Source organism: Streptomyces sp. NPDC005181, from assembly GCF_040608395.1.
Taxonomy (GTDB): domain Bacteria; phylum Actinomycetota; class Actinomycetes; order Streptomycetales; family Streptomycetaceae; genus Streptomyces.
Genome location: NZ_JBEXID010000021.1, coordinates 1 through 56,966 on the forward strand (window position 1 = coordinate 1; position 56,966 = coordinate 56,966).

At 71.2% G+C, this 56,966-nt stretch carries 49 protein-coding genes and 2 pseudogenes; 27 read left to right on the top strand and 24 right to left on the bottom strand.

The annotated features are described in order from the left end of the window. Positions 1-94: 94 nt before the first annotated feature. Complete coding sequence (locus ABZV38_RS16160) at positions 95-931, bottom strand: recombinase family protein (RefSeq protein ID WP_356327477.1); 837 nt, start codon at positions 929-931, stop codon at positions 95-97. 325 nt (positions 932-1,256) lie between these two features. Between ABZV38_RS16160 and ABZV38_RS16165 the strand changes: the two genes are divergently transcribed. Further along, positions 1,257-2,366 (top strand): FAD-dependent oxidoreductase, encoded by a 1,110-nt coding sequence (locus tag ABZV38_RS16165; protein ID WP_356327478.1) that lies wholly within the window; start codon positions 1,257-1,259, stop codon positions 2,364-2,366. Positions 2,367-2,971: 605 nt separating this feature from the next. Here the strand turns inward: ABZV38_RS16165 and ABZV38_RS16170 are convergent. Continuing rightward, a complete protein-coding gene (locus ABZV38_RS16170; protein ID WP_356327480.1) occupies positions 2,972-3,322 on the bottom strand; it encodes a hypothetical protein in 351 nt (116 codons plus the stop codon). A gap of 252 nt (positions 3,323-3,574) precedes the next feature. Then, complete coding sequence (locus ABZV38_RS16175; RefSeq protein WP_356327482.1) at positions 3,575-5,224, bottom strand: recombinase family protein; 1,650 nt, start codon at positions 5,222-5,224, stop codon at positions 3,575-3,577. Positions 5,225-5,299: 75 nt separating this feature from the next. On the opposite strand from ABZV38_RS16175, the pseudogene ABZV38_RS16180 reads away from it, so the two are divergent. Continuing rightward, positions 5,300-6,154, top strand: a pseudogene (locus tag ABZV38_RS16180) (aldo/keto reductase); the annotation flags it as partial. Between the two features lie 82 nt (positions 6,155-6,236). Here ABZV38_RS16180 and ABZV38_RS16185 read toward each other — a convergent pair. Then, on the bottom strand, positions 6,237-8,474 hold the full coding sequence (locus tag ABZV38_RS16185; protein ID WP_356327484.1) for an N-acetylmuramoyl-L-alanine amidase: 2,238 nt from the start codon (positions 8,472-8,474) through the stop codon (positions 6,237-6,239). A gap of 166 nt (positions 8,475-8,640) precedes the next feature. After that, positions 8,641-9,612, bottom strand: coding sequence for a prolyl aminopeptidase (pip, locus tag ABZV38_RS16190; protein ID WP_356327486.1), 972 nt, complete (start codon positions 9,610-9,612; stop codon positions 8,641-8,643). Between the two features lie 62 nt (positions 9,613-9,674). Between pip and ABZV38_RS16195 the strand changes: the two genes are divergently transcribed. From ABZV38_RS16195 to ABZV38_RS16210, 4 genes are all read left to right on the top strand, one after another. After that, the gene (locus tag ABZV38_RS16195) at positions 9,675-10,169 is read left to right on the top strand and encodes a hypothetical protein (protein ID WP_356327488.1); all 495 of its coding nucleotides are present in this window, start codon (positions 9,675-9,677) and stop codon (positions 10,167-10,169) included. 153 nt (positions 10,170-10,322) lie between these two features. Further along, positions 10,323-10,778, top strand: coding sequence for a MarR family transcriptional regulator (locus tag ABZV38_RS16200; protein ID WP_356327490.1), 456 nt, complete (start codon positions 10,323-10,325; stop codon positions 10,776-10,778). Next, complete coding sequence (locus ABZV38_RS16205) at positions 10,775-11,632, top strand: ATP-binding cassette domain-containing protein (RefSeq protein WP_356327492.1); 858 nt, start codon at positions 10,775-10,777, stop codon at positions 11,630-11,632. Before ABZV38_RS16200 ends, ABZV38_RS16205 begins: the two co-directional genes overlap by 4 nt. After that, entirely contained in the window at positions 11,592-12,455 is an 864-nt protein-coding gene (locus ABZV38_RS16210; RefSeq protein ID WP_356327494.1) for an ABC transporter permease, read from the top strand. The genes ABZV38_RS16205 and ABZV38_RS16210 overlap by 41 nt, the downstream gene beginning before the upstream one ends. Before the next feature lies 1 nt (position 12,456). Here the strand turns inward: ABZV38_RS16210 and ABZV38_RS16215 are convergent, their stop codons facing one another. After that, entirely contained in the window at positions 12,457-13,407 is a 951-nt protein-coding gene (locus ABZV38_RS16215) for a tetratricopeptide repeat protein (protein WP_356327496.1), read from the bottom strand. Between the two features lie 520 nt (positions 13,408-13,927). Between ABZV38_RS16215 and ABZV38_RS16220 the strand changes: the two genes are divergently transcribed. Together ABZV38_RS16220 and ABZV38_RS16225 are read left to right on the top strand one after the other, a co-directional pair. Beyond that, positions 13,928-14,524, top strand: a complete 597-nt coding sequence (locus tag ABZV38_RS16220; RefSeq protein ID WP_356327629.1) for a TetR/AcrR family transcriptional regulator — start codon at positions 13,928-13,930, stop codon at positions 14,522-14,524. 57 nt (positions 14,525-14,581) lie between these two features. Then, positions 14,582-15,208, top strand: coding sequence for a helix-turn-helix transcriptional regulator (locus ABZV38_RS16225; protein ID WP_356327630.1), 627 nt, complete (start codon positions 14,582-14,584; stop codon positions 15,206-15,208). Positions 15,209-15,239: 31 nt separating this feature from the next. Here the strand turns inward: ABZV38_RS16225 and ABZV38_RS16230 are convergent, their stop codons facing one another. After that, positions 15,240-15,935 carry a GDSL-type esterase/lipase family protein gene (locus ABZV38_RS16230; RefSeq protein ID WP_356327498.1) on the bottom strand — a complete coding sequence of 232 codons (696 nt, stop codon included), beginning with the start codon at positions 15,933-15,935 and terminating at the stop codon, positions 15,240-15,242. A gap of 59 nt (positions 15,936-15,994) precedes the next feature. Here ABZV38_RS16230 and ABZV38_RS16235 point away from each other — a divergent pair, with 59 nt between their 5' ends. Together ABZV38_RS16235 and ABZV38_RS16240 are read left to right on the top strand one after the other, a co-directional pair. After that, entirely contained in the window at positions 15,995-17,008 is a 1,014-nt protein-coding gene (locus ABZV38_RS16235; protein ID WP_356327500.1) for a WD40 repeat domain-containing protein, read from the top strand. A 79-nt stretch (positions 17,009-17,087) separates the two neighbouring features. Beyond that, a complete protein-coding gene (locus ABZV38_RS16240; protein ID WP_356327502.1) occupies positions 17,088-17,615 on the top strand; it encodes a GNAT family N-acetyltransferase in 528 nt (175 codons plus the stop codon). A 67-nt stretch (positions 17,616-17,682) separates the two neighbouring features. On the opposite strand, the pseudogene ABZV38_RS16245 reads toward ABZV38_RS16240, so the two are convergent. Then, a pseudogene (locus tag ABZV38_RS16245) lies at positions 17,683-18,171 on the bottom strand (DinB family protein); the annotation flags it as partial. An 83-nt stretch (positions 18,172-18,254) separates the two neighbouring features. Between ABZV38_RS16245 and ABZV38_RS16250 the strand changes: the two are divergent. Next, positions 18,255-18,662, top strand: a complete 408-nt coding sequence (locus tag ABZV38_RS16250) for a DUF4259 domain-containing protein (protein ID WP_356327504.1) — start codon at positions 18,255-18,257, stop codon at positions 18,660-18,662. Positions 18,663-18,727: 65 nt separating this feature from the next. Here the strand turns inward: ABZV38_RS16250 and serC are convergent, their stop codons facing one another. The 7 genes from serC to ABZV38_RS16285 all read right to left on the bottom strand — a co-directional run bounded on the left by serC (position 18,728) and on the right by ABZV38_RS16285 (position 25,312). Beyond that, positions 18,728-19,846, bottom strand: coding sequence for a phosphoserine transaminase (gene serC, locus ABZV38_RS16255; RefSeq protein ID WP_356327506.1), 1,119 nt, complete (start codon positions 19,844-19,846; stop codon positions 18,728-18,730). A 93-nt stretch (positions 19,847-19,939) separates the two neighbouring features. Beyond that, entirely contained in the window at positions 19,940-21,148 is a 1,209-nt protein-coding gene (locus ABZV38_RS16260; RefSeq protein WP_356327508.1) for a cytochrome P450, read from the bottom strand. Continuing rightward, positions 21,145-22,401, bottom strand: a complete 1,257-nt coding sequence (locus ABZV38_RS16265; RefSeq protein WP_356327510.1) for a cytochrome P450 — start codon at positions 22,399-22,401, stop codon at positions 21,145-21,147. Before ABZV38_RS16265 ends, ABZV38_RS16260 begins: the two co-directional genes overlap by 4 nt. After that, positions 22,398-23,048 (bottom strand): ATP/GTP-binding protein, encoded by a 651-nt coding sequence (locus ABZV38_RS16270; protein ID WP_356327512.1) that lies wholly within the window; start codon positions 23,046-23,048, stop codon positions 22,398-22,400. The genes ABZV38_RS16265 and ABZV38_RS16270 overlap by 4 nt, the downstream gene beginning before the upstream one ends. Then, the gene (locus ABZV38_RS16275; protein WP_356327514.1) at positions 23,029-23,391 is read right to left on the bottom strand and encodes a DUF742 domain-containing protein; all 363 of its coding nucleotides are present in this window, start codon (positions 23,389-23,391) and stop codon (positions 23,029-23,031) included. The genes ABZV38_RS16270 and ABZV38_RS16275 overlap by 20 nt, the downstream gene beginning before the upstream one ends. Beyond that, positions 23,388-23,828, bottom strand: coding sequence for a roadblock/LC7 domain-containing protein (locus ABZV38_RS16280; protein WP_356327516.1), 441 nt, complete (start codon positions 23,826-23,828; stop codon positions 23,388-23,390). Before ABZV38_RS16280 ends, ABZV38_RS16275 begins: the two co-directional genes overlap by 4 nt. Beyond that, the gene (locus ABZV38_RS16285; RefSeq protein WP_356327518.1) at positions 23,825-25,312 is read right to left on the bottom strand and encodes an ATP-binding protein; all 1,488 of its coding nucleotides are present in this window, start codon (positions 25,310-25,312) and stop codon (positions 23,825-23,827) included. The genes ABZV38_RS16280 and ABZV38_RS16285 overlap by 4 nt, the downstream gene beginning before the upstream one ends. A gap of 291 nt (positions 25,313-25,603) precedes the next feature. Between ABZV38_RS16285 and ABZV38_RS16290 the strand changes: the two genes are divergently transcribed. Continuing rightward, positions 25,604-28,429, top strand: a complete 2,826-nt coding sequence (locus ABZV38_RS16290) for an FAD-binding and (Fe-S)-binding domain-containing protein (RefSeq protein ID WP_356327520.1) — start codon at positions 25,604-25,606, stop codon at positions 28,427-28,429. Between the two features lie 76 nt (positions 28,430-28,505). Here the strand turns inward: ABZV38_RS16290 and ABZV38_RS16295 are convergent, their stop codons facing one another. Then, a complete protein-coding gene (locus ABZV38_RS16295; RefSeq protein WP_356327631.1) occupies positions 28,506-29,645 on the bottom strand; it encodes a serine hydrolase domain-containing protein in 1,140 nt (379 codons plus the stop codon). A 96-nt stretch (positions 29,646-29,741) separates the two neighbouring features. Continuing rightward, entirely contained in the window at positions 29,742-30,617 is an 876-nt protein-coding gene (locus ABZV38_RS16300; RefSeq protein WP_356327521.1) for a LysR family transcriptional regulator, read from the bottom strand. 162 nt (positions 30,618-30,779) lie between these two features. Here ABZV38_RS16300 and ABZV38_RS16305 point away from each other — a divergent pair, with 162 nt between their 5' ends. Continuing rightward, positions 30,780-31,793 carry an EamA family transporter gene (locus tag ABZV38_RS16305; RefSeq protein WP_356327522.1) on the top strand — a complete coding sequence of 338 codons (1,014 nt, stop codon included), beginning with the start codon at positions 30,780-30,782 and terminating at the stop codon, positions 31,791-31,793. Positions 31,794-31,952: 159 nt separating this feature from the next. Here ABZV38_RS16305 and ABZV38_RS16310 read toward each other — a convergent pair whose 3' ends face one another. Further along, positions 31,953-32,699, bottom strand: coding sequence for an NUDIX domain-containing protein (locus tag ABZV38_RS16310; protein ID WP_356327523.1), 747 nt, complete (start codon positions 32,697-32,699; stop codon positions 31,953-31,955). Between the two features lie 133 nt (positions 32,700-32,832). On the opposite strand from ABZV38_RS16310, the gene ABZV38_RS16315 reads away from it, so the two are divergent. The 6 genes from ABZV38_RS16315 (at position 32,833) to ABZV38_RS16340 (ending at position 41,209) form a co-directional block, all read left to right on the top strand. Beyond that, a complete protein-coding gene (locus tag ABZV38_RS16315; RefSeq protein WP_356327524.1) occupies positions 32,833-33,747 on the top strand; it encodes a TIGR03084 family metal-binding protein in 915 nt (304 codons plus the stop codon). After that, on the top strand, positions 33,744-35,462 hold the full coding sequence (locus tag ABZV38_RS16320) for an acyclic terpene utilization AtuA family protein (protein WP_356327526.1): 1,719 nt from the start codon (positions 33,744-33,746) through the stop codon (positions 35,460-35,462). The genes ABZV38_RS16315 and ABZV38_RS16320 overlap by 4 nt, the downstream gene beginning before the upstream one ends. Continuing rightward, the gene (locus tag ABZV38_RS16325; RefSeq protein ID WP_356327528.1) at positions 35,459-37,057 is read left to right on the top strand and encodes a carboxyl transferase domain-containing protein; all 1,599 of its coding nucleotides are present in this window, start codon (positions 35,459-35,461) and stop codon (positions 37,055-37,057) included. Before ABZV38_RS16320 ends, ABZV38_RS16325 begins: the two co-directional genes overlap by 4 nt. An 8-nt stretch (positions 37,058-37,065) precedes the next feature. Further along, positions 37,066-39,015, top strand: a complete 1,950-nt coding sequence (locus tag ABZV38_RS16330) for a biotin carboxylase N-terminal domain-containing protein (RefSeq protein ID WP_356327530.1) — start codon at positions 37,066-37,068, stop codon at positions 39,013-39,015. Then, entirely contained in the window at positions 39,012-40,208 is a 1,197-nt protein-coding gene (locus ABZV38_RS16335; protein WP_356327532.1) for an acyl-CoA dehydrogenase family protein, read from the top strand. Before ABZV38_RS16330 ends, ABZV38_RS16335 begins: the two co-directional genes overlap by 4 nt. Before the next feature lie 263 nt (positions 40,209-40,471). Further along, complete coding sequence (locus ABZV38_RS16340; RefSeq protein ID WP_356327632.1) at positions 40,472-41,209, top strand: enoyl-CoA hydratase family protein; 738 nt, start codon at positions 40,472-40,474, stop codon at positions 41,207-41,209. 34 nt (positions 41,210-41,243) lie between these two features. Here the strand turns inward: ABZV38_RS16340 and ABZV38_RS16345 are convergent, their stop codons facing one another. Next, positions 41,244-42,359, bottom strand: a complete 1,116-nt coding sequence (locus tag ABZV38_RS16345) for a transposase (RefSeq protein ID WP_356327634.1) — start codon at positions 42,357-42,359, stop codon at positions 41,244-41,246. A gap of 118 nt (positions 42,360-42,477) precedes the next feature. Here ABZV38_RS16345 and ABZV38_RS16350 point away from each other — a divergent pair, with 118 nt between their 5' ends. After that, positions 42,478-42,636 (top strand): Arc family DNA-binding protein, encoded by a 159-nt coding sequence (locus tag ABZV38_RS16350; RefSeq protein ID WP_356327534.1) that lies wholly within the window; start codon positions 42,478-42,480, stop codon positions 42,634-42,636. Between the two features lie 84 nt (positions 42,637-42,720). Beyond that, entirely contained in the window at positions 42,721-43,305 is a 585-nt protein-coding gene (locus ABZV38_RS16355) for a TetR/AcrR family transcriptional regulator (protein WP_356327536.1), read from the top strand. Positions 43,306-43,470: 165 nt separating this feature from the next. Here the strand turns inward: ABZV38_RS16355 and ABZV38_RS16360 are convergent, their stop codons facing one another. Beyond that, a complete protein-coding gene (locus tag ABZV38_RS16360) occupies positions 43,471-44,571 on the bottom strand; it encodes a citrate synthase 2 (protein WP_356327636.1) in 1,101 nt (366 codons plus the stop codon). A gap of 224 nt (positions 44,572-44,795) precedes the next feature. Here ABZV38_RS16360 and pdxH point away from each other — a divergent pair, with 224 nt between their 5' ends. Continuing rightward, positions 44,796-45,422, top strand: a complete 627-nt coding sequence (gene pdxH, locus ABZV38_RS16365) for a pyridoxamine 5'-phosphate oxidase (protein WP_356327638.1) — start codon at positions 44,796-44,798, stop codon at positions 45,420-45,422. Positions 45,423-45,789: 367 nt separating this feature from the next. Then, positions 45,790-47,124: a PAS domain-containing protein gene (locus tag ABZV38_RS16370; RefSeq protein WP_356327538.1), complete on the top strand. Its 1,335-nt coding sequence runs from the start codon at positions 45,790-45,792 to the stop codon at positions 47,122-47,124. Positions 47,125-47,246: 122 nt separating this feature from the next. Here ABZV38_RS16370 and ABZV38_RS16375 read toward each other — a convergent pair whose 3' ends face one another. After that, complete coding sequence (locus ABZV38_RS16375) at positions 47,247-48,002, bottom strand: SIS domain-containing protein (protein WP_356327539.1); 756 nt, start codon at positions 48,000-48,002, stop codon at positions 47,247-47,249. 221 nt (positions 48,003-48,223) lie between these two features. Between ABZV38_RS16375 and ABZV38_RS16380 the strand changes: the two genes are divergently transcribed. Then, positions 48,224-48,916, top strand: a complete 693-nt coding sequence (locus ABZV38_RS16380) for a metal-dependent transcriptional regulator (RefSeq protein ID WP_313938605.1) — start codon at positions 48,224-48,226, stop codon at positions 48,914-48,916. Between the two features lie 624 nt (positions 48,917-49,540). Then, the gene (locus ABZV38_RS16385) at positions 49,541-50,434 is read left to right on the top strand and encodes an alpha/beta hydrolase (RefSeq protein WP_356327640.1); all 894 of its coding nucleotides are present in this window, start codon (positions 49,541-49,543) and stop codon (positions 50,432-50,434) included. Between the two features lie 34 nt (positions 50,435-50,468). Here the strand turns inward: ABZV38_RS16385 and ABZV38_RS16390 are convergent, their stop codons facing one another. Genes ABZV38_RS16390 through ABZV38_RS16400 form a run of 3 tightly spaced genes read right to left on the bottom strand, consistent with a single transcriptional unit; the run spans position 50,469 to position 53,633 of the window. Next, positions 50,469-52,121 (bottom strand): transporter, encoded by a 1,653-nt coding sequence (locus ABZV38_RS16390; protein WP_356327541.1) that lies wholly within the window; start codon positions 52,119-52,121, stop codon positions 50,469-50,471. Further along, positions 52,118-52,936 carry an ABC transporter ATP-binding protein gene (locus tag ABZV38_RS16395; protein WP_356327543.1) on the bottom strand — a complete coding sequence of 273 codons (819 nt, stop codon included), beginning with the start codon at positions 52,934-52,936 and terminating at the stop codon, positions 52,118-52,120. The genes ABZV38_RS16390 and ABZV38_RS16395 overlap by 4 nt, the downstream gene beginning before the upstream one ends. Before the next feature lie 40 nt (positions 52,937-52,976). Then, positions 52,977-53,633, bottom strand: coding sequence for a bifunctional DNA primase/polymerase (locus ABZV38_RS16400; protein WP_356327642.1), 657 nt, complete (start codon positions 53,631-53,633; stop codon positions 52,977-52,979). A gap of 340 nt (positions 53,634-53,973) precedes the next feature. On the opposite strand from ABZV38_RS16400, the gene ABZV38_RS16405 reads away from it, so the two are divergent. Beyond that, the gene (locus tag ABZV38_RS16405; protein WP_356327545.1) at positions 53,974-55,356 is read left to right on the top strand and encodes a transcriptional regulator; all 1,383 of its coding nucleotides are present in this window, start codon (positions 53,974-53,976) and stop codon (positions 55,354-55,356) included. Between the two features lie 147 nt (positions 55,357-55,503). Beyond that, on the top strand, positions 55,504-56,862 hold the full coding sequence (locus ABZV38_RS16410; protein WP_356327547.1) for a hypothetical protein: 1,359 nt from the start codon (positions 55,504-55,506) through the stop codon (positions 56,860-56,862). The last annotated feature ends 104 nt before the right edge of the window (positions 56,863-56,966 follow it).

Below are 56,966 nucleotides of genomic sequence, written 5' to 3' on the forward strand. Positions count from 1 at the left end.
CGCGGTGGAGCCATGAATCCCACCGCAAGACCGCCCGAGCCAAGACCGTCGAGGACCTCATCGCGGCGTAATCAACCGGCCACCCGACAGGCTCTCAGGTGCTCTCAGCGATGTGCCGGTACAAGGTGGCACGGGAGATCCGCAGGGCCTTGGCAATGGCGGTGACGCTCTCGCCCTTGGCGTGCCGGGCACGGGCTACGGCTAGCTTGTCGTCGTCCACCACAGAGGGACGGCCACCGTGTCGGCCCTGTCGGGCCGCAGCGTCCAGCCCTTCCAACGTCTTCTCCCGGATGCCCTCCCGTTCGACTTCGGCGGCGACGGCCAGGACGGCGAACACGATCGCCCCCGCCCCGTTCGGGTCGTAGACGCCCCGAAGGGGGCCGGAGAGGAGTTCCAGTTGGATGCCGTCCGTCTGGAGCGCGGCGGACAGGGTCATCAGCTCAGCCGCGTTACGGGCCAGTCGCTTCATCTCGACCACGGACAGGACGACCGGCTGGCCGGGAGCGGCTGTCTTGATCTCCCGCGCCAGGGTGAGCGCGTTATCCAGCTCCGGCCGTTCCTTCACACGAGTGCTGATCTTCTCCGAGAACACGCGCGTGCACTGCGCTGCGCCGAGTGCGTCCAACTGGGACTGGAGTTCCTGCCCGACCGTGGAACACCGGGCGTACCCGATACGGATCGCTGCGCCCGACGTCGGCTCGACCACTTCCGGTACGGACGGACCAGGGGACCACTGCTTGCCGGGGCTGCGGTCGGCGGGAGTCTTCACGGTCAGCTCCGCCCTGAGCGCGGGCACCAGGGCGAAACGGCCGGTGTGGTAGTTCGCTGCCACCTTGCCCGCTCCCGTACGGCAGGGACTACCGGCCGGAGCCTGGCACTTCGGGCAGCCGTGACGCTCGACCTGTTCGGCCGGTGTGATCTTCTTCGACATGACCCGAACGTCTCATAAACCTGTCTCGAAACTAGAGGTGAGGCAAGTCTTTTGCGACGGGTTTCGAGACAGCGAGAGGTGAGCAAAGTGGACACCAGTCAGGACCACGCCAACCGTCTCACTATCGATGGTTTTCGAGACGCCCCTTGGTGGTCACACTGCGCCATGGTCAAGGAGACTCTGCTCTTGCACGGCCTCATGGTCCCGCTGCCAGGACTCAGGGTCGCGTCCAAGGGGCGATGTAGATGACGAGACCGGTGCATGCATGCTAGGGACGGGAGTTCGCCGGTGATCTGTGAAGGGGACGGTTGTGAAGATCGGGTCCGTGAAGCGGTCTGAACGTGTTGCTGTCATCGGAGTGGGCATCCTCGGGGCCAGCGTGGGCTGGAACCTGTCCCGGCACGGTGCCAAGGTGGTCTTCATCGACGCGAGCCAGCCGGGCGAAGGCATCACCAACTGGTCTTTCTCGTGGATCAACGCCAGCAACAAGACTGCGCGCAAGTCCTACTTCGACCTGAACGTCGCAGGCATGGCAGCACACCGTGAGCTTGCCAGGACCATCGGGCCAGACTCATGGTGGCATCCCAGCGGCCACCTGCGGTGGGCAGACGATCCCGCAGCGGAGGCGAAGCTCCTGGAAACGGCCGAGCTGCTGGCTGGTTGGGACTACCGGGTCGAGGTGTGCACGGGGACAGAGGTGCGCCGCCGCCTCGAACCTGCTCTCACGGTGCCCGGCGAGGTCCCAGTCCTGTTCTACCCCGACGAGGCCTGGGTGCACGGACGTCATCTCGTCGACCGCCTGGTCGGCCAGGCTGCTGCAGCCGGTGCCGAGCGCCGGTACGGCACTGCGGTCCGTGACATCGGCACCCGTGCCGACGGGAGCATCCGGACCGTTGCGCTATCCGATGGGAGTCGTCTCGACGTCGACATCGTCGTGAACGCAGCAGGCCCCAGCGCCTCCTACGTCGCCGGGCTCATCGCACGGCACTTGCCGATGCGCCGGGAACCCGGCGCCGTCACCCGGATCGACTGCGATCGAGTCCCGGTCCACCGAGCCATGCACGCGCCTCACATCGAGATCCGTCCCGACGGAAACGCTTCGGTGGCCCTCCACAGTCGCGAGGTCGACGCACTCATCGGCACAGGGGAAGATCCAGCGGAACTCGCACGGTTGCTCCACGAGTCGGCGCGGCACGTCGTTCCCGAGCTCGGCAACTGCCGTATCGCACAGACCCGGGTAGTCAACCGGTCCATCCCCGCCGATGGCTTCCCCTCGGTGGGAGCAGTGCTGTCGGTGCCGGGCTACTACGAGGCCGTTTCCCACAGCGGCATCACGCTCGGGCCGGTGATTGGTCGGCTGCTTGCTTCGGAGATCCTCAGTGGGAAGAGAGATGAGATGCTTGCGGACTTCCGCCCGGAGCGGTTCTCCCCGTGAGCCCACTTAGGGCGACGGCGGAAGGGTGGGGGATGACCCCCTTGCCATGTTCCACCTGACCGCCGTGTCTTAGCAGCTCGGAATCTGCCACGGTTACGGAGGTCGCCCGAAGTGCGACGGAGCAGGGCAGCGGCGGAAGAAGCCCAGCTCAGAGCAACAATGGAAAGCTGGCCGACGGCGAAGAGCTGCACAAGAATGACGTACTCGCCAGCCTCGCCCCTGACCTGTGGCCGCGAAGCGGCCCAACCTGTTATCGCGGACCCCCCGGTCAGCAATGTGGGGGCGCTGACGCGCCCCTACCTGGAACTTGCTGGGCTTGCTGATGTCGGCCCCGAAGGGGGCCGCACTACGTCTTGCAGTCTTCCTTCTGTGGCGGCCTCCGGCCGCCCTTGCTGCTCACCACTTACCCCTTCGCCGTCGCCTTGGGGCGCTGACGCGCCCCGCTTCTCCTCGCCGCTGACCGAAGTCGCTTACCTTCTGTCGGCCCCGGCAGGGGCCGCACTTCCTTGGAGCCAAATAGATAAGAGAGGGCGTGAACGTTTCCCCTGGTCAGAGGCAGTTCCGGTACATGCCGGACGTGTGCTGACTACACGTCCGGCATGTAGTCATCGATCAGAGTGCAGTCGACATGGGACCGGCGCACCCTTCCCCTTCTGGAACAGATAAGTCGGAAGGACCAGGCAGGCGGCTCCGGAACTGGGGGAGACAAGTTCGAGCTGCTTCGCCCGAGCTATCGCGTTGTTCGTGCTCTGGACGGACAACGGCTTGCCGTCCTTACCGAGCAGCGCAGCCAGCTTGCCGGGGCCGAAGGCAGCATGACCGTGGCGGTCGGCCCACCCGAGCGCAGCGAAGTGCAGGCGGTAGGCAAGCCCGTGCCGGAGGTCCTGCGCCTTGCGCTTGTACTCCTGCGGATTGACCCCACCCCACGGGAGGTTGTGGCCGAAACTGATAGTCACAGGTCCGTGACTCCTTCCTGTGCGGCGCACACAGGTACGCCGATAACCCCCGCCGGACGGCGGGACATGTGTCTCCTCTTCTTCGCGGGGGTGGACCGCCACGGCCGGCGTGGTCTGTTCACAGGTGATGCCAGAGCCTTGAGCTCGGGCTCGGTCTCGTGCGGTCAGGAGCGACGGCGGCGACCTTGCAGGAATCCTACAGAGCGCAGGAGGGCCCGCGAGGAGCCCTCCTGCCGTACAGCCGCGGGGTGATCAGCTTTCGCTGTGTACGGCCGCCAGGTCGCGGATGCGGCGCTTGAAGTCCATCGGGATCAGAACCTGCACGCGACCGTTTGCCTCCTGCCACATACCGTCGTGCCCCTCCGGGGACATGGCCTGCGCGGCGGTCATGGCCGGGAGCGGCTCGGTGTGGAGGATCGCCTTGACGCCGGCGGCCCGGAGTTCCCGGCCCTTCTCGTGCTGGGTCGTCAGCTTTGCCCACCGCTCCCGGTAGGTCTCGCCTGTCGGGATCTCCTCCCACGTGTCCGGGCGGGTGGGCTGGGCCATCAACTGCGCTCGCCGTGCGTCCAGCCGCTTGTAGGTGTCCCGGTACTCCTGCTTGCCCAGCTCGCTGGAGTAGAGACCGGCTTCGCGGTCCTCCCGGAGTTCCGTCAGAGCGCGGTTGACCTCCGCGATGTCCCGGGTGAAGTCCGTGCCGGGGCGGAAGACCTTCCGTACGATCTCGACGTCACCGGCCGCACGAAGGAAGACCTCCTCGATCACTTCCTCCAGGACGTGCGCCGCGATGCCCTTACTGCCCGTCGGGCACCGCTTGTGCGTGGTGCGGGAGGCACACCGGTAGTACGGCCAACTCCGTCCAGGACCCCGGTAGGCGGGTTCGCCGCAGGTGCAGAACGCCACCCTGAGGAGAGGTGAGCCGCCCTTCCTGTTCCCATTGCGCTTGCTGGTGTTCTCGTCCAGCTTCCTGTTCGCCAGCTCCCACTCCTCCTGAGTGATCAACGGCTCTGCTCGCTGGAGAGGACGCCCTTCCTCGTCACGGATGACACGCGTTCGCTTCGTCTTCCGGCCATCGACGACGACCTCCTCGGTCACCTCCATCTGACCGAGAACGTTCAGGGAGCGCACCACCTTGGAGGTGTTCGCAGCGGTCCAGCGGCTGCCCTTCGGCGGCTTGCCGTTCCTGATGAGCTGAGCGTCGAGCGATGTCGGAGTCCTGGTCGGGTCCTCGTTGAGCCACTGGGCGATGCTGTTCGCCGACTCGCCCTCGACGAGGCGGCGGACGATCTCGCGCAGCGTTCCGGCGGTGTCCGTCCCGTAGTCGTCCACGACCAGCCGCCAGCCGCTACCGGTCTCCTGCTTCTCCTCCCGGTAGCCGTACGGTGTCCGGCCACCCCGCCAGCGCCCCTCCTTCACCAGGTGGTTGTAGGAGGACTTCGCCCGCGCCTTGATGGCTTCGAGCTCCCCTTCCGCGAAGGAGGCGATCAGGCTGAACAGCAGCTTGCCCATCTGCGTGCTGAGGTTGATTCCGTCCTCGACGGTGGCGACCTCCTTGCCGTTCCTCTCGCACCACTCCACGAGGGTGTGCACATGCAGGACGCGCCGCGAGAGGCGGTCCAACTTCAGCGCGCAGATGATGTCGTACTCGTTGGCCCGGGACTCCTCCAGCGCGATCCGGTGCTCGATCGAGCTGACTTCCTTGCCGATGGTGGACGGTAGCCATTTGCCGAAATCGGGCCGCTTCCAGGGTTCGACACCACCGGACACGTCGATGTCCTCGACCCACCCGACGACGACGTGCCCTTCCTGGTCGGCCCAGCGTTGAATTGACCGGCGCTGACGCTCCGGCGACGTGGTCTCGTCCGAGACCCTCGACAGGCGGACCACTCCCAGGACTCTTGCCACTGCTTCTCCCCATCCCCTTGGTACCTGACAGTGACGCTACGACCTCGACAGGTACGGCGTCAAAGTGGATTCTTGGAAACCGCCAATGTCTACGGCTGGGGTGAGAACAAGGGCCGTACGGAGGAGATCCTCGGCACCTGGTTCGCCAAGGGCGGTGAACGCCGCGACAAGGTCGTACTCGCCACGAAGGTGTACGGGAACATGGCCGCGGACGGCGATGCCTGGCCCAACCACCACAAGCTCTCCGCGCTCAACATCCGGCGCGCCGTCGACGCCAGCCTCAAGCGGCTGCAGACGGACCACATCGACCTGTACCAGTTCCACCACATCGACCGTGCCACCCCGGTCGAGGAGATCTGGCAGGCCATCGACGTCCTGATCCAGCAGGGCAAGATCCTCTACGCCGGCTCGTCCAACTTTGCCGGCTGGAAGATCGCCCAGACCAACGAGACCGCCAAGCGCCTCGGCTCGTACGGTCTGGTCAGCGAGCAGTGCCTGTACAACCTCGCCGAACGCCGCGCCGAGATGGAGGTCATCCCGGCCGCGCAGGAGTACGGCCTCGGTGTCATCCCGTGGTCCCCGCTGCACGGTGGACTGCTCGGCGGTGTGATCCGCAAGGAGCGCGAGGGCGGCGCGGCCCGTTCGGCGTCCGGCCGGTCCGCGGACGCGCTCGCCAACACCACGGTGCGCGCGCAGATCCAGGCGTACGAGGACCTGCTGGAGAAGCACGGTCTGGAGCCCGGCGAGGTGGGCCTGGCCTGGCTGCTGACCCGTCCGGGTGTGACAGGACCGATCTCCGGCCCGCGTACGCGTGAGCAGCTGGACTCGGCGGTGCGCGCCGTGGACCTGGAGCTGTCGGACGAGGTGCTGGCCGCCCTGGACGAGATCTTCCCGGGCCCCGGCCCGTCACCGGAGGCCTTCGCCTGGTGAGTCGGCGCGCCTTCGTGTGAACACCTGAGCCCGGCTCTGCGGCGCAAGCGCGGAGCCGGGCTCAGGTCATCGTGCGTGGTGGCTACTTGAGGTAGACCAGGCCGTCGGTGGTGATCGCCGGCCGCCCCGAGGTGGCGACGACGACGATCTTGACCGTGTGCTTGGCGCTCGTGGACCAGCTCTTCGTCCACAGCGCGTCGCGGTACTTGGTGGTGGACGACTTCAGGTCGACCGTGGCCACCTTCGTGCCGTCGACATACACGTACGCCTGGCCGGACATACTGGCGCGCGAGACCACCCAGGCGGCCGACCGGCCGGTGAACGTCCAGGTCAGGCTCGCGCCCTTGGACGAGCTGGAGTACGACTTGCCGCCGAGGTAGCTGGACGACGACTTCGTCGTCCAGGTGCCGGTCTTCGTGGCCGAGGTCTCCTGGAGGATGACCGGGGTGCCGGAGACGGAGGCGGCCGCGGTGTTGCCCGCGAGGTCGTACGCGGTCATGGACCAGGCGGTCGCCACGCCGGACTTGGCGGTGTGCGAGGCGCTCGTGGTGGTCGGCCCGTAGGTCTTGGCGACCGGGGCGGTCAGCCGGACCTCCTTCAGGGACGCGGCGTCGGTCGCCTTCCACTTCAGGGTGAGCGGGACGACGGTGGTGTTCACCGTGCCGGTGCGCAGGGCGAGGTTCGGCTTGGTGGTGAACGTGGGAGCTGTCTGATCGGCGATCACGGTCGCGGCCGCGGACGTGGCCGTCTTCCCCGACTGGTGCGTGGCGCGGACCTGGATCTTGTGGGTGCCGACGCCGAGCGTGGCCTTCGCCGAGGTGGCGGTGGACCCGGTCGTGGCGACGCTCCTGCCGTCGACCAGCAGCTCGTACTTGGAGATCAGGGCGCTCGGTGTGGTCGCCGTCCAGCCCACGGTGATCGCGGACTTGGTGTAGTACGTCGTGCCGGACACTCCGGCGCCGGTCACGGACTTGATGGCCAGTCCGGTGACGGGCCCGGCCGCGTAGCTGCGGATGGTCGGCAGCTGGCCGTAGAGCTTGGTGCCGGGGCACTCGGTGTTGTAGCCGTCGCGGTGGCCGGAGATCGTCTTGAACGAGTACTGCGTTCCCGAGATGAACTTCGTGCCGGCGTAGTTGTTGCCCGTGGCGCCCGCGGTGAGCATCGTGGTGCCCGCCGGGTCGACCTTGTACTGGCCGAGCTTCCACGCGGCGACCCGGGCCACCGAGGTGAGCGCGGCGGTCGACGCGCCGGCGTTCGTGTAGGTGCCGATGACCGCGATACCGGCCGACTCCCGGTTGAAGCCGTACGTGTGCGCGCCGAGGACGGGCCGGTCCACGCCGCCCTTACGGCCCTCGAAGAGGGTCCCGCACCTGTCGACCACGAAGTTGTAGCCGATGTCCTTCCAGCCGTTGCTCTTCACGTGGTACGCGTACAGGCCGCGGACGATCGCGGGGGAGTCGGCGCAGGAGTAGTCGCTGGTCTGCGCGGTGTGGTGGACGAAGACGGCCTTGACCGCGCCGTTGTACTCCGGCGCTTCCGGGCTGATCGACTCGTCGGCGCCCCAGCCCGCGCGGGACGTGATCGGCGGCCGGGGCACCGTGGACGGCGGTGCGGGCGGCAGCGTCGGGGACGGCGAGGTGCTCCCGGCCGGCGGGGGCGTGGCGCGCTCCTTGACGGCGGGGCTCTGCGACACCGACGCGGACGGCGAAGGCTCGGACACCGTGGGCTCGGCGGCCGGTGACGAGGCATCGGTTGCCTCGGGCGCGGCGGCGACGAAAGCGGCCGGGTCCGCGTTCCGCGCGGAACTGCCGCCCGAGCTCCTGCCGGGGTTCTTCCCGGGGTCGACGGTGTCCAGCCGCAGACCCGTCGGGAGCTCGGCGGAGACCTCGTCGTCCGCCGTCACCCGCACCTCGACGCCGTCGGACGGCCCGACCCAGCGCGGTTCGGTGGCTCCGCGCACACCGGGGCGGCCGGTCTCCGTATGCCCGTCCACGCCGGTTTCGAGGGGCAGCCAGGACGTCCAGGTCCCGTCGGCGGCGGACCGCGTCCGCACCTCTACCGATCCGGACACCTTGGCCGACGGGTCGGTCCAGGTGACGCCGAGCATGCTGAACGGGTCGGTGTCCCGTCTGCCGAGCACCGCGGAACTGCCGTCGGCGGACACCTTCAGCGCCGCCTTGCGTACCTCGGCCCTGACCGGCCCGGCCTTGCTGTCGGCACTGTCGTCGGAATCACCGGTCATGCCCTGGAACACCAGGACACCGGTCACAGCTGTCGTTGCGACAGCAGCCGTGACCCAGAGTCTTCGCCGCGATCTCACGTCGTATCCCTTGGGAGGAGGGGGTGGGAAGATCAGGTTCCGTCGGCTCGGCGGCAGGTTGGGGGAACGCCACGGCAATTCCGGCGAGCGGAGCAAGATCCACCTCAGTGCGCGGCGGGCTGCCCAGCGGGCATTGCCGATTCCGGCCGAGCGGACCGCCCGCCCGTTACTGCGCGGCGAACCGGTCCAGCGCGTCCAGCACCGCCCGGGTGGTCGACGGCCCGCCCAGATGCCCCGCCCCGTCGATCACGGTCAGTTCCGCGTCCGGCCATGCCTTCGCCAGCTCCCAGGCGGTGGTCAGCGGGCCGCCGAGGTCGAACCGGCCGTGCACCAGCACCCCCGGGATCCCGGCCAGGCGGCCGGCGTTCCGGATCAGCTGCCCCTCCTCCAGCCAGGCGCCGTGGGAGAAGTAGTGCGAGCAGATCCGCACCAGCGCCTGCTGCGCCTTGCCCGGCCGGCCGCTGTAGGGGGGCGGCCCCGTGTACGTCTCCTGGGAGAGCACCGCGTCCTCCCAGGCACACCAGTCGGCTGTGGCCTTCGCCCGTACCGCGGCGTCCGGGCTCTCCATCCGGCGCGCGTACGCGGCCACCAGGTCACTGTCCCCGGCAGCCTCCGGGACGCCCGCCCGGAACAGGTCCCACGCCTCCGGGAAGATCTGTCCGGCCCCGCGGTACAGCCAGTCGATCTCGCTGCGCCGGGTCGTCGTGACGGCCGGGATCACGATCTCGGAGACCCGCTCCGGATGCTCCTCGGTGTACGCCAGGATCAGGGTGGACCCCCAGGACCCCCCGTAAAGCAGCCACTTCCCGATCCCGAGGTGGACGCGCAGCCGCTCCATGTCGGCGATGAGGTGGGCGGTGGTGTTGTGCTGCATGTCGGCGGCCGGGTCGCTCGCGTGTGGGGTCGACCGGCCGCAGCCCCGCTGGTCGAAGAGGACGACCCGGTACCGGTCCGGGTCGAAGTACTGCCGGGTGTGCGCGCCGCACCCGGACCCCGGGCCGCCGTGGACGACGAGCGCGGGCTTGCCGTCCGGATTGCCGCAGACCTCCCAGTACACGAGGTGGCCGTCACCGACATCGAGCATTCCCTGGTCGTACGGTTCGAACAGCGGGTACTTCTCGTCGGGCTTGCGGTCCATGGCGGTGTCCTTCTGGTCCGGGCCAAAGGGCTCACCTTATGGCGGGGCGTAGCGTGGCTGCTGTGAACTCCACTGCCCAGGTACTGGCCGTACTCGACCGACTGCTCGCCACCGCCGGGCCCGACCAGCGCGGCGCGCTCTGGCAACTGGCCGAGTCCGGGCGGGAGCTGGATGCCAATCTGGTGCGCCTGCCGCCGGGCGCCGAGGTGGGTGAGCATCAGGAGGACGTCCTCGACGTGTTCCTCGTCGTCATTGCGGGCAGCGGCCGCGCGGTCACAGGCGCGGAGGCCCTGGAGCTCGCCCCCACCACGGTCGTCTGGCTGCCCCGCACGTCCCGCCGCGCCCTCGTGGCGGGTCCGCAGGGACTGGCGTATCTGACCGTCCACCGTCGTCGGCCGGGCATGACCATCAAGCCCTCGGCCGAGGCTCCGGTCACGCACGAAGGCGGCGAGGGGCCCTGCATGCTGGACCGGGTCTGTTCCGACTGCGGCCGCCTCTCGGCGGATCCGGCGCCGGTGTTCTGCAGCAGGTGCGGGGAGCGGTTCCCGGAGCTTTGAGCGCGCCGCGGTCCACTCGGCGCCTGCGACGATCGCGATGAGCTCGGCCGGGTCCCGGTCGGCTGCCGCCCCGCGGAGACGCTCGGTGAACTCACCGGCCCGGCCTCGCCCTGTGCAGGGCCGATACCTCGCACACAGAGCTAAAATGGCTGCATGGCGGCGGGTGATCTACCTGACGAGCTCGCCGGACTTCTGCCCCGCATCCAGAGGCTCGCCCGGCGAAGGCTGTGGAGCGGGCTGCCCACACCCCGGCTGCGTGGGGCGCACGCCGAACTGCTCCGTCTCGTCGCCGTCGAACCCGGCATCCGGGTCTCCGCCGCCGCGCACGACCTCTGCCTGGCGGCCAACTCCGTCAGCACCCTGGTCAACCATCTGGTCAGGGAGGGGCTGTTGCGACGTGAGACCGATCCCGGCGACGGGCGTGCCGCGCTGCTGTACCCGACCCCCGCAGGCGTCGCGCGGTTGCGCGAGTGGCGTGCCCGGCGCGACGCGCTCTTCCGCGAACACGTCGCGAAGCTCGACGCGGCCGACCGGACCGCGCTGACCGCCGCGCTCCCGTCGCTGCGCAGACTCGCCGAGTCACTGCGCGAAGGGGAGGAGCCCTTATGACCCCCGCTCTCAGCTGCACCGGTCTGACCTACTCCTTCGGTACGTCGAAAGCCGTCGACGGCCTGGACCTGGTGGTCCGCCCCGGCGAGGTCTTCGGCCTCCTCGGGCCCAACGGCGCGGGCAAGACGACCACCATGCGCGCGATCACCACCCTGCTGCCCGTGCCGTCCGGTGTCATCGAGGTGTTCGGCCACGACGCGGCCCGGCAGAAGATGGCCGTGCGGCGCCTGCTCGGTTACGTACCGCAGCAACTGTCGGCCGATGCGAGCCTCACCGGCCGGGAGAACGTCCAGCTCTTCGCCCGCGTCTTCGACGTGCCCCGCCGCCAGCGCGCGGCCCGCGTCGGACAGGCGCTGGACGCGGTCGGCCTCGGCGAGGTTGCGAACCGGCTCGCCGCCACGTACTCCGGCGGCATGGTGCGCCGCCTCGAACTGGCCCAGGCCCTGGTCAGCGCGCCCCGCCTGATGATCCTGGACGAGCCGACCATCGGCCTGGACCCGATCGCGCGCGACAGCGTCTGGGACCGCATCACCGAGATCCGGACCGGCACCGGGATGACCGTGCTGGTCACCACCCACTCCATGGACGAGGCCGATCAACGCTGCGACCGGCTCGCCCTCATGCACCTCGGCAGACTCCGCGCGCTCGGCACGCCCGCCGAGCTCAAGGCCGAACTGATCGCGCACCGCCAGGAGTCCGGCGAGACCGCCCTGCCGCCGACGCTGGAAGACGTCTTCCGATACCACTCCGGAAGCGGCCTGGACGACCCCGGCTCCGGTTCCGGTTCCGACGAAGGGAAAGGAGCGTTCCGCGATGTCCGCCGTACCCGTCGCACCGCATCACGCCTCGGCTGAACCCGGCTCGCCCGATCAGCGGTTCGCTCTCCTGCTGGACCCGCCGCCACCCCGCACCGGCTGGCGCGTCGTCCCCGCACGCATCACCGCGATGTGCGTCGTCGAAATGCAGAAGCTGCGCCACGACCGCACCGAGATCTACACCCGCGCCGTGCAGCCCGCGCTCTGGCTGCTGATCTTCGGTGTGACGTTCTCCCGTATCCACGCCATCCCCACCGGCGGCGTCCCCTATCTCGACTTCCTGGCGCCCGGCATCATCGCCCAGTCCGCCATGTTCATCGCGATCTTCTACGGCATCATGATCATCTGGGAGCGGGACTCGGGCGTCCTCACCAAACTCATGGTCACACCGACGCCCCGGACCGCCCTGGTGACCGGCAAGGCCTTCGCCGCCGGGGTGAAAGCCCTGATCCAGGCGGCGGTCGTCATCGTGATCGCCGCGCTGATCGGCGTCGGCATGACCTGGAACCCACTGCGGCTGCTCGGCGTGGCCGTGGTCGTCGTCCTCGCCTCGGCATTCTTCTCCTGCCTGTCGATGTCGATCGCCGGGATCGTCCTGACCCGCGACCGCTTGATGGGTATCGGTCAGGCCATCACCATGCCGCTGTTCTTCGCGTCCAACGCGCTGTACCCGGTCGCCCTGATGCCGGGCTGGCTCCAGGCCATCAGCAAGGTGAACCCGCTGAGTTACCAGGTGGACGCCCTGCGCGGGCTGCTCATCGGTACGCCGGCCCACCTGGGGCTCGACTTCGCGGTACTCGCCTTCGCCGTGCTCGTCGGCATCGTCGCCGCAGGGTCGCTGCTCGGCCGACTGGCCCGCTGAGTCACCGCGTGCGCGGACGGTCGAACCAGATCGTCAGCAGCGTCGGCCCGAGCCCCACCCAGAACACCACCTGCGGAACGCCCCGGTCCGTCCACGGCACCGCCACGACGGCCACCGCGCAGAGCGTCCCCAGCGCCGCCTGCACCAGCACCAGGCGTGCCCAGAACATCCGCCGGACCAGCGACCGCACGCTCAGCTGCACCCCCGCACGCAGCTTCCGGTACCGTCGCCACGCGCCGACCGCCCAGATCGCGCCGATCAGCGCCAGCGCGTAGAGCCGGGTGCCGAGCGGCAGGGGCAGTTCGGGGCCGTCCCCGCCGGACGGGAACAGGTTGATCGCCCCACCCGCCGGCACCAGACTCAGCACGGCGAGCCACCGGGTGCCGCGCAGCATCCGGAACACCGCCCGGTCCAGCCCCAGGCGCAGCCCCGACGACGACGGGTCCGCGGCCAGCGCCGACGCGTACACCTCCGCCCGCTGTTTCGGCTCCACCCCGGGCGCCGCGGCCTGACTGTCCGCGTGCTCGCGCAGCGCCCACGTGTTGGCGGGATCGATACGCAGCACCTCGCGCACCGCCCTCGTGCCGAGGTCGCTCCGGCCGTTGAGGAGGGCGGCCTTCCACAGCGCGGAGTACGCCCCGATCTCCTCCGGGCCCAGCCGCACCGCCTCCTGCGCCGCCGCGAGGGACTCGTCGGTGCGCCGAAGTCTGCGCAGCCCATAGGTCCGTACGATCAGCGCGTCGACGTACTCCGGGTCGATCGCCAGGGCCGACCCGGTCGCCTCGACGGCCTTCTCGAACTCGTCGGCACGCAGATGACAGCAGCCCAACTGCCCCCAGGCGCGGACGTCCTCGGGGTCCTGGGCCAGACGTTCGGCCAGCAGCGCCTCGGCTTCGAAGACGCGGCCGAGCGAGAGCAGCGCGGCCGCCCGCTCGGTGAGGTCCTGACCCACCCTATGGAGCGGTGGCGTATCCCAGGAAGGCGGTCCAAGCGGTGCCCCGGATGCTTACCCGCCTCGCTCCGGGCACGCACCCGCCCGCAGTCCTGTTGATATACGGACGCGCCGCACACCTTCGTCCCGGTCTTCCTGGTGATCAACACCGTGCTCGTGGTCGTCCTGCAGATGCATGTGTCGCGACTGTCTGCGCCGATTGGACACCATGACTCCGGACCTCACCGTTCGGCGCAACGCCGTCGCCTCCGACTCGGGCGGCTGAGCCCGCGCCGCACCTTGCCGACCACAAGAGTGCGGCGCCCGACCGGAGTTGGGGCAGCCTCGGATCACCTGTCGATCCGCGGTCCCCGAAGGCGTGGCGAATCCTCCGGCTGTGGGGCGAAACGAGGAGAATGGCGGCGTTTCCTGGGTTGCCGCCCCGAGCCGGGATGTCGGGGCCGACGAAAGAGGACCTGTGGTGGATGCCCTGGTGAGCCGCGGAACAGGGACGGACGAGGCGGTCGGGACGGTCCATGCGATGGTCGAGGACCGTGCGCAGTGGCGCGGCCGGCTGTTGCGGGCCGGACGAGCCCTGTTCGCCGCGTACGGCTACGCGCACACGACCGTCGAGCAACTCTGCGCCGAGGCGAAAGTGCCGGTCCGGGCCTTCTCTCAGCAGTTCACCTCGCGGGAGGCGCTGTTGATCGCGCTGTACGACGAGGTGGCGACCCGCGGACTGCGCGCGTCCGAGGCGGTCCTGCTCTCCGACGGCATGGACGAGTGCTCGACCGAGGAGCGGTTCCGTCGGCTCTTCGACGCCTATGTGCGGGCCGTCACGGAGGATCCGCGCGCCGCGCGGGTGGCGTTCGTCGAAGTGCTGGGCGTGAGCCGTACGGTGGACGACCATCTCGCGATGTGGCGGACGATGTGGTCCGAGTTCCTGACCTGCGAGGCCGAGCGTGCCGCGGAGCGGGGTGAGGTGGGGGACGGCGACCAGCGGGTCGCGGTCATGGTGATGACCCACTCGGTCGATGAGCTCCTCGCCCACCACGGCCGGCGCCCGCGCCAGGTCACGCCCGACTGGCTGACCGAGGAGCTGACGCGGCTCTCCCTGATCATGCTGGGTTCGCCGTGACCGTTCGCCGTGACCACGCGACTTGACAACTTCACTTGCCGGGACGGCAAATGGGGCATGACGCAGGGCGCGAAGGCAGCAGGAGAAGAAGAGGCGGACGCAGACGGTTTCACCGCGGTCCTGGCCGGTGTCGGTCCGAGACTGCGGGTCCTGCGCCTGGACCGCGGCACGACCCTGGCCCAGCTGAGCGGTACGACCGGCATCTCGCTCAGCACGCTCTCCCGGCTGGAGTCCGGTCACCGCCGACCGACCCTGGAACTCCTGCTGCCGCTCGCCAAGGCGTACGGCGTACAGCTGGACGAACTCGTCGGCGCCCCGCCCACCGGGGACCCCCGCGTTCACCTGCGCCCCTTCACCCGTAACGGCATGACCTTCATGCCGCTGACCCGTCACCTCGGCGGGCTGCACGCGTACAAGCAGATCATTCCCGGCGGGCGAGGCGCGACCGGGCCGCTGGAGCAGCGGGTGCACGAGGGCTACGAGTGGCTGTATGTGCTGGCCGGGCGGCTGCGGCTGGTGCTGGGCGAGCACGATCTCGTACTCACCGCCGGGGAGGTGGTGGAGTTCGACACCCGTACGCCCCATGCGTGGGGCTGCGCGGGGCCGGAGCCGGTCGAGTTCCTCAGCCTGTTCGGGAGCCAGGGCGAACGGATGCATGTGCGGGCCCGTCCCGCAGGGCGGTGAGGGGGTCCGGGCGCCTGGGGGGCGGCTGTCCTCAGTCGCCGGACGGGCTGGACAGGTAGGGACCGCCCATGCCCCACGCCTGGTGCATCGCGTCGGCGAACGCCGCGGCCAGTTTCTGTTCGCCCGTCGGGCCCGGGTGCGTACCGTCGTAGGTGTCCCGGTGGATGTCGTACGCGGCCGGGCGCGACGCCAGCAGGATCGGGGACGCCGGCTCGTCGAGATCGGCGACGGCCTTCGCCAGCAGTTCGTTGAAGCGGTCGCACTCGGCGGCGAACGGGGCATCGGACTCGGCCCGGACGTTCGGTATCACGGGCAGGAACACAGCCCTGATGCGCGGTGCGGCGGTGCGGGCGGCCTCGACGAACACCCGTACGTTCGCGGCGGTCTGCTCGCTGTCCGTATAGAACCCGAGGTCTATCAGGCCGAGCGAGACGAGCAGCACGTCCGCGCGGGTCGCGGTGACCGTGTCCGCGATCACCGGGGCCATGTGCAGCCACCCCTCGCCCCAGCCCGCCAGATGGCGGCGGGCCCCGGCGGGGAAATCCGGGTCGCCGTACGCGTGCGAGACCGGGGTGTTCGTCACGGTGTCGTACAGCTCGGTGCGCGGGCCGACGATCTCGTACGGGCCGTCGAAGGCCGCTTCGAGGTGCTGCCACATGCGGTAGCGCCAGGTGAAGTCGCCGGCGCGCCCGATGGTCATGGAATCGCCGACGAACATGAAACGCATGGCGACATCATGGCGGATCAACGCGCCGGGCTGCGACGTGACGATGGACACTTGGCCCCATGCGTTCGTATCTGACTGTCTCCGGCGCCGCCGCGCTGCTCGTCCTCGCCGGTGCGGCCGTGGCCGCGACCCCGGCCACGGCCGACGACGGAGCTGCCGACCGCAGCTTCACGATCGACGACCCCCGGATCACCGAGTCCAGCGGCCTCGCCGCCAGCCGCGCCCACCCGGGCATCTACTGGACGCACAACGACAGCGAGGACGGTCCGTACATCTACGCCGTCGACTCCCGGACCGGGAAGACCGTCGCACGGATCACCATGCGCGGGGTCGGCGCGCCGCGCGATGTGGAGGCGATCTCGCTCGGGCCCGACGGCGATCTGTACGTCGGCGACATCGGCGACAACCTGAACGGCAGCTGGGACCACGTCTGGATCTACCGGTTCCCCGAACCGAAGGTGCTGAAGGACGCGACGGTCCGGGCGACCCAGTTCGACGTCAAGTACGCGGACGGGGCCCGCAACGCCGAGGCGCTGATGGTCCACCCGAAGACCGGCCGGGTCTACATCGCCTCGAAGAACGAGAACGGCGGCGGACTGTACGAAGGACCCGCGCAGCTCACCACCGGCCGGACCAATGTGTTCCGGCGGGTGGGGGAGGTGCCATGGGTGACGGACGGGGCGTTCTCGCCGGACGGGAAGGAACTGGTGCTGCGGTCCTACTTCAGCGCCCGTGGCTACGCGTTCAAGGACGGACGGCTCGGCGCCGACCACCGCGTCGACGTACCGCTGCAGGGGCAGGCCGAGTCCGTGACGTACACGGCGGACGGCTCGGCGCTCATGTTCGGCTCGGAGGGCGCGCGGAGCGAGGTGGTACGGGTGGACATCGCAGGAGCGCACGGGAACGGCAGCGACTCCAAGTCGCCGTCGAAGGACGGCGGCGGCGCGTCGTCGTCCGCCGACGGCGCGGGCGGGGACGGCAGTGAGGTGAAGGGCAGCACGCTGGTCGGAGCGGCGGTGCTCGCCGCGGTGGGCGCACTCGTCTTCATGAACCGGCGCCGCAAGCGCGGCTGACCGACCGCACCCGCCCCCGTCGGCGCACGTCCCGGGCCCCGAGCCGGCCCCCGACGCGCCGCACGTAGGGTCGGGGGCTATGACGAACCACGGGCCCGAGGCCTTCTCCACCGAGCGGCTCGACGCGCTGCCGCTGCGAGCCGCGCACGCCGAGGAGATGGCAAAGGTCCTCGCCGACCCGGCCCTGCACACCTACACGGGCGGCGCCCCGGAGGACCTCGACACCCTCCGGGCCCGCTACACCCGCTGGGAATCCGGCTCCCCCGGCCCTGCCGCGCACTGGTGGAACTGGGTGCTCCGGGTCCGCACCGACGGCCGCCTGGCGGGCTGGGTCCAGGCCACGGTGACGGGCCCGCAGGCCGAGATCGCCTGGGTCATCGGCACCGAGTGGCAGGGTTCGGGCTACGCCAAGGAGGCGGCGGCCGGTCTGGTGACGCACCTGCTGGCCGGGGGCACGGTCCGTACGGTCGTCGCGCACATCCACCCCGACCACGCCGCATCCGCCGCGGTGGCAGCGGCGGCGGGACTCGCCCCCACCGACGCGTGGGAGGACGGGGAGCGGCGGTGGCGCCGCACGGACGTCACTTCCGGTACGGCCCGGCCTTGAGCCGCTCCGCGACGTCGAGGGTGACCTCGGTGCCGATGGCGGCGGGCCGGGCCTGCACGGCGGCCGCAGGTGGGTGCGTGCCCGTCGCCCCGTCGATCAGTTCGCGGACGATGTCCATGTGCCCGGCGTGCCGCACGACGTCCTCCAGCATGTGGATGAGTACCCAGCGCATCGACACCTTCCGCCCGTCCCACGCCGTGCCGATCGCGTCGAGCGGGATCTCCTCTGTCGCACGGTCCGCTGCGGCGCGGGCGCGGGCGTAGAAGGCCAGGATGCCGGCGGTCGTCTCGCCCGGGGCGACCGTCATGTCCTCCGTGGACGCGTCGAACCAGAGCTTCTCCGTCTCGCGGCCGAACGTCGTGCAGAACCAGCCGTACTCGACTGTCGCCAGATGCTTGACCAGGCCCAGCAGATTCGTGCCCGTCGGGGTCATCGGGCGGCGCAACTGCTCGTCGTCGAGGCCGTCGAGCTTCCACAGCACCGCGTCACGGTGCCGGTCGAGTGCGATGTGCAGGGAGTCCTTCTCGCCGCCGGTGTACGGCACGGTCCTTGTCATGCGAGGACGGTAACAACGCGCACTGACAGGCCCGTTGTCAGTGGTATTTGCGAGGATGGCCGGACCGTCGAGGAAGGAAAGACATGGGCACCTGGGACATCGGTCATTTCGACAGCGACACCGCAGCGGACTTCGCGGGGGACCTGGACGACGCCCCGCGGGGCAAGCGTGCCGAGCTGATCCGGGATGCTCTGACGGTCGTCGTCGGGACCACGGACTACCTCGACTCCGACGAGGCCGTCGTGGCCGTGGCGGCGGCCGCCCTGGTGGCCGCGCAGTGCCCGGGCGGGGAGCCCGTGACGACCCCGTACGGGCCGGACGAGCCGGTTCCGGACCTTCCCTCGGAGCTTCGGGGCCTTGCAGTCCAGGCCCTCGACCGGGTGGTGACCGAGCCGTCCGAGCTGCTGGAGCTGTGGAGCGAGGGCGGGCACGGGGAGCCGTGGGAGGAAGGGATCGGCCGGCTCCGGGCGGTCCTGGCGGCGGCGGGGTGAGGAACGGCGAGGGGCCCCAGGTCCGGATCCGCACCAGGGGCCCCTCGGAGACGTACAGCTGATCGTTACAGCTTCTCGATCACGTAGTCGATGCAGGCCGTCAGGGCCAGCACGTCCGCCGGGTCGATCGCCGGGAACATCGCGACACGCAGCTGATTGCGGCCCAGCTTGCGGTACGGCTCCGTGTCGACGATGCCGTTGGCGCGCAGCACCTTGGCGATCGCCGAAGCGTCGATCTCGTCCGCGAAGTCGATCGTGCCGATGACCTGCGAGCGCTTCGCCGGGTCGGTGACGAACGGGGTCGCGTACTTCGACTCCTCCGCCCAGCCGTACAGGTTCCGCGCCGACGTTGCGGTGCGGCCGGTCGAGAAGTCCAGGCCGCCCTGGGTGTTCAGCCAGGTCAGCTGCTCGTTCAGGAGGAACAGCGTGGCCAGGGCCGGGGTGTTGTACGTCTGGTTCTTCAGGGAGTTGTCGATCGCCGTCGGCAGGGAGAAGAACTCCGGGATGTGCCGGCCGGAGGCGTGGATGCGTGCGGCGCGCTCCAGGGCCGCCGGGGAGAACACGGCGATCCACAGACCGCCGTCGGCGGCGAAGGACTTCTGCGGCCCGAAGTAGTAGACGTCCGTCTCGGTGATGTCGACCGGCAGACCACCGGCGCCGGAGGTGGCGTCCACCACGACGAGGGAGCCCTCGTCGGCGCCCGCGACGCGCTTGACTTGCATGGCGACACCGGTCGACGTCTCGTTGTGCGTGAACGCGTAGACGTCGACACCCGCCTCGGCCTGCGGGTCCGGGTGGGTGCCCGGGTCGGAGGCGATGACGCTCGGGTCGGCGAGCCACGGGGCGAGCTGGGCGGCCTTCGTGAACTTCGACGAGAACTCGCCGAAGTTGAGGTGCTGGGACTTCGTCTCGATCAGACCGTGCGTCGCGATGTCCCAGAAGGCGGTGGAGCCGCCGTTGCCCAGGATCACCTCGTAGCCCTCGGGGAGGGAGAAGAGGTCGCGTACACCCTGACGCACCGAGCCGACCAGGTTCTTGACCGGGGCCTGGCGGTGGGACGTACCGAGAAGAGACGTTCCGGTGGCGGCCAGCGCGTCGAGCGCCTCCGTCCGCACCTTGGAAGGACCGGCGCCGAAGCGTCCGTCGGAGGGCTTGATGTCAGCGGGAATCTGGATATCGGCCACGAACCGGAGCGTAGTACTTCATGGACACGGTCGAGGACCGTGTCCGTCCGATGAGACACCCGCTCCGGCCCGTGGACCACCTCGAACGGCGGATCAGCCCAGCTCGACCGGCAGGTCGTACAGGTCGTTCTGGGTGACGATCGGCTTGTTCCGCAGCTCGGAGGCCGGGACGGCGAGCTCCAGATCCGGGAACCGCTCGTACAGTGCGGGCAGCGCCACCCCCGCCTCCAGCCGCGACAGTGCGGCACCCGGGCACACATGCGGCCCGTGGCCGAACGCGATGTGGCGGTTGGGGGAGCGGGTGACGTCGAAGTCACCGGCGGTCGGCCCGTACTGCGCCTCGTCGCGGCCCAGCGCACCGAAGGAGACGATCAGCGCCTCGCCCTTCGGCAGCACCTTGTCGCCGACCTCGACGTCCTCCGTGGCGAACCGGATCAGCACATGCGAGGTCGGGGTGTTCCAGCGCAGGGTCTCCTCGATCACGTTCTCCCACGGGACCTCCCCGCCGAGCACCTGCTTGCGCTGCTCGGGGTGGGTCTGGAGTGCGACGACCGCGTTCACGATCAGGCTGATCGTCGTCTCGTGACCGGCCGCGATGATCAGCTGGAGGGTGTTGACGATCTCCTCGTCGGTGAGGTGGTCGCCGTCCTCGGAGGCCGCGATCAGGGCGCTCGTCAGATCGTCACCCGGGTTCTCGCGCTTGGCGTCGACGATCTTCTTGAAGAGGGCGCCGAGGTCCGCCATCATCTGCGGGACCTCCTCCGGCGGCGTCTGCGTCGAGAAGAACTTCTCGAAGAGCTCCTTCAGCCGCGGGTGGTCGGCGCCGTCCACGCCCATCAGTTCGCTGATCACGTTCATCGGCAGCGGGTAGGCGAACTCCGCCTTCAGGTCGATCTGCTCGCCCCGGGGCAGCGCCGACAGCCGGTCCAGGCTCGCCGTCGTCAGCGCCTCGATGCCGGCCCGCAGCCGCTCCACCCGCTTCACGGTCAGCGCCTGCGCGACCAGGGTGCGCAGCCGGCGGTGGTCCGAGCCGTCGACCGTCAGCATGGAGCGGCCCGGGTTGGCGAGGCCGATCAGCGGCCAGTCCATCGGTATCTCGCCGCGCTGCCAGGCGGTCCACACGTTGATGTCCTTGACCACCCGGCTGTCGGTGAGCAGCTGCCGCGCCTCGGCGTGGTGGGTGACCGCGTAGCAGTGCACTCCGCCCGGCAGCTCCACCTCGGCGAGCGGGCCCGCCGCGCGCAGCCGGGCGCTCTCGCCGTCGAGATCGGTGACGAAGGGGTCAAGGGTGATGCGGGTCATCTCTGGCCTCCAAGGGCGGGAGTGGGAGTGAACGTCACGGGCAGGTCCGTCAGACCCCGCAGCCAGGGGGACGGGCGCCGGGTCAGCTCTTCGGCGGGGACGGCGAGGTCGAGGTCCGGCAGCCGGTCCAGCAGCACCTCGATGCCGGTACGGGCGATGACCTCGGCGGTCTCCTGGGCCGGGAACGGGCAGCGGTGCTCGCCGTGGCCGAAGGAGAGAAACGCGTTGTTGCCGCCGGTCAGTGACGAACCGTCGGTGCGGACCTGCGGGTCCCCGTTGGCGGCGGCGATGCCGAGCAGCAGCAGGTCGCCCGCCTGGATGTGGCGGCCGCCGAGGTGGGTGTCGCGCGACGCCCAGCGGCCCGCCACGTTCTGCGTCGGGGTGTCCTCCCAGAGGACCTCGTTCATGGCCTCGGCGACGCTGTGCCGACCGCCCGACAGGGACGCGGCGAACCGGTCGTCGGTGAGCATCAGCCGCAGCGAGTTGCCCATCCAGTCGGCGGTCGGCTGGTGGCCGGCGGCCACCATGACCATCAGGTCCTGGGCGATTTCCTCGTCGGTGAAGCCGCCGGGGTCGGCGAGCATCCGGGTGGCGACGTCGTCGCCGGGCACGGCGCGCTTGTCGGCCAGCAGACCGGCCACGGACGAGGCGAGGTGCTGCTGCCCGGCCAGCGCGCGCTCCCGGCCGTCGATCATGTCGTTGATCGAACCGACGAGCGCATATCCGGGCTCGCTGCCGAGGCCGTAGATCTTCGCCAGGACGAGCGCCGGGAGCAGCATCGCGTAGTCGGCGATGATGTCGGTCTCGCTCTTGGAGCAGAACCGGTCGATGAGCGTGTCCGCGAAGTCCTCCGCGTACCGCTTGAGCGCGAACGGGTCGACGGCCTCCAGCGCGTTGCTGATCATCGCGGCGCGCTCGGTGTGGCGCGGGCCGACCGTGTACAGGATCGACGGCTGCTTGTGGCCGATCATCGGCAGCAGCGGCCAGTCGTCCGGGATGCGGTCCCACTGGTTCCACAGGTCGGAGTCGCGGCTGAACAGCACCGGGTCGCTGGTCAGCTGGTGCACTTCGCGGTAGCCGAGGACGAGCCAGGCGGGTACGTCGCCGTCGAGGACGACAGGCGCCACGGCTCCGTGGTCACGGCGCATCTCCCGGTACAGCCGGGTCGGTTCGGTCTGGAACCGGGGGCCGGAGAGCGGCGTGCGGCCGTGCGGGACGGGGCAGCCGGCGGGGGTTGCCGGGGGCTGAGTCACGAGCTGGGCTCCGGGGTCTTCTGCGGCGTGGTCTCCGGGCGGGCGGCGGACGGGGCGGGCACCTTGCCCCGCGCGAGCGCATGGAGGTGCTCGACCAGCGTGATCAGTACGTACTTGCTCGACGAACGGTCCCGGGCGTCGCACTCCACCAGGGGTACGTCGTCCGAAAGGTCGAGCGCCTCACGTATCTGCTGCTCGGAGTGGAGCGGGCCGCCGAAGTCGTTGCACGCCACGATGAACGGCGTGCCGTGGTGTTCCAGGCGGTCGATCGCGTACCAGGAGTCGGCGAGCCGGCGGGTGTCGACGAGGACGACGGCGCCGAGCGTGCCCGAGAACAGCCGGTCCCACAGGAACCAGAAGCGTTCCTGACCGGGGGCGCCGAACAGGTACAGCACCGAGCGTGCGTCGAGCGTGATCCGGCCGAAGTCGAAGGCGACGGTCGTGGACGCTTTCGCGTGCACACCGTCGAGACGGTCGACGGTCTCGCCCGCGCGGGTCATGGTCTCTTCCGTGTTCAGCGGACGGATCTCGCTGACGGAACGGACCATGGTGGTCTTGCCGACCCCGAAGCCGCCGACGACGACGATCTTCAGTCCGTTGTCGGCCGTCGCCTGCAGGGCGGCACGGTCAGAGGTTGCGGAGTCCAACGAGCACCTGTTCCAGGATGTCGGGGTCGGGGAACCGGTCCGCGACACGGGCGGTACGGGGGTGGCGGGCGTTGATCCGGCCGGTGGCCAGCAGATCGGACAGCATGATCCGGACGATGCTGACCGGCAGGCCGAGGCCCGCCGCGATCTCCACGACCGCGGTGGGACGCTCGCACATCCGCAGGATGGTGACGTGCTCCGACTGCATGCCGGGGGACGGCTCGCACTCGGAGACCACCAGCGTCACCAGGTCGAACGCGTCCGAATCGGACCGGCTGCGGCCACCGGTGAGGGTGTACAGCCGGTCCGGGTCGTCGTCCCGGCCGCGTCGGGGGCGGGTCATACGTCGGCGGTCGCGTCGACGGCGTCGGCAGGGTCCGAGGGGGAGCGCGGCGGGGTGCTGAGGTGCTCGCCGAGCTGCTCGACGAGCTCGCTCATGTTGTGCCCGATGAGGCCGACATCGGCGTCCTCGGAGGCGACGACCGCGAGGTGGGCTCCCGCGCCCGCCTCGACGATGAAGAGCACGCCGCCGTAGAACTCGGCCATCGCGGACCGTACGCCGCCGGTGCCGTCACCGAACTCGACGGACGCGCCGTGCGACAGGCTCTGGATGCCGGCCGAGATCGCGGCCAGCTGGTCGGCCTGGTCGGCGGAGAGCTCGGGGGTGCGGCACAGCTTGAGGCCGTCCCTGGACAGGACGAGAGCATGACGGGTGCCGGGGGTGCGCTCCAGGAGCCCCTCCAGCAGCCAGTTGAGCTTCTCGTCGGTGGTCGCGGTCATCGGGTGTTGCCTTCCGGGTGCGGGGAGTGGGGCCGTACAGCCTGGCGGAAGCTGCTGAAGCGCGCTGCCTGTTCCTTGGGGTCGGCGGTACGGGGCCGGGGAGTTGCGGTGGCGCCGTCGGTCCGGGTGCGGGCCTCGGCGGCGGCGAGGGTGCGGCCGCGGGTGCGCTTGGGCAGTCCGCTGTCGCCGGTCGGGGGGAGGCCGTCGGCGGCCTCGGACGCGGGGGCGGACGTGGGCGCGCTGCCGGAGACGGTGTGGGTGCCGGGCTCACTGCCGGTGCGGGTGCTCGTGCCGGTCTTCGGTGCCGCGTCCGTAGCGTCGTGGGCGGGCTCCGGCTCGGCGGCCGGCGCGGGCGCCGCCGCAGTGACCGGGGCGGGTGCCGGGACGCCCACCGGGGTCCGGGTGATGAGCTCCTGCGGGAGCATCATCAGCGCCCCCGTGCCGCCCCGCGCGGACGGCCGGAACGACACCGTCAGGCCGTGCTTGCGGGCCAGCCGGCCGACGACGGCCAGGCCGAGCCGGGTGCCGGACAGTCCGGCCAGGTCCTGATCGGTGGCGGAAACCGCACGCTCGGCGCGCCGCAGCTGCACGTCGCTCATCACCAGGCCGCTGTCCTCGACGGTCAGCACGACACCGGCCGGCACCTCCTCGACGTACACATGGACTTCCGCGGTGGGCGGCGAGAAGTTGGCGGCGTTGTCGAGGAGTTCGGCAAGGGCGTGCATGACACCCTCGGCGGCGTGACCGGCGATCGCGACATCACTGGTCGAGTGGAGACGTATCCGCTGATAGCCGCTGATCCGGCCCATCGCACCGCGCAGGATGGACTCCATCACGATCGGCTTCGCCCAGCGGCGCCCGGAGCGGGCGCCGGTCAGCACGGCGATCGAGTCGGCCACCCGGCCGACCTGGGCGGTGCGGTGGTCCAGATGCAGCAGATCGCCGAGGATCTCCTCGGCGGAGTCCCGGTGCTCCATCTCACGCAGGTCGGCGAGCATGCTCGTGGCCAGGGCCTGCATCCGGCCCGCGGCGTTGGCGCAGGCGGCGACCGCGGCGGAGCGCTCGGTGGCGCTGCGGGCCGCGCGAGCGGTCAGCTGCTCGACCTCGGCGCCCAGCCGGGCGGCCTCGGCAGTCGCCCGCTCGGTGATCCGTGCGGTCTCGGCCGAGGCGGCGGCCTTGATCCTGGCCGTCTCCGCGGTGAACCGCTGGGCCTCGGCCGCGGACGACGACACCAGCCGCGAGGTCTCCGCGGTGAACCGCTCGGCCTCCACCGCGTGACGCGCGCGCAGCAGGCGCAGGGCGGCCCGGGCGTGCACAGCGGCGGCCACGGCGACCGACAGCAGCACGGCAGCCGCGCCCGCCCCCCAGGCCAGCGGGGTCCTTACCGAGGCGGGGGCGGCGACGACCGCCCACAGGCAACAGGAACCGGTGACGGCCGCCGAGACCAGCAGGGCCAGTGCGGTCGGCCGGGATGAGGAGCGCAAGGGGAGTCCTTGAGGACGGACGGTGACGGACAGGGCGGATCGATCCGGACAGTTCGGCACGGGAGAGGGTGAAGGCGATAACTGGAGCTGATAATTCCTAATCAAGTCGAGTTCACTATATGAGAATTGACGTTCTGTTTGGGAAGCGCTTGTGGCCTTCTTTGTTGCGTATGCGACCGCGGGACCGACGTATTCCGACGTATTCCGACGTACTGACGTATTCAGGGGAAACGCGAGGGGCGGCAGCCCCGGTGACCCGGTCCGCAGGCCGATCGGCGGCATCCTGGGCGCATGACCGACGAGCAGATGCGGACCTCTCTTGTGCGGGCCCTCTCCAGCGCTGTGCGCGGAGAGGTGGAGTTCGACGCCACCGCACGGGCGCTGATGACGATGGACGCCTCCAACTACCGTCGCGTACCGCTCGGCGTCGTCGCCCCGCGCGACGCCGACGACACCGCTGCCGCGCTCGCCGTCTGCCGCGCGCACGAGGTGCCCGTCGTGCCGCGCGGGGGCGGCACCTCCATCGCCGGGCAGGCCACCGGAACCGGCGTGGTCCTCGATCTCACCCGCCACATGGCGTCGATCGTGGAGCTGGACGCCCGGGCCCGCACGGCCGTCGTCCAGCCGGGCGTGATCCTGGACGACCTGCGCCGGGCCGCCGCACCGCACGGCCTCACGTTCGGCCCGGATCCGTCCACACACAGCCGCTGCACGCTCGGCGGGATGATCGGCAACAACTCCTGCGGCTCGCACTCGGTGGCCTGGGGCACCACCGCCGACAACGTCGAGGCGCTGACCGTCGCCCGCTACGGCGGCGACATGCTGCGGCTGGGCCGCGGCCGGTGGGACGGCGCGCCCGCCGGTCTGCGCGAACTGGCCGGCACCCACCTCGCGCTGCTGCGCACCGGCTTCCCCGAACTCCCGCGCCGCATCTCCGGATACGCGCTCGACGCCCTGCTCCCGGAGCGCGGACCGGACCTCGCCCGCGCCTTCTGCGGCAGCGAGGGCACGCTCGGCGTGGTGACGGAGGCGACCGTACGGCTGGTGGAGGCGCCCGAGGCCCGCGCCCTCGCCGTACTCGGGTACGCCGACGAGTCCGCGGCCGCCGAAGCCGCCCCCGGCCTCCTTCCGTACTGCCCTCTGACGGTCGAGGGCATGGCCACCGATCTCGTACGCGAACCGGCCGGTCTGCCGCGTGGCGGAGCCTGGCTCTTCGTCGAGACGGGCGGCGCCACCCCGGCCGAGGCGCGGGCGCGCGCCGAACAGATCCTGCGGGCGGCCGACGCGGTGGACGGGGCCGTCGTCACCGACCCGGCCGGGCAGCGTGCCCTGTGGCGCATCCGGGAGGACGCATCCGGCACAGCAACCCGGATGCCCGACGGCAGTGAGGCCTGGCCCGGCTGGGAGGACTGCGCCGTACCACCCGCCCGTCTCGGCCCCTATCTGCGCGAATTCCGCGCCCTGCTCACCGCGCACGGGCTGCGCGGCACGCCGTACGGACACTTCGGCGACGGCTGCATCCATGTGCGGATCGACTTCGACCTGCTGAGCGGTGACGGCGTGGCCCGGTTCCGCCGCTTCTCCGAGGAGATGGCCACGCTCGTCGTCGCGCACGGCGGCTCACTCAGCGGGGAACACGGCGACGGGCAGGCGAGGGCCGAGCTGCTCCCCCGCATGTACGGAGACGAACTCGTCGCGCTCTTCGAGCGGTTCAAGGACCTCTGGGACCCGGACGGCGGCATGAACCCCGGCGTGCTGGCCCGCCCGGCCCGACTCGACGAGAACCTCCGCTTCGACGTCCTGCCGGCGAACCCGGTGGACGTCACCTTCGGCTACCCGCACGACGACGGCGACTTCTCAGCGGCCGTTCGGCGGTGTGTCGGCGTCGCGAAGTGCCGTACGACGCAGGCGCCGGGCGCGGGAGTGATGTGCCCGTCGTTCCGGGCGACCGGCGAGGAGGCCCACTCCACCCGCGGCCGGGCCCGGCTGCTGCACGAGATGCTCGCGGGCGAGGTGATCACGGACGGCTGGCGGTCGAAGGAGGTGCGGGACGCGCTCGACCTGTGCCTGTCCTGCAAGGGGTGCCGCAGCGACTGCCCGGTGGGCGTGGACATGGCCACGTACAAGGCGGAGTTCCTGCACCACCACTACCGGGGGCGGCTGCGTCCCGCCGCCCACTACGTGATGGGCCGACTGCCGGGGTGGCTGCGGCTCGCGGCCCCGTTCGCGCCCGTGCTGAACGCGCTGGCCCGGATCCGCCCGCTCGCCGCACTGGCGAAACGGCTGGCGGGCATCGCTGCGGAGCGGACGATTCCGGTGCTGGCGGGGGAGACGTTCACCCGGTGGGCGGTCAAGCGCAGGGGCCGAGGGACGGTGCTCCTGCCGAGCGACCAGGTGGTGACCGTCTGGCCGGACACCTTCACCAACCACCTCTCCCCGGAGGTCGGCAGGGCAGCGGTCCGGGTCCTGGAGGCGGCCGGCCGGACAGCCCTGTACCCGGGACGGGGCGTGTGCTGCGGCCTCACCTACGTATCGACGGGCCAGCTGGACCGGGCCCGCAGGGTCATGCGCCGCACGCTGGACCGGATGGGTCCCTCCCTCGGCGACCCGCTCGTCGTCCTCGAACCGAGCTGCGCCGCCACCCTCCGTACGGACCTCCCGGAACTCCTCCCCGAGGATGCCCGTGCCGCCGAACTCGCCGCCTCCGTACGGACCTTGGCTCAGTACCTGGAGGAGTACGCCCCCGACTGGCAGCCGCCGCGCCTGGACCGCCCGGTCGTCGGCCAGACCCACTGCCACCAGCACGCGGTCCTCGGCGACGCGGCGGAGCGGCGGCTGCGCGAACGCGCCGGACTGGCAGGCGAACTGAGCGGCGGCTGCTGCGGACTGGCCGGCAACTTCGGTTTCGAACGGGGCCACTGGGGCGTGTCGGTGGCATGCGCGGAGGAGCAGCTGCTGCCGTCGGTGCGGGGCGCGGACCCCGGCGCGGACATCCTGGCGGACGGCTTCTCCTGCCGGACCCAACTGGCACAGCTGGCAGGCGTGCGGTCGAGACACCTGGCAGAGCTGCTGGCGGAGGGCCTGAACAGCAACCTTTCAAGCCCCTGCGGCGATTGAGCAGCGGAGTCCGGGGCGGAGCCCCGGGTGCGGGAAGGGGCGGGGTGGGGAACAAGACTTCCCGCCCCGCGTACCCTCAGCCCGTGGCGGCCGCCGCCCGCGACACCGCCGCCACCAGCCCCTCGTTCTCCGGCGCCGCCCCGCCAGGAAACGCGTACCGACGCCGCGTGTACCCGTACGCAACCCCACTGGCCGGATCGGCGAACGCCTGCGCCCCCGCCGCACCGCAGTGCCCGAACGCCCCCTCGCCCAGCGACGGATACCGCACCGAAGGCCGCTCGAAGCCGAGCCCGAAGTGGTCCTCCTCGCCGGTCACCAGGTCGGTGCCCACCGCGTGCAGCCGGGCGAACTCGGCGAGTGTCTCCGCCGTGAGCAGCGGGGCCCGGCCGTCCACCTCCGAGATGGCGGCCGCGTACATCCCCGCCAGCCCGCGCGCCGAGCCCACGCCGCCCGCCGAGGCCGGTCCGAGCGCCCGTACGGACGGCTGGTTGATCCACGCGATCAGGTCGGTCGGGTAGTTGAAGGCGACGGCACGGAGGCTCTTCGGATCGATCGGCTCGAGCGCGAGCGCGGCCGCCTGCTCCGGGGTGGGCGCCATGGGCCGGATGGCGACGTAGCGCGCTTCGAGCTCTTCGGGCTGCCCCAGAAAGAAGTCCAGCCCGTACGGGGCCCTGATCCGCTTCTCGAAGAGTTCCTGGATCGACCGCCCGGTGACCCGCCGCACCACTTCACCGGTGAGGGCCCCGATCACCAGGCCGTGGTACCCGTACGCCGTACCGGGCTTCCAGAACGGCTTCTGCTCCGCCAGCCGGGCGGCGAGCAGGCGGTCGTCGGCCAGTTCCTCGTCGGTGAACCCGCCCTCCACCCCGATCGCTCCGGAGGCGTGCGCGAGCAGCTGCCCCAGTGTCAGCGCGCCCTTGTCCTCGGCGGCGAACGCGGGCCAGTAGGAGGCGACCGTACGGTCCAGATCGAGGACGCCGTCCTGGACCAGCAGGGCGACGACCAGGTGCGGGGCGCCCTTGGTGGACGAGTACACGGCGGGCAGTGAATCGGCCTCGATCCCGTCCCCGGCCCAGAGATCGACGACCGTCCGGCCGTGCAGCCGCACCGCGAGCTGGGACCCGGGCTCGGTGGTGTCCTCGGCGAGTGCGGCGGCATAGGCGTCCCGTACGCCTTCGAAGCCGGGTGCGATCGTTCCGTGCACGGTTCCGTGCACGGTGATGTCGTTCGGCAAGGTGATCCCCCAGGTGACGGCCGGCCTCTGCCCGGCTCTCACAGCACCCCAACTCTCCTGCTGTGCGGGGAAATTCCCTCACCCGGTGCTGTCTTCTCCAATGATTTCGCGGGCCATTGCGGCGAGCTTCGGCAGCGCCGGATGGCCGGGTGCGTCGCGGCGGGCGAGCAGCAGCGGCACGGTCGGGGCGTCGACGAGCGGGCGGTAGGCGACCCCGGCGTGCGGATGCATGTCGGCGGTGGAGGCGACCGACACCCCGGATCCGCGTCCGGCCGCGATCGCGGTCAGCCAGTCGTCGGTGTTGGCGACGGTGAGGGTGGCGGCGGGGCGGGCGTGCGGCGGCCACAGGTCGACGGTGGTGGTGCCGGAGACGGTGTTGAGGACGACCGTGCCGTCCGTGAGATCGGCGAGACGGAGCGAGGTGTGTGCGGCGAGCGGTCCGTCCGCGGTCACCGCCGCCACCCGTTCCTCGCTGAACAGCACCTCGGTGACGAGCCCCGGCGCGTCGACGGGCCCGCGCAGCAGCGCCGCGTCGACCTCGCCGCGGGTGAGCCCGGCCGTGCGGTCGTCGATCCGCAGCAGTTCGAGGGGGGTCTCCGGGTACCGCTCCTGCCAGCTGCGGAGCAGCGGTGTGGTGTACGGGCCGAACGCGGACCAGGCGTGCCCGAGCCGAAGCGGCCAGTGGCGCAGGCCACCGGAGTCGACCGCCTCGTCGAAGGCGGCGGTCGCCTTGTCGCGGAAGACGACGCCCTCGGGAGTGAGGGCGAGGTGATGGGTGGAGCGGTCCACGAGCCGGACGCCGAGATGCTGCTCCAGGGCGGCGAGGGTGCGGGAGACGGCGGGCTGGGTGAGTCGGAGCGCGGCTGCGGCGCGTGTGACGTTGCCCGCGTCGGCGACGGCGAGGAAGGCCCGCAAATGGCGCAGCTCGATGCTGCGGCCCTGTCCTGTGCTCATGCGTCGGGAGCATAACGGGAGCGCATTCGGCATTTCACGCGCCGCGCTGGGGTCTCTACGGTAAAGAAATGGGCCGCGCCCCTAGAGTGCAGTATCTTCAATCACGCAGTGCAATGCAGTGAACCTTATTCCGTTCAGCCCATCGAGGACGAAGGCCGCCGAGTGAACGACCAGCGCAGTGCCGCAGAGCCGGCCGCAGCAGCCGTCGCCGTACCGGAGGCGGTGTCCGCCCTCGACGGGGCGGGCCCCGCGCGCCCGGTGCGTCCGGGCGGCCGCAGGGCGGCGCTCGCTCCGGTGGCCCTGGTGGTCGCGGGCGGCCTCTCCGTGCAGTTCGGCTCGGCGGTCGCGGCCCTGCTGATGCCGCGGGCCGGTGCGCTCGGGGTGGTCACGATCCGGCTGGTGGTCGCCGCGGTCGTCCTGCTGGTCGTCTGCCGTCCGAAGCTGCGGGGCCACTCGCGGGCCGACTGGGGCACGGTGCTCGCGTTCGGCATCGCCATGGGTGCCATGAACGTGCTCTTCTACCAGGCTCTCGACCGCATTCCGCTGGGCGCGGCCGTCACCCTGGAGGTGCTCGGCCCGCTGGCGCTCTCGGTGATCGCCTCCCGCCGTCTGATCAATTTCGTCTGGGCGGGGCTCGCGCTGGGCGGGGTGTTCCTGCTGAGCGGGATGGGGTCTCCCCTGTTCGAGCGAAGCCGAGAACTTGGGGGAGGTTTCGACCGGCTCGACCCGCTCGGTGCGGCGTTCGCACTGGGTGCGGGGGCGATGTGGGCGACGTACATCGTCTTCAGTGCCCGCACCGGCCGCCGCTTCCCGCAGGCCGACGGGTTGGCCCTGGCGATGGTGGTCGCCGCAGTGCTGTCACTGCCGCTGGGCATCCTGGAATCGGGCGCGAAGCTCGCGGTCCCGTCGACGCTGGCGATGGGTGCGGCGGTGGCGCTGATGAGCTCGGTGCTCCCGTACACCCTGGAACTGATGGCGCTGCGCCGGCTGCCCGCGCACACCTTCGCCGTCCTGATGAGCCTGGAACCGGCCATCGCGGCGACGGCAGGCTTCCTGATCCTCGATCAGGCCCTGACGGCCACCGACGCGCTGGCGATCGCGCTGGTCATCGGAGCGAGCATGGGCGCGGTCCGCAGCCAGATGGGCGCCGGCCGCCGCAAGAGGGAGAACCCCTGAGGGCTGTCCGGCTCCGGCGCCGCGCGTCGACGGCGTCGAAGCGCACGCGGCCGGTCACCGCGTCGAGGAGGAACCGCCCGGCCCGGCGGACCCGGTGACGTGCCTGTGGTGCGCCCGCACCGTGCGGCCGGCGGGCCTGGCCTCGCCGGGGGTGTGCCGTCACCACCCGCAGGCCGCGTCCAGATCCCAGATCGAATCCGCCAGTTCCGCCGGGGACGTCGGCCAGCCGGAGCCGTGCCAGTGGGCGATCCGCCAGGACAGGCGGCGGGGCCAGAGCGGGGTGGAGGGGAGCTCGGAGACCGGGACCCAGGCCGGGGCGCCGCCATAGTTGTCCAGGGTCTCCGGAGCGCCCACCTCGCCCTCCGCCTCCATCGTGAAGTAGTGGCCCCGGGTGCCGCCCCGCCAGATCCGGGCCACCTCGCGTACGACCGTTCCGTGCAGGCCGGTCTCCTCCCGGAGTTCGCGGACCGCCGCCGCCTCCGGTGTCTCGCCGGCCTCGACGCCGCCGCCCGGGATCTCGTAGTGGGTGCCGTCGCTCCCGTCGAAGCGGATCAGCAGCATCCGCCGGTCGCGGATGACGATCGCGCCGCCGCGGACCCGGGTCGGTTCGGCCGTCGTCGGGTCGTCCAGGTCGGCCGAGTCCTGCGGACGAGCTCCCTGCGACCACGCGCGCAGGACGCTCTCCGCCGTGCCGACCGGACGGATCCGGGCGTGCAGCGCCTCGGTCAGGGAGAGTGCGGCCGATGTGCCCTCGGCGGTCCGGCCGTCGGTGCGGAAGGAGCCCGGGGCGGAGCTCGGCGTGGCGCCCGGGAAGGTGTAGAAGATGCCGGTCTCGTCCTGATACTGCTCCAGGACGAGCCTGTTGTCGTCGAAACGCACGCCCGCGGTGCGAGGTTCGTGTGTCATCGGCGGAGGCTAGCAGCCGGGTCCCGGCCGGGCCGCGAAGTCGGATGCATCAAATAATGCAAGCATGCTTGCTTGTTTCCTGGGCCGCTGACATGCTCCTGGGCACACCGCCACGCCCCGAGGGGAGCGCACCGTGTCCGATGCCGCAGCCGTGCTCGACGACCTGCGCAACGAGAGCGACGAACTCGACCTGCTGGTAGCAGAGTTGACCGCCGGGCAGTGGGCCGGACCTACCCCCGCCGAGCGCTGGACCGTCGCGCACCAGATCGCCCATCTGACCTGGACCGACGAGGTCGCCCTGCTCGCCGTCACCGACCCGGACGCCTTCGCGGCGGAGGTCGCCAAGGCGCAGGCGGCCCCCGACAGCTTCGTCGACCAGGCCGCCGAGGAGCTCGTGGCCGAGGAGCCGGCCGCGCTGCTCGCACGCTGGCGCGACGGGCGCGACCGTCTTCAGCGGGCCCTGCGCACCGCCCCGCCCGGCACCCGCATCCCCTGGTACGGGCCGCCCATGAGTGTCGCGTCCATGGCGACCGCGCGGCTGATGGAGACCTGGGCGCACGGGCAGGACGTCGCCGATGCCCTGGGTGCCGTACGCGCCCCGACCGCCCGGCTGCGCCACATCGCCCGGATCGGGGTACGGGCCCGTGACTACGCGTTCCTCGTACGGGGGATCAAGACGCCCGGCGAGGAGTTCCGCGTCGAACTCGGATCCCCGGACGGTGAGGTGATCGCCTTCGGGCCCGAGGGCGCCGCACAGCGCGTCACCGGTCCACTGCACGACTTCTGCCTCCTCGTCACCCAGCGCGCCCACCGCGACGACCTCGCCGTCCGCGCCGAAGGGGCCGACGCCGACCAGTGGCTGGACATCGCCCAGGCCTTTGCCGGCCCACCCGGCCCCGGCCGCGCACCCGGGGGCCGCGCACCCGGCAGCGGTGCACCGGGCGGCGGTGCACCGGGCGGCGGTGCACCGGGCGGCGGTGCACCGGGCGGCGGTGCTCCGGGCGGCGGTGCACCGGGCGGCGGTGCTCCGGGCGGCGGCGCCCGATGACCGTCGCACCGCTGCGGATCGGGAACGCCTCCGGCTTCTACGGCGACCGCTTCGACGCCGTACGCGAGATGCTCACCGACGGCCCACTCGACGTCCTCACCGGCGACTACCTCGCCGAACTGACCATGCTCATCCTCGGGCGCAGCCGTCTCAAGGACCCCGCCCGCGGCTACGCCACCACCTTCCTGCAGCAGCTCGAGGAAGGCCTCGGGCTCGCCCATGAGCGCGGCGTGAAGATCGTCGCCAATGCCGGAGGGCTCAACCCGGCCGCCCTCGCCGGGGCCGTCGCCGAGCTGGCGCGGAAGGTGGGCGTTCCGGTCCGGGTCGCGCATGTCGAGGGCGACAGCCTGCCCGTGCCCGACGGGTTCCTCACCGCCAACGCCTACCTCGGCGGCCACGGCATCGCGGCCTGCCTGCGCGCCGGGGCCGATGTCGTCGTCACCGGCCGGGTCACCGACGCCGCCCTCGTCACCGGCCCCGCCGCCGCCCACTTCGGCTGGGGGCCGGACGACCACGACGCCCTCGCCGGGTCCGTGGCCGCCGGGCACGTCCTGGAGTGCGGCACCCAGGCCACCGGCGGGAACTACTCCTTCTTCCGCGGTCACGACATCCGCCGGCCCGGCTTCCCGCTCGCCGAGATCCACGCCGACGGGTCGTCCGTCATCACCAAGCACGACGGCACGGGCGGCTTCGTCGACGTCGGGACCGTCACCGCCCAGCTGCTGTACGAGACCGGGGGCGCCCGGTACGCCGGGCCGGACGTGACCGCCCGGCTCGACACCGTACGGCTGGCCCAGGACGGGCCGGACCGGGTGCGGATCTCCGGGGTGCGCGGCGAGGCCCCGCCGCCCACCCTCAAGGTGGGGCTCACCCGGCTCGGCGGCTGGCGCAACGAGGTCGTCTTCGTGCTCACCGGGCTCGACATCGAGGCCAAGGCACAGCTGGTGCAGGAGCAGTTCGCGCAGGCGCTCACCCGGTCCCGTACCGGGCCGCCCGACGAGGTGCGGTGGGAGCTGGCCCGTACCGACAGGGCCGACGCCGACACCGAGGAGACCGCCAGCGCCCTGCTCCGGCTCGTCGTCCGCGACCAGGACCCGGAGACCGTCGGAAGGGCGGTCACCGGGGCCGCGATCGAACTGGCCCTCGGCAGCTACCCGGGCTTTCATGTCACCGCCCCGCCCGGCAAGGGCGCGCCCTACGGAGTGTTCGAGGCGAGGTACGTACCGGCGGAAGACGTCGAGCACGTCGCCGTGGGGCCGGACGGGCGGCGGGAGCGGGTGACACCACCCGTACGGACCGAGGCGCTTGAGGAAGTGGATGAGCCCGCTCTCCCCGAACCCCTGCCTGCCGGGCTGACTCAGCTCACCCCCCTCGGCCGCATCGCCGGCGCCCGGAGCGGCGACAAGGGCGGTGACGCCAACATCGGCATCTGGGTCCGCACCGACGACGCCTGGCGCTGGCTGGCGCACGAGCTGACCGTCGAACGCTTCCAGGAACTTCTCCCCGAAACAGCCGAGTTGACCGTCGTCCGGCACATCCTGCCGAACCTCCGCGCGCTGAACTTCGTCGTTCACGGCCTCCTCGGCGAAGGCGTCGCCGCACAGGCCCGCTTCGATCCGCAGGCCAAGGCGGTGGGGGAGTGGCTGCGGTCCCGGCACCTCCCCGTCCCCGTGACCCTGCTCGAGACCACCGACGTACCGGAGGCGCACGCATGACCGTCCTGGCCACCGGGCTCGACACCGTGAGCCCCGAATACGCCGCGAACCGCGCCACCATGCTCGACCGGCTCACCGAGCTCGACACCGAGCACAGCAAGGCGCTCGCGGGCGGCGGCGAGAAGTACGTCGAACGGCACCGGGGGCGCGGCAAACTCCTTGCCCGGGAGCGGATCGAGCTGCTGGTCGACGCCGACACCCCGTTCCTGGAGCTGTCACCGCTCGCGGCCTGGGGCAGCGAGTACGCCGTGGGCGCCTCGCTCGTCACGGGCATCGGGGTCGTCGAGGGCGTGGAGTGCCTGATCACCGCCAACGACCCGACCGTACGCGGTGGCGCCTCCAACCCCTGGACCCTGAAGAAGGCCCTGCGCGCCAACGAGATCGCCTTCGCCAACCGGCTGCCCTGCATCAGCCTCGTCGAGTCCGGCGGGGCCGATCTGCCGTCCCAGAAGGAAATCTTCATCCCCGGCGGCGCACTGTTCCGGGACCTCACCCGGCTCTCCGCCGCCGGTATCCCGACCGTCGCCGTCGTCTTCGGGAACTCCACGGCCGGCGGGGCCTACGTCCCCGGCATGTCCGACCACACCGTCATGATCAAGGAGCGGTCGAAGGTCTTCCTCGGCGGACCGCCCCTGGTGAAGATGGCGACCGGCGAGGAGAGCGACGACGAGTCCCTCGGCGGCGCCGACATGCATGCCCGTACCTCCGGACTCGCCGACCACTTCGCCGTCGACGAGCACGACGCGCTGCGTCAGGCACGACGGATCGTCGCCCGGCTCAACTGGCGCAAGGCGCACGGCGATCCGGGGCCCGCCGAGCCACCGAAGTACGACGAGGAGGAGCTGCTCGGGATCGTGCCGGGGGATCTCAAGATCCCGTTCGATCCGCGCGAGGTGATCGCCCGGCTCGTCGACGGCTCCGACTTCGACGCGTTCAAACCGCTGTACGGGACGAGCCTGGTCACCGGGTGGGCCCGGCTGCACGGCTACCCCGTCGGCATCCTCGCCAACGCGCAAGGGGTGCTGTTCAGCGAGGAGTCGCAGAAGGCCGCCCAGTTCATCCAGCTCGCCAACCAGCGCGACATCCCCCTCCTCTTCCTGCACAACACCACCGGCTACATGGTCGGCAAGGAGTACGAGCAGGGCGGCATCATCAAACACGGCGCGATGATGATCAATGCGGTGTCCAACTCCAAGGTCCCGCACCTGTCCGTGCTGATGGGCGCCTCGTACGGGGCCGGGCACTACGGCATGTGCGGGCGCGCCTACGACCCCCGCTTCCTCTTCGCCTGGCCGGGCAGCAAGTCCGCCGTGATGGGCCCGCAGCAGCTCGCGGGTGTGCTGTCCATCGTCGCGCGGGCCTCCGCCGCCGCGAAGGGACGGCCCTACGACGACGAGGCCGACGCCGGGCTGCGCGCCATGGTGGAGCAGCAGATCGAGTCCGAGTCGCTGCCGATGTTCCTCTCCGGGCGGCTGTACGACGACGGGGTCATCGACCCGCGCGACACCAGGACCGTCCTCGGGATCTGCCTGTCCGCGATCCACACCGCCCCGGTCGAAGGCGCCCGTGGCGGCTTCGGCATCTTCCGGATGTGAGGACGACCATGATCAGCACCCTGCTCGTCGCCAATCGGGGCGAGATCGCCTGCCGGATCTTCCGCACCTGCCGTGCCCTGGGCATCGCCACCGTCGCCGTGTACTCGGACGACGACGCCGACGCGCTGCACGTGAGGGAGGCCGACACCGCCGTACGGCTGCCGGGGGCCGCGCCCGCCGACACCTATCTGCGCGGCGACCTCGTCGTACGGGCCGCGCGCACGGCGGGCGCCGACGCCGTGCACCCCGGCTATGGCTTCCTCTCCGAGAACGCCGGGTTCGCCCGGGCCGTGCAGGACGCCGGGCTCGTCTGGGTCGGCCCGCCGGTCAAGGCCATCGAGATGATGGCGTCCAAGACCCGGGCCAAGGAGCTGATGGCCGCCGCCGGGGTGCCGCTGCTCGCCCCCGTCGACCCGGCGCAGGCGACCGCCGGCGACCTGCCGCTGCTGCTGAAGGCCGCGGCGGGCGGCGGCGGACGCGGCATGCGGGTCGTCCGTGAACTGGGCGCGCTGCCGGGCGAAATGGCAGCTGCCACGGCCGAGGCGGCGAGCGCCTTCGGCGACGGCGAAGTCTTCGCCGAGCCCTACGTCGAACGCGGCCGGCATGTCGAGGTCCAGATCATGGCCGACGCACACGGCACCGTATGGGCGCTCGGCACCCGCGACTGCTCGCTCCAGCGCCGCCACCAGAAGGTCATCGAGGAGGCCCCCGCACCCGGCCTCGACGACGCGCTGCGCGCCCGGCTGCACGACGCGGCGACCGCAGCGGCCCACGCCGTCGGCTACCGGGGCGCGGGCACCGTCGAGTTCCTCGTCGCCGCTGACGGACGCCCGTACTTCCTGGAGATGAACACCCGGCTCCAGGTCGAACACCCCGTCACGGAAGCCGTCTTCGGGCTCGACCTCGTCGCCCTGCAACTGTCCGTCGCCGAGGGCGAACCCCTCCCCGCCGCCACGCCCCCGCCCCCGCACGGGCACGCCGTCGAGGCCCGGCTCTACGCGGAGGACCCGGCCCGCGGCTGGCAGCCACAGACCGGAGCGCTGCTCACGCTGGACGTACCGGACGAACCCGGGCTGCGCCTCGACACCGGATACACCGGCGGCGACACCATCGGCATCCACTACGACCCGATGCTCGCCAAGGTCATCGCCCACGCCCCCACCCGCGCCCAGGCCGTGCGGCTCCTCGCCCGCGCCCTGGAACGCACCCGCATCCACGGCCCTGTCACCAACCGCGAGCTGCTCGTACGGTCCCTGCGCCACCCCGACTTCACCGGCGCCCACCCCGACACCGGCTTCTACGACCGCCACCTGGACGCCCTCACCCGCACTCCGGGCGACGACGCGGACCAGCACCTCGCGGCCCTCGCCGCGGCCGCCGCACACGCCGCCCGGCACCCGGGTACCTCCGGCACATCCCGCTTCGGCGGCTGGCGCAACCTTCCCTCCCGGCCCCAGACCAGGCGCTACCGCAGCGAACCCGACGGCGCCGAGCACGAGATCGCCTACCGCACCACCCGCAGCGGTGCGATCGACGCCCCCGGCGCCCGGATCCTCACCGCCACACCCGACCACGTCACCATCGAAACGGACGGCGGTCTCACCCACCGCTTCCGCCTCACCACCCACCACGACCGGGTCCACGTGGACGGCGCCACCGGCTCGTACACCTTCACCGCCCTCCCCCGCTTCACCGACCCCACCGACCGCACCGAACCGGGCTCCCTGCTCGCCCCCATGCCCGGCACCGTCGTCCGGCTCGCCGACGGCCTCGCACCCGGCACCGCCGTCCGGGCCGGGCAGCCCCTCATCTGGCTGGAGGCGATGAAGATGGAACACCGCATCCTCGCCCCCGCCTCCGGCACCCTCACCGCGCTCCATGTCGCACCCGGCCTCCAGGTGGAGGTCGGCGCCCTGCTCGCCGTCGTGCAAGACGTACAGGAGGAACCGACCCCATGAGCACCGTCCTCGAAACCGAAGAGCAGCAAGCCCTGCGCGCCGCCGTCGCCGCACTCGGAAAACGGTACGGGCGCGACTACATGACCTCCGTCGTACGTGACGGCGCCCACCCCCGCGAACTGTGGGCCGAAGCCGCCAAGCTCGGCTACCTGGGGGTCAACCTCCCCGAGGAGTACGGCGGCGGAGGCGGCGGCATGGCCGAACTCTCCATAGTCCTCGAAGAGTTGGGAGCGGCAGGATCACCTCTCCTCATGATGATCGTCTCCCCGGCGATCTGCGGCACCGTCATCGCCCGTTTCGGCACCGACACCCAGAAGCAGCAGTGGCTCCCCGGCCTCGCCGACGGCTCCCTCACCATGGCCTTCGGCATCACCGAACCCGACGCCGGCTCCAACTCCCACCGCATCACCACCACCGCCCGCCGCGACGGCGAGGACTGGCTGCTCACCGGGCGGAAGGTGTTCGTCTCCGGCGTCGACATCGCCGACGCCACCCTCATCGTCGGGCGCACCGAGGACGCCAGGACCGGCACGCTCAAGCCCTGTCTCTTCATCGTCGCGCGCGACGCCCCCGGATTCCGGCGCTCGCAGATCGACATGGAACTCCACGCACCGGAGAAGCAGTTCGAGTTGGTCCTCGACGACGTGCGGCTACCCGCCGACGCCCTCGTCGGAGGGGGTACCTCCCGCTCGAGCGAAGCCGAGAATGGGGGAGAGGACGCGGGCCTCCTCCAGCTCTTCGCCGGACTCAACCCCGAACGCATCATGACCGCCGCCTTCGCCCTCGGCATGGGCCGGTACGCGCTCGGCCGCGCCGTCGAGTACGCGCGGACCCGGCAGGTGTGGAAGGAGCCCATCGGTTCCCACCAGGCCATCGCCCACCCCCTCGCCCAGGCGCACATCGAACTCGAACTGGCCCGCCTGATGATGCAGAAGGCCGCCAGGCTCTACGACGAGGGCGACGACATCGGCGCGGGCGAAGCCGCCAACATGGCGAAGTACGCCGCCGCCGAGGCCTGCGTGAAAGCCGTCGACCAGGCCGTGCACACCCTCGGCGGCAACGGCCTCACCCGCGAATACGGGATCGCTTCCCTGATCACCGCCTCCCGCGTCGCCCGGATCGCACCCGTCAGCCGGGAAATGATCCTGAACTACGTTTCCCACCAGTCCCTGGGTCTCCCCAAGTCGTACTGACGCGTGCTCCCTGCGGAACGGCCGAGTCTCCGCCGACAGGCTCACACGCGAACGGGACCCGGAGCCCAATTCACTCCGCGACCCGCTCGCACGACCGGTTGCCATCCGCGCGCGAGCCAGGGTTGGATCACCTCGCCCTCACTTCCTCCCACACGTATTCGCCCATCGGTTGCGCGCCGACGCCCCGCTGTGCCTGTGCCTCAACGATGAGCAACCCGCGGCCCGCGAGAAGAAGACCCGTGTTCGAGAGACAGGACCCGCACTTGACGCCGCTCGCCGCCCCTGTCCACGACCGGGGCATCACCACCCTCGCCCTCGACTCACCGGCCAACCGCAACGCACTCTCCGCGCAGTTGGTCGTCGAGCTCTCCACCGCCCTGGACACGTGCGCGGCCGACGACACCGTACGAGCCGTCGTCCTCACCCACACCGGCAACACCTTCTGCGCGGGTGCCGACCTGGCCGGACCGCCCGACCCCGCAGCCTTCGTCGCCCTCATGCGGCAGATCGTCGCTCTGCCTAAGCCCGTCGTCGCCCGCGTCACCGGACACGTCCGGGCGGGCGGCCTCGGACTGCTCGGCGCCTGCGACATCTCCGCCGCCGGCCCCGACGCCTCGTTCGCCCTCACCGAATCCCGGCTCGGCCTCGCCCCCGCCGTCATCTCCCTGCCGCTGCTGCCCCGCACCGATCCGCGCGCCGCCGCCCGCTACTACCTCACCGGCGAACGCTTCGACGCCACCGAAGCCGCCCGCATCGGCCTGATCACGATCGCCGCCGAGAACGCGGACAAGGCACTCGTACCCGTATTGGACGGACTGCGCAGGGCCTCACCACAGGGGCTGGCAGCATCGAAGGAGCTGGTCACAGCTACTGTGCTGAAGGGTTTCGACCAGTACGCCGAAGACCTCATCGCCCGCTCGGCAGCACTTTTCGCCTCCGCCGAGGCACGGGAAGGAATGACGGCCTTCCTCGAACGACGGGACCCCGCATGGGTGTTTTGACTGCTCCCCTTCCTGGAGGGAGGGGATTCCTGGCTCAGGCCGCCTTCTGGAGCGGCGCTCCGGGAGGTCCTACGCCCTCAGCACCAGCCGGGTTCAGACCAGCCCGGACGAGCATCACGTGGGCGGAGTTCTTGTCCCTGGGGGATACGGCTCCGCATGTGGTGCAGGTGTAGATGCGTTCCGAAAGAGGGAGTGCGTGCTTGGTTCTCGCTCCGCACGATGCGCAGTCCATGGTGGTGTGCGCGGGGTGCACGAGGTGGACATCCCGTCCGTGCTTGCGGCCCATTTCGATCAGGGCTGTCTTGGTGGCGCCGATTGCCGCGTCGGCGGCCCTGCGGGCCATGGTGGTCCTGGCGAGGAACTTCGGCCGGAAGTCCTCCACCGCGATGGCGTCGTGGTCGGTCACGACCTTCTTCGCCCATTTGCGGGCGGTGTCCTGCCGCTGCCGGGCCACCTTTTTGTGCAGCTTGGCAACCTGCTTCTTTGCCTCCCGGTAACCCCTCGACCCGGCCTGTCCCTTCGAAGGCCTGCGGCGGGCCGTCATCCGCTGGTAGCGGGCCAGGCGCTGCGCGGCCCTTTTGCCGTGCTGAGCGTGCGGAAGGTCGTGGGTGTCCGATGTGGTGGTCGCGGTCTCCTTGACGTCCCAGTCCACGCCGATCACCCGGCCGGTCTCCGGGAACGGCCGTACCTGGGCGGGGATGACGAACGAGGCGTACCAGTGCCCAAGACTGTCCCGGTACACCCGCACGCTGGATGGGTCGGCGGGAAGGTTCCGCGACCAGACCACGGTCAGGACGATGCCGCCCGCGAGGTACAGTCGGCCGTCCTTGAGGCGGAAGCCGCGCCGCGTGTAGTTCAGCGTGGGCAGCGCCTCATGCTTCTTCTTGTACTTCGGCATTCCGGCCCGGCGCGCCATGGGCAGCCGGTCCTTGATGTCCTTCAGCGCCTTCGCGCGGGACTTACCGAAATCCCGGACGAGCTGTTGTTGCGGCACCGAGGAGCCCTCCGCCAACCACGGTGTGATGGCGCGAGCCTCGGTCAGCATGTTGTCCAGCGCGGCGGGGCCGCACTTGTCGTTCTCCGCGTGAGCCTTCTTCGACCGGACCACGCACTCGTTCCAGATCCACCGGCACCGGTCCCACTCCGCCATCAGCGCCGTACGGGCGGTCGACGACACGCGAAGCCGGTAGGCGTACCGGACATGTCCGGCCCGCCTTCAACCGTCTCTGGTGTCATCATGCCACTACCGTACCACTAGAATTCGGGACATGGATCACGAAGTGCGCATCACGCTCAGGCTTCCCGCCGACCTCCACGCGTGGCTGGTCGCCAAGGCCAAGTCCGCCCGCAGGTCCCTCAACTCCGAAATCGTGTACCGCCTGGAGAGCGATCGCGCCGCCACCGAGGCAGACGGCGAGTCGCCCTGACGGCGAATCGCCTTTCCTTGCTCTACTCCACAGAAGCCCGAATCCTTCCCGGCCCGAAGACCGGGGCATTCTCGGAGGTTCCCCGTGACGCCCCCCACCGACAGGACCCCCAAGCAGGACCGCAGCCGCGCCACCCGCCGACGGCTGCTCGAAGCCGCGGTCGCCTGCCTCGCCGAACACGGCTGGGCAGGCTCCACGGTCTCCGTCGTCGCCGAACGCGCAGGCGTATCGCGCGGCGCCGCCCAGCACCACTTCCCCACCCGCGAGGACCTGTTCACCGCAGCCGTTGAATACGTCGCCGAGGAACGCTCCGCCGCGCTGCGCGCCCTGCCCGTCCAGGGCCGCGCAGCCGTCGTCGCCGCCCTCGTCGACCTCTACACAGGACCGCTGTTCCGCGCCGCACTCCAGCTCTGGGTCGCCGCCTCCAACGAGGCGTCACTGCACCCCCGCGTCAGCGAACTCGAAGCCCGCGTCGGCCGCGAGACCCACCGCATCGCCGTCGAACTCCTCACCGCCGACGAGACACGGCCCGGCGTACGCGAAACGGTCCAGGGCCTCCTCGACATGGCCCGCGGCCTCGGCCTGGCCAACGTACTGACCGACGACACCGCCCGGCGCCGGAGGGTCGTGGCACAGTGGGCGGCCCTGGTGGACGACGCACTGAACTGAGTCTGGGGGCAGCGACTCCCAGGCGCGCGGCAGCCTCGGCTTCCCCTTCCGGGGACGGCCCGGCCCGACCCACCCCTTCCGAACCGAGTCCGACCCGACCGGACCGCGCACGAAGGGCGCGGCGCCCCGACGTGAGACACCACGCCCGTCCGGCACCCGGCCGGTTCACCCCGTGATGTGGTCGTACCCCTCGATCGCCCGCGGATCACGCGGCCCCGGCCCGACATACCTCGCCGACGGCCGCACCAGCCGGCCCGTCCGCTTCTGCTCCAGAATGTGCGCCGACCAGCCCGCCGTACGCGCACACGTGAACATCGACGTGAACATGTGCGCCGGAACCTCCGCGAAGTCCAGCATGATCGCCGCCCAGAACTCCACGTTCGTCGCCAGCACCCGGTCCGGACGCCGCGCGTGCAACTCCTCCAGCGCCGCCTTCTCCAGCGCCTCCGCCACCTCGAACCGCGGCGCGCCCAACTCCTTCGCCGTACGCCGCAGTACCCGCGCCCGCGGGTCCTCCGCCCGGTAGACCCGGTGCCCGAAGCCCATCAGCCGCTCACCCTTGTCCAGGGCCTTCTTCACATACGCGGTCGCGTCACCGGTCCGCTCGATCTCCTCGATCATCCCGAGGACCCGGGACGGCGCACCGCCGTGCAGCGGCCCCGACATCGCACCCACCGCACCGGACAGCGCCGCCGCCACATCGGCGCCCGTCGACGCGATGACCCGCGCGGTGAACGTGGAGGCGTTCATGCCGTGCTCGGCGGCCGACGTCCAGTACGCGTCGACGGCCTTCACATGCTTCGGATCCGGCTCCCCGCGCCAGCGGATCATGAACCGCTCGACGACGGACTGTGCCTTGTCGATCTCGCTCTGCGGAACCATCGGCAACCCCTGCCCGCGCGCCGACTGGGCGACGTACGACAGCGCCATCACGGCGGCCCGCGCCAGATCGTTGCGCGCGGTCTCCTCGTCGATGTCGAGCAGCGGCTTCAGACCCCACACCGGCGCCAGCATCGCCAGCGCGGACTGCACATCGACCCGGATGTCACCCGAGTGGACCGGGATCGGGAACGGCTCGGCGGCCGGCAGACCGGGGTTGAACGCCCCGTCGACCAGCAGACCCCACACGTTCCCGAACGACACCTGACCGACGAGATCCTCGATGTCGACCCCGCGGTAGCGGAGCGAACCGCCCTCCTTGTCGGGTTCGGCGATCTCCGTCTCGAACGCGATGACTCCCTCGAGCCCGGGTACGAAGTCGGACATCATGCGGCTCCCTCGAATCGGCGGCTGTACGGAGGCCACAGTGGCCTGCCCCAAGATATTGGCGGGTTCCCATGACGCGGGGAAGCGTGACATCCCGCACAGCGCCCGGCATTACCGATGCGTGGTTGACACCCCTCCTCACCGGGCAGACTGGGCCGCTGCGGCAGGATGACCCCGTGCCCACCGCAGATTCCCCTTCCGACTCCACCACCGATCCGGCCGCGATGCGCGAGCAGTACCGCTCCGAGGCCTTCACCGAGGACACGCTCGCCGCCGACCCCATGCAGCAGTTCGCCCACTGGTTCCGGCAGATCGCCGCAGGTGGAATGGTCTATGAGCCGAACGCCATGGTGGTCTCCACCGCCACCCCCGACGGCCGCCCGTCCTCCCGCACGGTGCTGCTGAAGAAGTACGACGCCCGGGGCTTCGTCTTCTTCACCAACTACACCTCCCGCAAGGGGCGCGAACTGGACGCCAGCCCGTACGTCTCGCTGCTCTTCCCCTGGCACCCGCTGGCCCGCCAGGTCGTCGTCACCGGCACCGCGGCCCGCATCGCCCGCGAGGAGACGGTCGCCTACTTCCGCACCCGCCCCCACGGCTCGCAGCTGGGCGCCTGGGCGAGCGAACAGTCGGCCGTGATCGGCTCCCGCCAGGAGCTCATCGACCGGTACGAGGAACTGGCGGCCCGCTACCCCGAGGGCGAACGGATCCCCGCACCCCCGCAGTGGGGCGGCTTCCGCGTCGTACCGGAGACCATCGAGTTCTGGCAGGGCCACGAGAACCGGCTGCACGACCGGCTGCGATACGTGCGCGAGGGCGACGGCTGGCGCGTCGAGCGCCTGTGCCCGTAGCAAACCCCTCCGCACACGCAGAAACCCGCGGGCTCTGGTCCCTCCTTGCGGAGGGGCCGGCCGGACTTACCGGCGAGCCCGCGGGTCGGTGACTGCTTGGGATTGGCCGGCGACCGGCCTGCACTGCAAGAGCGCGACGACGGGCGTCAGCCCGCAGTCACCTCACGAGTCCGAGAAGACTGCACTTCCGGATCACCTCCTTTCAGCGTGTACGGCACACCCTAGGAACGCCGCCGGAACCGCACAACCGAATTACCGAAGGATCGGCAGGTCCCGATTTTCCGGAAAGCCGATGTGTGCTGGGTCACGTTCGAGTTCAATGGTCTGACGTGCGGCAATGGCGGACACGTCCTGCAGGGGGTCCGGGATGAGCGCTTCCACGAGCAGTGGAACCACTGATGCCCTCGGCCCCGACCCGATCCCCGGGTCGGAGCTTCTCGCTGCGTTGCTCGACGGGATGGACGCGGCGCTCTGCGCCTTCGGCGCGGACGGCACGATCACGCACTGGAACCGTGAGGCGGAGCGGATTCTCGGCTGGTCGGCCGAGGAGGCCGTGGGGCGGCCCGGGTTCGCGGGGTGGGCCGTGCGCAGCGCGGACGTGGGTGAGGTGCAGGGGCGGCTGATGGCGGCCATGGATGCGCCGGGGCGCCAGGTGCATGAGTTCGCGTTGCTGCGCAAGGACGGCGGGCGGGTGCTCGTGCGGATGCAGTCGGCCGGGGTCCGGGGTGCGGACGGGAAGCCGGCCGGGGTGTACTGCGCGTTCAGCGAGGTGCATGCGCAGATCGATCTGGAGCGGTCGATCGCGCTCAGTGAGGCGCTGTTCGAGGACGCGTCGTGGGGTGTGGTCCTCGTCGATGTGGATCTGCGGCCGACGGTCGTCAACGCGTGTGCGGCGCGGGCGCTGGGTGGTGGTCGTACGACGCTGCTGGGGCGTCCGCTCGCCGAGCTGGTCGTGCAGGGGGTGGAGGAGCTGGAGGGCGCGCTGCAGCATGTCCTGGCCGAGGGGCCGCCGCCCGCGCCCGCCGAGCTGTGGGTGACGCTGCGGACGGCGGACGGGGACCGGCGGCGCTGCTGGCGCAGCGGGTTCCTGCAGCTGACGTCGCCACTCGCGGAGGAGCCGGTGCCGTTGGGGGTCGGCTGGCTGTTCCAGGACGTGACGGCTCAGAAGCTGGCGGCGCAGGAGGCGGACCGGGTGCGGTTCCGGTCGAATCAGCTGTACCGGGCGTGCCGGTCGGCGGCCGAGTGCGAGGACCCGATGGAGGCGGCGACGTCGTATCTGGATTTCGCGCTCGCGGGCTTCGCCGACCATGTGCTGATCGATCTGCTGGCGGGGGAGCGGCTGGTGCGGGTGGCGGCGACGCCGGCCGATGCCCCGGGTCCGTGTCTGCCGGTGGCCGGCGGCGGATTTCCGCTGCGGTACGCCCCGGGGCATCCGGCGCTGCAGGCGGTGGACCGGACGGGTTCGGTCCGGTCGAGCGCCGGTCCGGGTGCGGGGGCCTGGGCGGACGAGCGTCAGTGGCCGAGGGGTTCGGTGCACGCCTTGTGCGCTGTGATGCGCAGCCGGGGCCGGACGCTGGGTGTGGTGACGTTCTTGCGGGCGGCCCATCGCACGGCCTTCGAGCGCCCGGACGCGGCGTACGCGGAGAGCGTTGCGGTCCGGGTGGCGGGCGCGGTGGACCTGGCGCAGGTGCTGGGCGGCTGAGCCCGCCTCGGCCTGCGACGGGCGTTGGGTGCCCGCTCCCGGCACATCACCCTGCAGTCACCGAGTCGGCGGCGCTGGGGCTGCTCGGCGGCATGGGGACGTCCGTGCGGGTGCCGGTTCCGCTACTGCCGGTAGAAGATCCGGTCCGCGTACTGCGTCATCACGCGCCCGTTCCACTCATGCCCGCCGTCGACGTTCCCGGACCGCAGCAGCGGCGGCTCGATCCCCCGCTCCACCAGCCGCTCCGCGGCCGCCGCCATCATCGCCTGCATCAACGCGCTGGTGACCACCGTCGAGGCGGGTGCGAACGGTGCCTCGATGCCCTTCGCGGTGAGCTCCGCGTCACCGATCGCGATCTTGCTGTCGACGACGATGTCGCAGTGGTCCCGCAGGAACCCGCCGGAGCTGTGCCGCGACCGGGTCGCGTCCGCGTATGCCACCGAGGTGACGCCGATGACCGTCAGTCCGAGCGCACGGGCGTCCCGCGCCATCTCGACGGGCAGCGCGTTGCGCCCGGAGAGCGAGATGATCACGAGCAGGTCGCCCGCGCTCGCCGGGCTGGAGTCCAGCACGGCACCGGCCAGACCGTCGACCCGCTCCAGCGCCGAGCCGAGCGTCGCGGGCATCACGTCGACGCCGAGCGTGCCGGGCACGGCGAGAAGGTTCATCAGGGCCAGTCCGCCGGCCCGGTAGACGACGTCCTGGGCGGCGAGCGACGAGTGGCCGGCGCCGAATGCGAAGAGCCGGCCGCCCGTCGCGACGGTGTCGGCGATCGCGGCCCCGGCGGCCGCGATGGTGCCGGACTCCTCGTCACGTACGCGCTCCAGCAGGCCGATCGCTGCGTCGAAGAACTGACCGGCCAGCTTGCTGTCGCTCATCGAGGAAGCCCTTTCGGCGGGGGGTGGGTGGCCGTGGGGTGTCCGTGCCGCGGATCACGTTGCGGTCTGGACCAGTGACCTGTCAATACCGCCCGGGCCCGCACGCGCGGTCCAGGGTTCGGTCGGCGCGGCACGGTTGTCGGAGGTATGCGTCAGAATTGGCTGAGGGCCAGCGCGCGGCGTTGACGGCGTTTTTCATGTCACAGCATCGAGGGGCACGAATGTCCGGACTGATCGACACAACGGAGATGTATCTCCGCACCATCCTCGAACTCGAAGAGGAAGGCGTCGTCCCCATGCGCGCCCGGATCGCGGAACGGCTGGACCAGAGCGGTCCGACGGTCAGCCAGACGGTGGCGCGCATGGAGCGCGACGGGCTGGTGCAGGTCGCGGGCGACCGGCATCTGGAGCTGACGGAGGAGGGCCGTCGGCTGGCGACCCGGGTGATGCGCAAGCACCGGCTCGCCGAGTGCCTGCTCGTCGACGTGATCGGCCTGGAGTGGGAGCAGGTGCACGCCGAGGCCTGCCGCTGGGAGCACGTGATGAGCGAGGCCGTGGAGCGCCGGGTGCTGGAGCTGCTGCGGCACCCGACGGAGTCTCCGTACGGGAATCCGATCCCGGGCCTGGAGGAGCTGGGCGAGAAGGCCGAGGCCGACCCGTTCCTGAACGCGGACATGGTCAGCCTGTCGGAGCTCGACCCGGGAACCGAGGGCAAGACCGTGGTGGTGCGGAGGATCGGTGAGCCGATCCAGACGGACGCCCAGCTGATGTACACGCTGCGGCGGGCGGGCGTGCAGCCCGGCTCCGTGGTCAGCGTGACCCAGTCGCCCGGCGGGGTGCTGGTCGGCAGCAGTGGCGAGGCGGCGGAGCTGGACGCCGAGGTCGCCTCGCACGTCTTCGTCGCCAAGCGCTGACCGCGACGCTGAAGCGTAACGTCCGCTTTCCGTTTTTCCGTCCGGAATTGCAGCGCTCGGGCGGATCGCGTGCCAGGCTGTGGCTGAGGCATACCTGAGAGTGGCGGCCGCCTGGCCACGCGGTCGGGGAGGGAGCAGGGGATGCACCCGTCGTACTGGCATGTGCACCAGCAGGTGTCTGCCACGAGCCCGAACGCCCCGGCCGCCTTGACGACTGCGGCCGCCCCGGCGACCGGGCCCGGCCGGCCGGGCCCGCCCGCGCGCACTCCGGCGCCCGCAGGCCCGCCCGCGCCGGCCGCCCGCACTCCGGCGCAGACCGCCCCGCGCGCGCCTCTGACGTGGGAGGGCCCCGGCGCCGCGCGGCGCCGGGGCCTGTCCTCCCCTGTTCCGACCTGGAGCCCCGAGCTCTCAAGGTCGGTCCCCGCGGGCCCTCATCCCCGAGTGGCCCGCCTCCCGGAGAAGATCTCCCCGCAGGGGCCGACGTCAATCCTTGGAGGCTGTCACTCGAACGAGGGGTGTTGCGAGCCGGAACCCGTTGTTCGAATAAAGGTTCGATAGTCTGGCGTGACGCGACCGCGCGGTGATCGAGCGGTGATCGAGGACCAGAAGGGGGTGCCAGGACATATGGTGCGGCGCATCGATGTGACCGGATCCGACGGCGTACGCCTCGCGGCCTGGGAGTTCGCCGATCCGCCCAAGGGGCGCACGGAGGGCGAGCGTGCCCCCGGGGTCTTACTGCTCCACGGACTGATGGGCCGGGCCTCCCACTGGGCCCCCACCACCCGCTGGCTCGCCGAGCGGCACCGCGCCGTCGGCCTCGACCAGCGGGGGCACGGCCGCAGCGAGAAGCCGGCCGAAGGCCCGTACACCCGCGACGCGTACGTCGCCGACGCCGAGGCGGCTGTCGAACAGCTCGGCCTCGGCCCCGCCACCGTCGTCAGCCACTCGATGGGCGCCCTCACCGCCTGGCAGCTCGCCGCGAAGCGCCCCGACCTCGTCCGGGCCCTGGTCATCTGCGACATGCGGGCCTCCGCGCTCGGTGCGGCCTCGCAGCGGGAGTGGGAGGACTGGTTCAAGTCCTGGCCGCTGCCGTTCGCGACGCTCTCCGACGTACGGAAGTGGTTCGGCGAGGACGACCCCTGGGTGGAGCGCCCGAACCCGTCCCGCGGCGAGTTCTTCGCCGAGGTGATGGCCGAGCGGGCCGACGGCTGGCGGCCGGTCTTCTCCCGCCGTCAGATGCTCCAGTCCCGTGCGACGTGGGTCCACGACGCGCACTGGGAGGAGCTGGCGCAGGTCCGGTGCCCGACGCTGGTGGTCCGTGGCCTGGACGGCGAACTGGGCCGGGCGGAGGCCCAGGAGATGGTCCGCGTACTGCCGCGCGGGCAGTACGCGGAGGTGGCGAACGCCGGTCACCTCGTCCATTACGACCAGCCGGAGGGCTGGCGCGCGGCCGTCGAGCCGTTCCTGGAGCAGTTCGCCGAGGACTCCCAGGACGACCGCGAGCCCGTTTCCTCGTAACGCAAGCCGCAGCCCCGGCCCGGGCCGGCTCGGGTCATCCCTTGCTGACCGCCGCCAGGATCTCCGGGAGCCGGTTCGCCGTGCGGGGAGCCGCCAGCCGCAGCCCCGCCCAGGCGATCAGTGTCCCGTACGCGCCACCCACCGGAACCAGCAGCCACAACCAGTCCTCCGCATCGACGAGATGCAGCCAGATCGTCGCCACGATCACCGGCGCGCACAGCACCGCCGCCGAGACCATGCCGCCGAAGATCGAGATCCAGGCGAGCCCGGCCTGCCCCGGTGCCACGTTCTTGAACGCGCCGTCCTGCGGGATCGAGTACGGGAAGTTGGCCGACGCCACCGCGCCCGTCGCCAGCATCGCGCCCAGCAGGGCGAAGCAGAGACCCATGACGCCCGGCAGCACCTCCCAGTCCCCGAGCACCGCCGCCGTCACGACGGTCACCAGGATCGTGTACGGGAGCGTGATCACCAGCAGCGCCAGCGCCCGCGCCCGCAGCTCGAAGTACGCGTCCCGGGTGGAGGAGATCGTCAGCGCCACTATCCAGAACGCGGAGGTGTCCTGCCCGAACTGGTTGTACATCTGGATGCCGAGCATTCCGGCGGCGAAGCACGCGAAGTAGACCGAGCCGGTGCCCTGTACCGCGTTGAGCAGCGGCACGATCAGGCCGATGGCGAGCGCCGTCACCCAGGCAGCCTTGGTCTTCGGGTCCCGTGCGACGTAGCGCAGAGTCCGCCGCATCACCGTCCCCGTACGCCCCTCGGACATCAGTGCGGAGAGCCGGGAGCCGGCCGCCGCGGACTTCTTGCGGGTCGGTTCGGCGGCGGCGAGCGTCGAACCGTCCGGGGCGGTCATCAGCTTCACCAGACTCCGCTGCCACAGCCACATCAGTGCGCCCAATGCCGCGACGGAGAGCAGTAGTTGCAGCACGGCCCGGCCGTACGATCCCTGCGCCGCGGAGTCCACCGCGCCGATCGCCGAGGCCGGTGGCAGCCAGCGCACCACATCCGCGGCCGGGTCGAGCGCGGACAGCCCGCCGGACCGGCCGAGCCGCTGCGCACCGAAGTTGACGACCTGGATGCCGACCGCGATCACCAGCCCGCTGAGCACCGCCAGGTCGCGGCCCTTGCGGGAGGTCAGCAGCCGGGTGTTGGCCGTGGCGACGGCCCGGGCCAGCGCCACGCACACCAGCAGGGCCAGCGGCGCGGCCACCACCGCGCACACCACGGCCGCCGTCCCGTGCGCCACCGCGAACGCCGAACCGACCGTCAGACAGAGCGTGAACAGTGGCCCGATGCCGACCAGGGAGGCCGTCAGCAGCGCCCCGATCAGCGGGCGCGGCCGCAGCGGCAGCATCACCAGCCGGCTCGGGTCGAGGGTCTCGTCGCCGCTGGGGAAGAACAGCGGCATCACCGCCCAGCCGAGCGCCAGCACCGCCGTGAGCAGCACCACGAGCGAGCCTGCGTGGGCGTGGCCGCGCAGCGCGATCAGCCCGACGACCTGGCCGGCGGCGATCAGCAGGGCGACCGCGACGGACGAGATGTAGGCGGCCCGCCGGCCCGACGACTGCCGCAGTCCGTTGCGCAGTAGGGTCAGCTTGAGCCGTACGAAGACGGAGACGAGCCCTTCGCCGCCCCGGCCGCCCGAGGGGCGGGGGGTGGGGGTGACGGGGGTGTCGAGGACGCTCATCGGGCGCCGCCCAGCCAGTCGAGGGAGTCGCCGGTGTCCCGGCCGCCCGCGCCGACGAGTTCGAGAAACGCGTTCTGCAGCGACGACGCCGAGCCGCGCACCTCGGCGAGGGTGCCCTGGGCCCGGATCGTGCCGGCCGCCATGACGGCCACCCAGTCGCACAGCGACTCGACGAGTTCCATCACATGGCTGGAGAAGACGACGGTCGCCCCCGAGCCGGTGTACCGCTCCAGCACCCCGCGGATGGTCTGCGCCGAGACGGGGTCGACGCCCTCGAACGGCTCGTCCAGGAAGAGCACTTCGGGGTTGTGCAGCAGCGCTGCCGCGAGCCCGATCTTCTTCCGCATGCCGGTCGAGTAGTCGACGACCAGCTTGTGCTGGGCGCCCGCCAGATCCAGTACGTCCAGGAGCTGGGTGGCCCGCTTGTCGACCTCGGCGCCCGGCAGTCCGCGCAACCGGCCGGTGTACGCGAGGAGTTCGCGTCCCGAGAGGCGCTCGAAGAGCCGCAGTCCCTCCGGCAGGACGCCGATCCTGGCCTTGACGTCCACCGGGTCGCGCCAGACGTCGCGCCCGCCGACCTCGATCGTTCCGTGGTCGGGGCGGAGCAGCCCGGTCACCATCGACAGCGTGGTGGTCTTGCCCGCGCCGTTCGGCCCGACCAGACCGATGAACTTCCCGGCGGGCAGCTCCAGATCGATCCCGGCGACCGCCGTCTGTTCGCCGAAACGCTTCCAGAGGCCCTGCACGCGAACGGCGGGTGGCGCCCCGCCCGCCTCCACCGCACTGTTCGATTCCGCTGCTGTCCGGTCCGACATGGTGCACTGCCTTTCGGTGTCCCCGTACGTGGTGGACAGACTACGAAAGGCGTGCGCGCGCGTCGGCTGCTTCCCGTCCACAGGCGTAGGCGAGCGGGCCGATGACCTCCACCGCGTCCGGCAGCCACCGGTTGGCGGGGGTGGGGCGGCGCGCCCACTGGACCGCACCGCGCCCGCCGACCCAGGTCGGCGGCCCCGCCACGTAGTCGCCGTCGCCGCGGCCGGACAGATCGATCGCGGCGGCGCTCCAGCCGAGCGCCCGTACGAGATCGTCCACCTTGGCCGCTGCGCCGGGCAGTACGAAGAAGAGCATCCGGCGGGCGGGGGTGCAGGTGACAGGTCCGAGGGGCAGGTTCATCCGTTCCATCCGGGCCAGCGCGAGGAAACCGGCGGACTCCGGCACGTCGATCGCGTCGAAGGTGCGCCCGGTGGGCAACAGGACCGAGGCCGTGGGGTGCTCGGACCACATCCGGCGGACCGCGGCGCCGCTGCCGGCCGACCGGCCCGCCCAGTCGGGCCGGGTGGGGTGGGCGCCGGGGGAGGCACAGCGGGCCGCCCCGCACGAGCACCGCTCCGCCCCTCCCACCGCCTCCAGCCAGGCGCCGGGGAACACGTCCCAGTGCCGCTCTTCCGTGTACCGCACTGCGGCATCAAGCAGTAGCTCTCCTCGCTGCCCGGGGATCTGCGCGGCTTCCATGACATTGATCGGCTCTTCCACGAACACCTCAACTGCCGCAACCACCTGGGGTTACGGGCGTGGCGAACGCGGTCACGGTGCACCGATCCCGCACATGGGGCGCATGGATGCATGGACGGGGGCGCGCATGAGGCGATGCGTCGATGGGCGGGTAGCCACTTGGGGAGAATCCGGATCAGTTCGCCCAAGCCGCATACGTACCAAACGCGAACAACGACACGATGAGCGCCGCGAACACCGTGAACAGCGTGGAAATCACCAACACGATGAATGTGTGCATTTCTTGTGTAATTGCCGGGCAGTGATCTCCCCATCGATCACTGCGGCCTCAGGGGGAAACATGGCAGCCAGGCCTCTCGTCGCCCGCCAGCCGAACGAACGGCTCCAGGGACTCATTCAGGAAGCTGGATGTTCCAACGCGGGCCTGGCCCGCCGCGTCAACATGGTCGGAGCGGAGCGCGGCCTCGATCTCCGGTACGACAAGACCTCCGTGTCCCGCTGGCTGCGCGGACAGCAACCTCGCGGCCGGGCACCGGGAATCATCGCCGAGGCGCTCGGCCGCAAGCTCGGCCGTACGGTCACGATCGACGAGATCGGGATGGCCAACGGCAAGAATCTGGCGTCCGGCGTCGGCCTGCAGTTCGCGCCGACCGTGACCGGCGCGATCGAGCAGGTCTGCGAGTTGTGGCGCAGCGATGTCGGCCGCCGTGACTTCCTGTCCGGTTCGGCGGTCGTGTCCTCGGCGCTGGTCGAGCCAAGCCGGGACTGGCTGATCACCGCCGCCGACCCGCAGGTGGCGCGGGTCACCGGGGCCCGGGTCGGGATGTCGGACGTCGAGGCGGTGCGGGCGATGACGGCCGCGCTGGTCGACCTCGACCACCGGTTCGGCAGCGGCCACGTCCGGCCGGTGCTGGTGCATTACCTGAACAGCGTGGTCTCCGGACTGCTTTCGGGGGCGTACCGCGAGACGGTCGGGCGGCAGCTGTTCGCGGCGGTCGCGCGGCTCACCGAACTCGCCGGGTACATGGCGGTCGACACGGGGCACCCGGGGCTCGCCCAGCGGTACTACATCCAGGCGCTGCGGCTGGCGCAGGCGGCGGGCGACCGGGCCTACGGCGGCTATGTGCTGGCCGCGTCGATGAGTCATCTCGCCGCCCAGCTCGGCAACCCGCGGGAGATCGCGCAGCTGGCGCGGGCCGCGCAGGAGGGTGCGCGGGGGCGGGTCACCCCGCGGGCCGAGGCGATGTTCTACGCGGCGGAGGCGCGCGGGCACGCCCTGCTCGGCGACGCCCGCACCTGCCAGGAGATGACGGGCCGGGCGCTGACGGCTATGGAGCACGCCGAGCCGGACACGGGCGACGACCCGGCGTGGATCGCCCACTTCGACCACGCCTACCTGGCCGACGAGTTGGCGCACTGCCACCGCGACCTCGGCCAGGCCGAGGCGGCCGCCCGCCGGGCGTCGGAGTCCCTGGCGGGCCACCCGGAGTCCCGGGCCCGCCGCCGGGGCATCGGGCTGGTGCTGCTCGCCACGGCGCAGGTGCAGCTGCGCGAGGTGGAGCAGGCGTGTCATACGGGGATGCGGGCGATGGAGCTGCTGGGGAAGGTGCGGTCCAGCCGGGGCACGGAGTATCTGGACGATCTGCAGCAGAGGCTCGTGCCGTACGGGGACGAGCCTGCGGTACGGGAGTTCGGGGCGCGACTGGAACTCCAGGCGGCCTGACCGGGCGCCCCTTAACTGCGTCGTGAGGACACTGTGTGTTACTGCCCCTGTGAAGGGGTGGCGAGCGACAACGGGCGCTTGGCGAAGGGGGGCAGTCACCCGATACCGTGGGCCGACGATTCCGTAGGTTTACACGTAGGAGTCCCGGTGACGCAGAGCGGACAGGGCGACGAACAGCTCCCTGCTGTACGGCCCGCGCACGAAGGTGTCGTGCTGCCCGCAGGTGGCGGAGAGCCCTGGATACCGGGCGGAGCGGCCGACCAGGCCGTACCGGCGGGCGGGCAGCCGTGGGGCCAGCCCTGGGGGCCTCAGGCGTCACAGGGGCAGTACGGCCACGGCCAGTACGACCAGCAGGGCCAGTACGACCAGCAGGGCCAGTACGACCAGTACGGTCAGGAGCCGCCGTACGGACAGCAGCCCCAGGGGCAGCCCTTGCCGTACGCGCAGCCGCTGCCTCCGGAGGTCGTGCCGGGCATGGGCGCGGGTGCGGGCGCCGATGCCACGCAGTACATCGCCCCGGTGCCGGCCGGTCCCGCACCGGGCGGTCTCCCGCCCGAGAGCTCCGCGGAGGCCACCCAGTTCCTGGCCCCCGTCCAGCCGCCCGCACCGGCCCCCGACGCCGATGCGACGCAGTACATCCCGCCGGTGCCCGGCGGCGCCCCGTACGGCATCAGACCCGGGACGCCCGGCGAACGGCAGCCGCCCGTCGAGTTCGACAACCTGTTCCGCAGCGAGGAGCCCGCGGGTGCCACGCAGCAGATGCCCCGGTTCGACCCGGGACAGGCGGCGGGGTATCGGGGCGCCCAGCAGCCCCCGCACCAGCAGCCGTTGCAGCCGCAGCACAGCGAGCCGCAGCAGGGCCGGGCAGGGCAGCGCAAGAAGCCGTCGCACGTCCCGCTGATCGCCGCGGTCGTCGTCGGCTGCGCGATCATCGGGCTCGGCGCGGGTGCGCTGATGAGCGGCGACGACAAGGGCAAGGACGACAAGCAGCCGGTGGCCACGGCGAGTTCGCCCGCCGCGCAGCCCTCCACGCAGGCGGCGGCCGACCCGGCGAAGGCGCAGGCCGAGGAGCTCGACAAGCTGCTGGCGGACAGCAACAACAGCCGTTCCACCGTGATCGGGGCCGTCGCAAAGACCGAGTCCTGCACGGACCTGGACCAGGCGGTCACGGATCTGCAGGGTGCCGCTCAGCAGCGCCGCGAGCTGGTGACACGGCTGCAGGGGCTGTCCGTGGACAAGCTCCCCGACCACGCGCAGCTGACCGAGGCGCTCACGAAGGCCTGGCAGGCATCGGCCTCCGCCGACGACCACTACGCGGCGTGGGCCCGCCAGGCCAAGAACGGCAAGAAGGTGTGCAGGCACGGGAAGGCCCGTGCGACGCCCGAGAAGGCTCAAGCCACCGTGGCGAGCGGTGAGGCGAGCCAGGCGAAGCAGCGCGCGTCGGGGCTGTGGAACTCGATTGCGGCGAAGTACGGGCTGACCCGGCGATCGTCGACCGAGCTCTGATCCCGGGCCGGGCCGGGTGTTCCGCCGGGGTCAGATCTTCCGGCCGGGCGGAACACCAGCCCGTCCGGTGTTCGAGGAGCGGGGGGATGGGGGCGGAGCCCCCG

Bases quoted from the DNA above. Each gene is read 5' to 3' on its own strand.
- ABZV38_RS16380 (WP_313938605.1), top strand. From the start codon at position 48,224: ATGTCCGGACTGATCGACACAACGGAGATGTATCTCCGCACCATCCTC.
- ABZV38_RS16390 (WP_356327541.1), bottom strand. From the start codon at position 52,121: ATGAGCGTCCTCGACACCCCCGTCACCCCCACCCCCCGCCCCTCGGGC.
- ABZV38_RS16290 (WP_356327520.1), top strand. From the start codon at position 25,604: ATGACCGACGAGCAGATGCGGACCTCTCTTGTGCGGGCCCTCTCCAGC.
- ABZV38_RS16335 (WP_356327532.1), top strand. From the start codon at position 39,012: ATGAGCACCGTCCTCGAAACCGAAGAGCAGCAAGCCCTGCGCGCCGCC.
- ABZV38_RS16260 (WP_356327508.1), bottom strand. From the start codon at position 21,148: ATGACCCGCATCACCCTTGACCCCTTCGTCACCGATCTCGACGGCGAG.
- ABZV38_RS16385 (WP_356327640.1), top strand. From the start codon at position 49,541: ATGGTGCGGCGCATCGATGTGACCGGATCCGACGGCGTACGCCTCGCG.
- ABZV38_RS16280 (WP_356327516.1), bottom strand. From the start codon at position 23,828: ATGACCGCGACCACCGACGAGAAGCTCAACTGGCTGCTGGAGGGGCTC.
- ABZV38_RS16345 (WP_356327634.1), bottom strand. From the start codon at position 42,359: ATGGCGGAGTGGGACCGGTGCCGGTGGATCTGGAACGAGTGCGTGGTC.
- ABZV38_RS16405 (WP_356327545.1), top strand. From the start codon at position 53,974: ATGGCAGCCAGGCCTCTCGTCGCCCGCCAGCCGAACGAACGGCTCCAG.
- ABZV38_RS16200 (WP_356327490.1), top strand. From the start codon at position 10,323: ATGGCGGCGGGTGATCTACCTGACGAGCTCGCCGGACTTCTGCCCCGC.
- ABZV38_RS16360 (WP_356327636.1), bottom strand. From the start codon at position 44,571: ATGTCCGACTTCGTACCCGGGCTCGAGGGAGTCATCGCGTTCGAGACG.
- ABZV38_RS16400 (WP_356327642.1), bottom strand. From the start codon at position 53,633: ATGGAAGCCGCGCAGATCCCCGGGCAGCGAGGAGAGCTACTGCTTGAT.
- ABZV38_RS16320 (WP_356327526.1), top strand. From the start codon at position 33,744: ATGACCGTCGCACCGCTGCGGATCGGGAACGCCTCCGGCTTCTACGGC.
- ABZV38_RS16250 (WP_356327504.1), top strand. From the start codon at position 18,255: ATGGGCACCTGGGACATCGGTCATTTCGACAGCGACACCGCAGCGGAC.
- ABZV38_RS16325 (WP_356327528.1), top strand. From the start codon at position 35,459: ATGACCGTCCTGGCCACCGGGCTCGACACCGTGAGCCCCGAATACGCC.
- ABZV38_RS16350 (WP_356327534.1), top strand. From the start codon at position 42,478: ATGGATCACGAAGTGCGCATCACGCTCAGGCTTCCCGCCGACCTCCAC.
- ABZV38_RS16370 (WP_356327538.1), top strand. From the start codon at position 45,790: ATGAGCGCTTCCACGAGCAGTGGAACCACTGATGCCCTCGGCCCCGAC.
- ABZV38_RS16310 (WP_356327523.1), bottom strand. From the start codon at position 32,699: ATGACACACGAACCTCGCACCGCGGGCGTGCGTTTCGACGACAACAGG.
- ABZV38_RS16240 (WP_356327502.1), top strand. From the start codon at position 17,088: ATGACGAACCACGGGCCCGAGGCCTTCTCCACCGAGCGGCTCGACGCG.
- ABZV38_RS16395 (WP_356327543.1), bottom strand. From the start codon at position 52,936: ATGTCGGACCGGACAGCAGCGGAATCGAACAGTGCGGTGGAGGCGGGC.
- ABZV38_RS16205 (WP_356327492.1), top strand. From the start codon at position 10,775: ATGACCCCCGCTCTCAGCTGCACCGGTCTGACCTACTCCTTCGGTACG.
- ABZV38_RS16330 (WP_356327530.1), top strand. From the start codon at position 37,066: ATGATCAGCACCCTGCTCGTCGCCAATCGGGGCGAGATCGCCTGCCGG.
- pdxH (WP_356327638.1), top strand. From the start codon at position 44,796: ATGCGCGAGCAGTACCGCTCCGAGGCCTTCACCGAGGACACGCTCGCC.
- ABZV38_RS16300 (WP_356327521.1), bottom strand. From the start codon at position 30,617: ATGAGCACAGGACAGGGCCGCAGCATCGAGCTGCGCCATTTGCGGGCC.
- ABZV38_RS16210 (WP_356327494.1), top strand. From the start codon at position 11,592: ATGTCCGCCGTACCCGTCGCACCGCATCACGCCTCGGCTGAACCCGGC.
- ABZV38_RS16235 (WP_356327500.1), top strand. From the start codon at position 15,995: ATGCGTTCGTATCTGACTGTCTCCGGCGCCGCCGCGCTGCTCGTCCTC.
- ABZV38_RS16375 (WP_356327539.1), bottom strand. From the start codon at position 48,002: ATGAGCGACAGCAAGCTGGCCGGTCAGTTCTTCGACGCAGCGATCGGC.
- ABZV38_RS16230 (WP_356327498.1), bottom strand. From the start codon at position 15,935: ATGCGTTTCATGTTCGTCGGCGATTCCATGACCATCGGGCGCGCCGGC.
- ABZV38_RS16225 (WP_356327630.1), top strand. From the start codon at position 14,582: ATGACGCAGGGCGCGAAGGCAGCAGGAGAAGAAGAGGCGGACGCAGAC.
- ABZV38_RS16220 (WP_356327629.1), top strand. From the start codon at position 13,928: ATGGTCGAGGACCGTGCGCAGTGGCGCGGCCGGCTGTTGCGGGCCGGA.
- ABZV38_RS16275 (WP_356327514.1), bottom strand. From the start codon at position 23,391: ATGACCCGCCCCCGACGCGGCCGGGACGACGACCCGGACCGGCTGTAC.
- ABZV38_RS16160 (WP_356327477.1), bottom strand. From the start codon at position 931: ATGTCGAAGAAGATCACACCGGCCGAACAGGTCGAGCGTCACGGCTGC.
- pip (WP_356327486.1), bottom strand. From the start codon at position 9,612: ATGGACCGCAAGCCCGACGAGAAGTACCCGCTGTTCGAACCGTACGAC.